Below are 53825 nucleotides of genomic sequence, written 5' to 3' on the forward strand. Positions count from 1 at the left end.
GGTCTCTATCGAGGTCAAGCCGAAATCACGAGCAACGATCGCTGTATCGTTCTCTCGGGGGACCACCGACGAAGCATGTACCAAGGCCAGGACCCCGGCCGATCCGACCGCCCGATCGAGACGCCGGCTCCTAGGCGATCTCGCACGCCCCGCCGGAGGCGGGGCAAACAATAGAGTGATACGTCAACAAATTGGGTAGACTCACTTCATGACGGACGCACGCTGGCTCGACGAGCGCGAGTTGCACGTCTGGAAGCTGTTCCACCTGCTCCAGCGGTCCTTGAACGGCGCCATCGACCGGCAGCTCGTGCGCGACGCGGGGCTTTCGGGCCCGGACTACACGCTGATGGTGCCGCTGTCCGAGGCGCCCGGCGACGTGCTGCGCATGCGCGACCTCGGGATGCAGATCAGGTGGGACCGCAGCCGGCTGTCGCACCACGTGAGCCGGATGGAGAAACGCGGCCTCGTCACGCGCGAAGACTGCTCGGACGACGCGCGCGGCGCCATGGTGCGCCTCACGCCGGCCGGGCGCGAAGCGATCGAGGCGGCCGCGCCCGAGCACGTGGAGACCGTGCGGCGGTACTTCTTCGAGCAGGTCAAACCCGACGAGCTCGAGGTACTGGAACGCGTCTTCGACCGCATGGTCTCGCGCCTCAACGCGGACGACGAAGACGGCCCCTGTACGAGGTAAAGTCGGGTTCGTGGCCAAAACGCGCGAGAAGCTCAGCCGCGAAACGATCGTCGACGGCGCCCTCGCGCTCGCCGATCGCGAAGGCCTCGACGCGCTGACGATCCGCCGCCTCGCGCAGGACCACGGCGTCACGCCGATGGCCCTGTACTGGCACTTCAAGGACAAGCACGAGCTCGTGGCCGGCCTGGCCGAACGCCTGCTGGCGGACGTCTCGCTGCCGGATTCCGACGGGCCTTGGGACACGCGGCTGCGGGCCGCGCTCGTGGCGGTGCTGGCCGCCGTGCGCCCCCACCCCGCGGTCGCCGGCCTCGTCCCGCCGCGCATCCTCGAGTCCGACGCCGGCCTCACCGTGGCCGACCACGTGCTCGGCCTGCTGCGCGAAGCCGGCTTCACCGCCGAAGAAGCCGCGGAGCTCGGTGGCTACCTGCTGTGCGCCGGCGTCACCCTCGTGACGGCCGAGCCCGGCGCCACCGACGTCCACCCCGCGTCTTCGCGCGACGAAGCAGTGGAGCGCAAGCGGGTCGCGCTGGCCGCTTTGCCGCCCGAGCGCTTCCCGAACGTCGCGGCCGCCGCTGACGCGCTGGCCGTGTGCGGCGACGAGGACTCGTACTTCGAGCGAGGCGTCGACCTGCTGGTTTCGGGTGTTCGCGGCTTGCGCTGACGGTCGCCTCGACCCCTGCTGACGAGCGCGCACCACCCCCGTCAGCGCACCGTGCGGGCGTGGTCAGCGCCGGGCCGCAGTCTTGCGTCATCGAAACGCCGAACCCCGAGAAGGGACTCCAGCGATGACCAAGACCGTGCTCGTTTCCGGTGCCAGCGTGGCAGGGCCGTCGGCCGCTTTCTGGCTGCACCACCACGGCTACTCCGTGACCGTCGTCGAGGCGGCGCCGGCGCTGAGGCCCGGCGGCCAGGCCGTGGACTTCCGCGGCGAGCAGATGAAACTGATCGACGCGATGGGGCTCACCGAGGAGCTGCGCAAGTACGAGACCGCGATGGGCGACCAGCTGCTGCTGAACTCGGCGGGCAAGCCGATCGTGACCGTGCCCAGCTCGTTCGCCAGCGGCGAGCTCGAGATCCTGCGCGGCGACCTCGCCCGCATCCTCTACGACCGCACCGTGGACTACACCGAGTACGTCTTCGGCGACCGCGTCACGTCGCTGACCGAGACGGCCGACGGCGTCGAGGTGACCTTCCGCCACGGCGCGCCCCGCCGGTTCGACCTGGTGGTCGGCGCCGACGGCGTGCACTCGGGCGTGCGGACGGCCGCCTTCGGTGCGGAGTCGCGCTTTCGCAAGGACCTCGGCTACCACGTCGCCGGCTTCACCGCGCGGAACCACCTCGGACTGGACCACAGCGGCCTGATCTACAGCGAGCCGGGCCGCGGCGCGATGGTCTACAGCGGACGCGACTCCGAGACCGTGAACGTCGGCCTGTTCTTCCGCGGCGACCCGCGCGGCTACGGCCGCCCGGACCTCGAGCGGCAGAAGGAGATCGTGGCCGACGTCTTCGCCGGCGCGGGCTGGGAGCTGCCTCGGCTGCTGGGCGCGGTCGACGACGCTCCGGACCTGTACTTCGACACCATCGGCCAGATCAGCATGGACAAGTGGTCGAAGGGCCGTGTGGTGCTGCTCGGCGACGCCGCGTGGTGCGCCGGCCCCGGCGGCTCCGGCACGGGCCTGGCGATGATGGGCGCGCAGATCCTCGCCGGTGAGCTGGCGGCCGCGAACGGCGACCACGTGACCGCGTTCGAGAAGTACGAGCAGCGCCTGCGCAAGCCGGCGCACATCGGCCACAAGAACGGTGCCGGCTCGGGCGGGTTCCTCGTGCCGGAGAACGAGAAGAAGCTGCGCAGCCGCAACCGGATGTACCGCATGCTGACCGGCCCGGTGTTCGGGAAGGTGTTCGACTACATGAGCACCCGGGCGGCGAACGCGGTGCAGTACCAGGAGTACACCGGCAAGCTCGCGGGTTGAGAGGTTGCCTTGACGCGCACGTCAAGGTCTACCGTCGGACGCATGCGGATCGGCGAGCTCGCCCGGCGGGCGGGGACGACACCACGGGCGTTGCGCTTCTACGAGGCGCAGGGGCTGCTGCCGGCGGGGCGGTCGGCGAACGGGTACCGGGAGTACGACGAGAACGATCTACGGCTGGTCAGCGAGATCCAGACGCTGCGCACGGTCGGGTTCACCCTCGAAGACACCCGCCCGTTCGTCGACTGCCTGCGCACCGGCCACAAGTCCGGCGACGCCTGCCCGGCTTCGGTCGAGGTGTACCGGCGCAAGCTCGAGGAAGTCGAGAAGTGCCTGGCCGACCTCGGCGCCGTGCGGACCGCGTTGATGGACAAGCTCGCCGAGGCTTCGGCCCGGCACGACCCCTGTGTTGCCGAGGAGATCCGATGACCACCGATGCGACCTTCGCCGCCGACGTCCTCGACCACGACAAGCCGGTGCTCGTCGACTTCTGGGCCGAGTGGTGCCCGCCCTGCCGGATGATCGCGCCGATGCCGGCCGAGATCGCGGCGATGCGCGCGGATTCCCTGACGGTGCGCCAGATCGACACCGACCTGAACCCCGAGACGGCGCGGAAGTACCAGGTCATGTCGCTGCCCACACTGATTCTGTTCCGCGGCGGCGAACCGGTGCACACCATCGTCGGCGCCCGCTCGAAGGCCCGGCTGCTCGCCGAGCTCGACAACGTTTTGGGAACGACTCCAGTCACCCTGTGAAAACCAGGCCGACCCGGTAAAAATAAGTGTGGACCACACCGGGGAGGCAACCGTGAACACCCTCGTGCGCTCGTTCCTCTTCCTCCGCCGAGCAATCGGGGTGCTCGGCCTCGCGCTGCCGTTCGTCGTGATCATCGGCAAGGAGCTGCTGCAAGGCGGCGGCCTGCAGGGTTCGCTGAGCGGCTACTACTACAGCGACCTGCGCGACGTCTTCGTCGGCACGATGTGCGCCATCGGCGTTTTCCTCGTCTCCTACCGGGGCTACGGGCGGATCGACGACATCGCCGGCAACGTCGCGGCGGTCGCCGCCATCGGCGTCGCGCTCTTCCCGACCAGCCCGGCCTCGCCGACGGGCACCGAGCGGGCTGTGGGAGTGGCGCACCTCGTGTTCGCCGCGATCTTCTTCCTCACGCTGGCGTTCTTCTGCTTCTTCCTGTTCACCAAGTCCGACGAGACGTCGCCGACCTCGCGCAAAGCCGTGCGCAACGTCGTCTACCGCGTGTGTGGCGGCGTGATGCTGGTGGCACTGGTGCTGATCGTGATCAACGGGCTCTTCTTCGACGCGGCCACGGCTTCACTGCACCCGACGGTGTGGCTGGAATCCCTCGCGGTGATCGCGTTCGGCGTCTCGTGGCTGGTGAAGGGCGACGCGCTGCTGGCCGACCTGCCGCACGACCGCAGCGAACTGGTCCAGGCCTGAGCCGCGGTCCACTTCGGACGAAAGTGGTTCAGTCCAGTCGGCCGTAGGCGGCCGAAACCTGCGTGAGCCACTCGACTTCCGCGGCGAAGGTCTTGGCGTCGTGGTCGCCGAAGCTGCCGTTGTCCTGGCTGTGTGCGGGGGTGACGCCGGAGTTCTTCGCCCGCAGCGCGTGCTTGATCTTCGTGGCCTCGATCAGGGCCTGGTCCGGCGCTTCGGCCGGGGAGGACTCGGCGCGGTCCATGTACGGCCGCAGCGCCCGCCAGCCGTCGCGGATCTCGATCACGCGGCGGTGCAGGCGGTAGTGCAGGTCGGACCACTGGCGGTCGGCACCGGACGGCGGCTCCAGCGCGATGCCCGGCGACGACTCGTACAGCGAGTGCCACAGCGGGTAGAGCGCGCGGTAGGAGCTGTAGTTCCGGCCCCACGCAAGGAGGTTCGACACGTGCCCGCCCCACGACGGCATGGTCAGCCCCAGCGACACGATCACGATGCCGAGCGCGCTGAACAGCGACGCCGCGATGGCCCACGGTCCGACCGACAGGCCGAACATGGGGCTCACGATGTTCACCGTGCGCGCGGCGCAGTAGAGGAACAGCACCACCGCGCCGACCGCGAGCATCCGCAAAGCGCGGCGCAGCCACGGTTTCGTGGTGCTTCGCGCGTATGGGATGCACTGGCGGTAGATCGTCACGCACGGCACCGCCTGCGAGACGATGAACAGCAGCAGGTAGACGAGGATGACCGGATTGCTGCTGCCGGTGCCGAACGCCGACGCCGGCGTGCCGGGGCGATTGCCGATGAAGAACAACGCTGTGAGCACCACGCACAGCACGACGCCGGCGATGATCCACGCCCGGATCGCGCGCCGCACCTCCGAGAGCGGGTTCGCCCACTGCATCAGCAGGATCTGCGCGCTGATGCAGTAGGCGACCGCCGAGAGGTGCAGCACGAGGATGGCCAGGTTCTGCACGCCGAAGAACGTGACGATGCTGAGCGACACCGCCCCCATCGTGAACGTGAGGCACTGCAGTACCAGCGTCACCATCATCGTCACGTACCCGATGTCACCCCAGCCGCGCCGGATCGACGCGAGCTTGTAGAGGAACGCGGCGTACGACGACACCGCGGACGACGCGAAGAGCACGATCTTCAGCGCGTTCACACCAGACCACCCCAGTTGTGTTCTGTATCGATTGTTACTAATCCGACCACAGTCACGGCCGAATGGCTTCGTAGCAACGGTTACGCGCCGCGTGGGGGGTCGGCCTGCTTTTGGCCGGATTAGTAACTCGAGATTCAGGCGTTCACGGCCTCGCGCCGGCTTCCTTCGAGCGGCACGGCCAGGCCGACGGCTTCCGCCGCCACGGCCACCGCGTAGTCGAAGAAGGCCGACTGGTCGGCGACGCTGTCGTGCGTACGGCTGAACACCTGGAACACCAGCAGGCCGATCAGGTTGCTCCACAGCACGATCCCGCGTTCGAGCAGATCGCCGTACGGAGCCTCGGGCTGTCCGCCGAAGAGCGCGACGGCCTCGGCGGTCACAAGCGTCGGACCGGGCAGCGGCCGGCTCGGCGGCGTGAGGGATCCCGCCGCCAGCGCGGAACGCAGCACCGCGGCGAGCGCCGCGGGCGTGCGCGAAGCCGGGCCCACGGTGGTCTCCGGTGCCGCGTAGCCGGGCACGGGCGAGCCGTAGAGCAAGGCGAACTCGGCCGGGTTCGCGAGCGACCATTCGCGCAATGCGCGGGTGACGGCCAGCAGGCGCGCGCCGGGATCCGTTTCCCGCTCGCCGGGATCGGCCTGTTCCATGGCCCCGCCGGAGGCGTTGTAAGCGTCGATGATCAATGCGGTCAGGAGATCGTCACGATCTCCGAAAAACGGTTGCACCTCGGCCACGGTCACGCCGCTTTCGACGGCCACCGTCTGCAGCGTCAGACCGGTCGCACCGGTCTCGGCGAGCTGACGGCGAGCCGTGTCCTTGACGAGCCGGGGGAGATCTTCAGAAGACATAGGCATCCTTGTCGGAACTGTCCATGATCGGCGACCCTACACCAACGCCAGTCGGCCGCCTAGGGTCCGAAAAGCGGCTCCGGCCACAGTGAAGACTTGAGTGAAGACCACTGAGAAGTCCCTGTGAATCCGATTAATCGCGAGTCATTTCACGAGGGTGTCGTGAGGCATCCGAGAGGTTTACGGACAACTGTCCGAAGAAGTTCGCGGTGAACCCGAAGTTACGGATACCTGAAAAGCCAATCCCGCTCACCGGGCTGACTATGGTGTGGCGCATGAGTCTTCACGTGGTGATCGGGTTCGGCCCGGCGGGGGCGGCGACGGCGAGGCTGCTCGCCGAACGGGGCGAGCGGGTGAAGGTGATCGGCAGGTCGCCGCGACCGGAGGAAGCGGGGATCGAGCACGTGGTGCTCGACGCCACCGACAGCGCCGCACTGACCGCCGCAGCTGAGGGTGCTGACGCGATTTACCAGTGCGCGAGCCCGCCTTATCACCGGTGGACGCGCGACTGGCCGCCGCTGGCCGCCGCCACCGCCGCGGCGGCCGAGGCGACCGGCGCCGTCCTCGTGGCGCTCGGGAACCTGTACGCCTACGGGCCCGTCGAAGGTCCGATCACCGAGGACCTGCCGCTCGAAGCGACGGGCCCCAAGGGCCGCGTGCGCGTGCAGCTGTGGAAGCAGCTGCACGATCTGCACGAGCAGGGCCGGATTCGCGCCGCCGAGGTGCGGGCGTCGGACTTCTTCGGCCCCGGCGTGACCGACGGTGGGCACCTGGGCGCGCGAGTGGTGCCGGCGGTGCTGAAGGGACGCAAGGTTCAGGTGATGGGCGACCCGGACGCGCCGCACAGCTGGACCTACATCCCCGACGTGGCGCGCACGCTGGTGCGCGTTGCCGCGGAGGAAAAGGCGTGGGGTCGCGCGTGGCACGTGCCGACGCTGCCGGCGCGTTCGTCGCGCGTGATGGTCGGCGTGCTGTGCGAAGCAGCGAGTGTGCCGCCGGTCGGCGTACAACGGCTTCCGGCGCCGCTGCTGCGGATGGCGGCCGCGTTTTCGCCTTTGCTGCGAGAACTGCAGGAGGTTCGCTACCAGTTCGACCGCCCGTTCGTGGTGGATTCCCGTGCGTTCACGGAATTCTCAGGCGAGGAAGCCACCCCGCTCGGCGAGCAGGCGGCGGCGACGGTGAGCTGGTGGCGTGATCGGTCGGCTACCGTGGGTTGACCTGCGGTCGGGGATTTTCGCACGAATTCCGGGACGCTCTTGAAAATCCGATCGCCACGGGGCAATCTCTCACCTACTGGGTGGGCGATCGGCGCGAGGAAGTTCTGTCATGGCGTCTTGGGGATCTGCTGCGCAAGAAATCGGAAATCGACCGGACATCGCTATTGTCGGCATCGGGTGCCGTTTTCCCGGTGCGCGGAACGTGAACGAGTACTGGGATCTGCTCAGTGAGCCGAAGCCTCAGTTCAGGACCGTCCCGGATTCGAGGTGGTGCCGGGACTCGTTCTACAACGACGATTTCCGGGACACCTCGGCCGCGTACTCCGACAAGATGGCGCTGCTCGACGACGTCGGCGACTTCGACGCCGGGCACTACGGCATCCCGCCGCGCCGCGCGAAATCACTCGACCCGCAGCACCGGCTGCTGGTCGACCTCACGCGCGAAGCGCTGCAGGACGCCGGCTGGGAGGCCGGCGGCTTCGAGCGCGAAGACACGTCGGTGATCATGTCGCTGTCCGAGAGCGGCTACCGCGAGATGAGCACGCTTCACATTCGCCTGCGCCAGCTCGCGGGCGGCGAGTTCGGTCGCTCGGCGGGCGCCGAGCTGGCGGAGGCGGGCTCGGCCGTCGGTGGTCTGCACGCCACGGCCATGGCCGGGCTGCTGCTCAACATGGGCCCGAGCTCGATCAGCTCCGTGTTCGACCTGCACGGCGAAAGCTACGCGCTCGATGCCGCCTGCTCCGGCGGCCTCACGGCGGTGGCCAACGCGGTGTTCGCGCTGCGGGCGGGCCGCTGCCGCATCGCCGTGGCCGGTGGTGCGCAGCTGGTGCTCACGCCGGACCTGCTGGTGGGTTTGTGCCGCATCGGTGCGGTTTCCCGCACCGGCGAGTGCCGGCCGTTCGACAGCCGGGCCGACGGGTTCGTGCTGGGTGAAGGTGCCGGCGTGCTCGTGCTGCGCCCGCTGGCCGACGCGCAGGCCGCCGGCGACCGGATCTACGCGGTGATCCGCGGCGTCGGGCTGTCCAACGACGGCACGGTCAAGGGCGGCATGATGCCGCAGGAGTCGGGCCAGCTGCTGGCGTTGCGCCGCGCGTACCGCGACGCCGACGTGGAGCCTGGCTCCGTCGGGTACCTGGAAGCGCACGGCACGGCGACGTCGGTGGGCGACGACGTGGAGATCAACGCGCTGGGCGAGCTGCGTCGCGACGCGACCACTCCCGCGTACCTCGGCGCCGCGAAGTCCGTGGTGGGGCATTCGCTCGGGACCGCGGGGATCGCCGGGCTGATCAAGTCGGTGTTGTCGGTCCACAAGGGACAGATCCTGCCGCAGCCGGACTTCGAGCCGGCCGGGCACCTGGCGCTCGACGAGGCCGGTCTGCGGGTGGCCGGGGAGGTGACGCCGTGGACTGCCGACGGTCCGCGCCGCGCGGGGGTGAGCGCGTTCGGCTTCGGTGGGACGAACGTGCACGTGGTGCTCGAGGAATCCCCTGCGGTGCCAACGGTTTCTGTTGATGGTCCGCAGTTGCTGCTGCTGACCGCGCGCGACCGGGCGGGCTTGGCCCGGCACGCGCGTGAGGTCGCGGAGGTGCTCTCGCGCGATCCGCTGCCGCTGGCCGCGGTGGCGTCCACTTTGGCGCGTCGCGCGTTGTTCGCCGAACGGCTCGCCGTGGTGGCCGACGATGCCGGCGACGCGGTGTCGAAGCTGGTGGCGGCGTCCGTCGCACTGGAATCCGGGACGGCGGGGGAGCTGGCGCCGGCGACGTACGCGGGGGTCGTGGCGCCGGGCGCCGAGGTGCCCGCGCCGGAACTGCCGCTGCTGGAGCTGGCCGCGCTGGCCGTGACCGGCGCCGGGCTGCGGCCCGCGATCGGCCGGACGCCGCCGTGCACGCTGCCGCCGAGCCCGCTCAGCCCGCGTCACCACTGGGTCGTCGACGAGGCGAAGCGGCTGAAGGCGCAGTCGTTGCCGCCGCTGAGTGCTGTCTCGTCCGCGGAACCCGTTGAGCCACAGGGACTTCCGTCGTCGCGGGACGTGCTGGCCGTGGTGCTGGAGGAGGTCGCGCGCACGAGTGCGTTCCCGGTCGGTGACCTGTGCGCAGGGCACGCGTTGATCGACGATCTCGGGTTCGACTCCCTCATGCTGACGGAGCTGGAAGCCAACCTCCGCAAGCGCTTCCCCGGGCAGCGCTTCGAGATCGAGCAGGAGCGCGGTGTCACGGCCGGTGCGGTGGCGGGGCTCATCACGCCCGCCGTGCCGGTGCCCGTGCCACTGGCTTCGGAGACCGTCGCGTTCGACCCCGCCACGGCGTCGATCGACGACTTCCCCGAGGCCGCGGCGATCGACGCGCGGCTGCGGGAGTTCTCGGACCTCGGCGTGCCGAACCCGTACTTCCGCAAGCACCAAGGTCTCCTGACCAGCACGACGACCGTCGGCGGCCGGCAGTACCTGTCGTTCTCCAGCTACAACTACCTGGGTCTCTCCGGCCACCCGGCCGTGACGGCCGCGGTGCACGACGCCGTGGAACGCTATGGCACCTCGGTGTCCGGCAGCCGCCTCCTCGCGGGCGACCGCGACCTCACGCGTGGGCTGGAGACGGAGCTGGCGACGTTCCTCGGCACGGACGACTGCCTCGCGCTGGTGAGCGGCCACGCCACCAACGTCAGCGCCATCGGCCACCTCGTCGGCCCCGGCGACCTCATCGTGCACGACTCGCTCGCGCACGACAGCATCCTGCAGGGCTGCACCCTCTCCGGAGCGACGCGCCGCCCGTTCCCGCACAACGACGTCGCGCAGCTCGAAGACATCCTGCGCCGCACGCGCGCTCGGTTCCGCCGCGTGCTCATCGTGGTCGAGGGCGCCTACAGCATGGACGGCGACCTCGCCGACCTACCGGGCCTGATCGAGGTCAAGAAGCGCTACGGCGCCTTGCTGATGGTCGACGAGGCCCACAGCATCGGCACGGTCGGCGCCACGGGCGCCGGCGTCGGCGAACACTTCGGCGTCGAGCGATCCGAGGCCGACCTCTGGATGGGCACGCTGTCCAAGTCCCTGGCCGGCTGCGGCGGCTACCTGGCCGGCTCGTCGCGAACGGTCCAGTGGCTGCGGTATTCATTGCCGGGCTTCGTCTACAGCGTCGGCCTCACGCCCGCCAGCGCCGCCGCTTCCCTGGCCGCCCTGCGCGTCCTGCGCGCAGAACCCTCGCGGCTGGCTCGCCTCCGCGAAAACTCCGCGTCTTTCTTGAGGCTGGCCCAGGCCGCCGGCTTGCCCACCGGCTCCGCCTCCGCGACGCCCATCGTCCCCTGCGTCATCGGCGACTCCACCACAACCCTCCGCCTGGCCAGCGCCCTCTACGACCGTGGCATCATCGTCGACCCGATCCTCCACCCGGCCGTCGACGAATCCCAGACCCGCCTGCGCTTCTTCCTCACCAGCGACCACGAGGCGGCGCAGCTGGAATACACGACGACAACGGTGGCCACGGAACTCGCCCGGCTGCGGGAGAAGTGAGCTCTACAGCAGCATCCGCTCGATCCGGTCGATCGGCTTCTCCTCCGCCGCCGGGACCTTCGCGGCCGGGGCAGGAGCCGGCACGACGCCCATCCGCTCGGACAGCAGGTACGCGATGATCTCCGCCTCCTGCTCCTGCGCGTCGTCGTAGGTGGCGCGCATCAGCATGTCGCGGACGATGTCCGGGTCGAGGTTGGGGAAGAGGGACCGGGCGCTCTCGTCGTCGAGCAGGCCCGAGCCGCGGTGGCAGCAGATGATGTGACCGAGCTCGTGCAAGATGATGTGCTCCTGGTGTGCGCCGGTGGTGTTGGCGTCGAAGAAGATGAGGTCTTCTTGTTGCGCCGCAACCCACATGCCGCACGGGTGGGAGGCCGGCATGGGCATCGGCACGAGCGTGATCGGCCGTTCGCGGATGGTGCCCAGCCGTTCGCACAGAGTCGGGAGGTCGCAGCCCTTCGGCAGATCCAGCTCGGCGATCCGCCGGGCGCCCTCTTCGCGCATCCGCTTGAGCTGGTCGCGACGCTCCTCCGCCATGCTCAGCCCGCCGCTTCGTCGCTGACCGGCGGCAGGCCCTGCATCTGGCGGTACTGGTCCATGATCGTGGTGATCGCCTGCAGGTTCTCCTCGCGCATCCCCGCCGCGCGCATCGCGACCGCGCGCACGCCCGCCTGCCGCATCGCCTCGATGGCGGCCAGCTCGCTCAGCACGTCGCCCGCCACCTTCTCGTCGAAGAAGTACGCGACGGACACCCCGAAGAACTTCGCCAGCGCCGCCAACAGCTCCTGCGACGGGTTGGTGCGCTTGCCCGACCGCAGCTGCGACAGGTACACCGAGCCGACCTTCAGCTCCGGCGACACGCGCTTGAGCTCGGTCACGACCTCGGCGTTCGTCCAGTGCTTGCCCTGCGGGCGCACCGTGCGGAACAGATCGTCGAGCCTGGAGGCCAACGTCGGCCGAGTGTCATCACTCGAGTCACTGGACATGTCCGCCCCCTCCGGTCAGCGACTGATTGCTCTCAGCTAGGTCGACTATCCCAGATTAGCTGACAGTTGACAATCAGGGCTCCCCTACACAAGACTGTGAGCAGTGCGAGTTAGCTGTTAGTTAACTCGCCAACACAGGCTTAGCGGTAGGCGTTGCACTGCCGCGGGGCGGCGCTGGGGGTGTCGCTCCGCCGGTCCGCCGGCCGGGGCCCGGAGGCAGCCGGCTTCAGCGAACTGCCTCCGGGCCGGCGAGCTGTGCCCATTCGTCGGCCCAGCGGATCGCGCGCCGGTGGTCGAGCACGCGCCGGGCGATCCAGAACGCGCCGGCCAGCAGGCCGATCGCGCAGAGCCACGTGAAGGTGCCCACGAGCACGCCGTTGGTCACCGCGTCGGCGTGGGTGAGCGGGGCGGTGGTCTGCTTGCCGTTGTCGTCCAGCCAGATCGGCGCCTGCGAACCGGGGTTGCCGGCGCCCGCGGGCACCGTCACGACGCCGGTCTGCGGCGAGCCGTTCGGCAGCTGCCAGTTGGCGGTTACTCGAGAGCTGTGGGCGATCGGGGCGCTGTCGCCCATCGACGCCGTCTTCGGCGCGGGCGCGAGCACGGTCGCGGTGACTTGGTGGCGCGCGTGCAGCTGCGCGTCCGACGCCGCGGTCTCGTGGGGGACGTCGGCATTGCCGAGCAGTACCACGAGCGGGAGCGCCAAGATCGCGATCAGCGCGGCCAGGCCGGCGAGGAGACCCTCGATCCGGTCGGAGCGCCGCACGAGCGGATTCCGCGCGAATCCCAGTCGTCGTAGGAAACGAGTGAAGAGAAGAGGTGGTCTGCCAGCCCGAGCCTTGTTCCGCATGGGCTCCATGGTCCTCGTACACGCCCGCGCGCGCTGTGTCCAGCACAACGTTTTCTTTGATTTTCCTGGGAAAACGGTGTGTTCCTCAGCACGCTCAAGGTCTTCACCCCACTTGTGGGTGAACGCCGTCACTTCACGTCGTGATCGACTTGCCCGATGCTCGCCACGCGTTGAATGCGGAGCCCGGAAACCTGCGTCAGTCCACGAGCCGGACGGTCGCCGTACCGCTGTATGACTTGCGTCGCGTGATGCCGTGCTCAGCCACGATGCTCAGCTGGATCGACCGGTCGGACGGGGCCCAGTAACCGGTGCGCACGAAGTACCCGTCCATCGTGCAGAGGCGGTTGGCGGTCTTGCGCGAGCTGATCGTCTCCCAGCCCCAGTGCCGGCCGCTGGCTTCCACGCCGTTGCGCCGGACGTAGAGGCGCGGGTTGCCGACCTCGCGGCAGTACTCGGCGCCTTCCGCGATGTAGAGCACGCCGTCGACCTTGTAGAAGCGGCTGCCGTCGAGCAGGCTCACGTGACCCGACAGCGTGACGTTCACACGGCCGCCGTCGTTTCCCTCCATCTCCCAGTCGACGCAGAATTCCTTCGCCGGAGCTTCGATCGACTGGGTCATGACCGCGTCCCCTTCGTGCACTGTTTCGAGAAGATTAGATTAGAAGATAGAGAAGAATCACGAGGTCGGAAGGTTTCGGGAACGGTTTTCACCCGATAAGGCTCACGGCGCGACAGATTGTGTTCCACGCATGAATTGCCGGCATTTTTCAGCGCACTGGGTGATGGCGCACACGGGAAGTGAAATCGGATTACCCGGAACCGGTCATGTCCCACCGTTCGACTGGGCGGTGTGGGTCTCGGTCGGGGCCGGCCGTGTCGGTAGCGTGAGCACGACTATGACGTCCGTCATAGTGAGTCGATCAGGAAAACCGTGCTACCCATGGGCCATGACAGCTGTCATAGTGACCGTCGAGCCGGCGACCGCCGGTGCCGTGGAGGGACTCGTGCGAGCGTGCTCGCCGGAGAGCCTCGCGTGGCGCTTCACGTTGCCCGTGCGCCCGGCGCCCGACTGGGTCCTGGTGCGCTACCGCGCGTTCCTGCTCGCCGGCGCGGCCCTCGTCGCCAAGGTCGACGACGCTGCGGTCGGCTTGGTCAACCTCGTGCCGGAAGGCGAGCGCCGGGCCGAGCTCGCGGTGCTCGTGGCCGACGCCTGGCACCGCCGCGGCATCGCGAGCGCGCTCGTGCGCAGCCTGACCGAGGACGTCCGATGGGCGGGCTGGACGCTGCACGCCACCGTCCAGGTCGGCAACGCGCCGGCCGAGGGCCTGCTGCGCGCACACGGCTTCCGCCCGGTCGCGACATTCGAGCGGGGCGAGAAGGAGTTCGAACGGGTCGTGCCGACTAGCATGACCAGCGTCATGAAGGAGGTTGTCGGTGGCGGAGTCGGAGAGGCCGGCGCGGGACCGGATGGTGTTCAGCGCCGCGCAGCTGCTGCGGACGCAGGGCGTCGGCGGTACAGGCCTGCGGGACGTGGTGACCCACGCGAACGCACCGCGGGGGTCGCTGCAGCACTACTTCCCCGGGGGTAAGGAGCAGCTCGTCGCCGAAGCGGTCGCCTGGGCCGGCAGGTACGCCGCGCGCCGCGTGCGCCGCAACGCCGAATCGCTGGAAGACGCGACGCCGGGCAACCTCTTCGCCGCGATGGTCGCGCCGTGGCGCGCCGAATTCGCCGATCAGGGATTCGGGAACGGCTGCCCGATCGTCGCCACGGTCGCCGATTCCGCCGCGATGAGCGAAAAGCTGCGGGAGAGTACGGCCGGCGCATTCGCCGAATGGCGTAAACCGCTCGTGGAAGCACTGGAGCAGATGGGCGTATCTCCCACGCGCGCGGCTTCGCTGGCCGTGCTGATGATCAGCTCGCTCGAAGGCGCGATCGTGCTCGCGCGCGCCGAGCAAGACGTCGCCCCGCTCGACTCGATCGTCGAGGAGCTGCGGCCGCTGCTCGACGGCGCCGTGGACAAGCGCCGCCGCAAGCTCGCCTGATGCGTTGTCGGTTACCAATCCGACCACAGTCACGGCGGGAACGGTTGCTGGACGCAGTCACGTCCTGCTGGATTCCCGCCTACTTCTGGTCGGATTGGTAACGGCGTCGGAGCTTCGCGCGCAGGTTGGCGACCGTCGCCGGGTCGTGCAGCAGCTTCGCGAAGTGCTGCGACTCCACGTCCATCCGCGCGGGCACGCTGGTGTTCTCGGTATCGCGCAGCAGCTCGCGGGTGAGCGCCAGCGACGAAGCCGGCTGCGCGGCCAGCGCGGCCGTCCGGTCGGCGACGCGGGCCTCCAGCGCCGCCGCGTCGGCCAGCACCTCGTTGACGAGCCCCAGCCGGTGCGCCTCGGCGGCCGGCACGCGGTCGCCGAACAGCAGCAGCTCGGCGGCGCGCTGCGGGCCGAGCAGGCGCGGCAGCACGAAGCTGCTGCCGTACTCCGGCACCAGGCCCAGCGACGTGAACGGGAACTGCAGGTAGCTGCGCTCGGTCGCGTACACGAGGTCGCAGTGCAGCAGCAGCGTCGCGCCGATGCCGACGGCCGGGCCGTCGACGGCCGCCACCACCACCGCGCGCGTGGCGAGCAGCGCCTCCTGGAAACGCCGCACGGGTGTGTCGTCCCCGCTGCCCTCGTCGTGCGCGAGGAAATCGCCCAGGTCGTTGCCCGCGGTGAACGTGCCGCCGGCGCCGGTGAGGACGACGATCGGTGTGGCCGCGGTCTCCAGCGCTTCGGCCAGGGCCGAGTACAGGGCCGTGGTCAGCGCGTTGCGCTTGTCCGGACGGTTGATCGTCACGGTGGTGACGGCTTCGCCGGCCACGACGTCGATGCTCATGCCCCCGAGAGTTCCACAACGGAACTCAGCCGGTCAACGCCATCTCGGCGAGGCTGCGCAACGCGGCTTCCGACGCCGAACCGGGCTCGGCCGAGTACACCACCACGAACTGACCGGGGTCGGTCTCCACCCCGAGACGCTGCGAGTCCACCGTCACCGGCCCGACGCGCGGATGCAGGAACGTCTTGCGCCGGAACCCCGCCATCCGCACGCGGTGATCGACCCACCACGTGCGGAAGTCCGGGTCGGCCGCCGACACCTCCTCGACGAGCGCGGCCAGCCGCGGGTCGTCCGGATAGTGTCCGGCGTCGCGGCGCAGATAGGCGACGCACTCGCGCGCCACCTGCGGCCAGTCGGCGACCATCGCGCGGTAGTCCGGGTCGAGGAACACCATCCGCACCATGTTGCGCCGCTCCGGCTCCAGCGCGCCGAACTCGGCGAACAACGCGGCCGCGACCGGGTTCCAGGCCAGCACGTCGAGCGCGCGCCCGACCACGAGCGCCGGCAGGTCGAGTGACGCGAGCAGCCGCCGCGTCTGGTCCCGGACCTCCCCGACGGGCGGGGCGGGGTCGGCCGGGCCGGCGATGGTCAGGAGGTACTCGCGCGCGTCGGGCGCCGGCTGCAACGCGTCGGCGAGCGATTCGAGCACCCCGCGCGAGACGTTGGTGGTGCGGCCTTGCTCCAGGCGCACGAGGTAGTCGACGCTCACGTTCGCCAGCTGCGCCACCTCCTCTCGCCGCAGCCCCGGCACCCGCCGCGGCTTGGCGTCGGCGGCGAACCCGACGTCGCCCGGGTGCACGCGCGAGCGGCTGGCGCGCAGGAAGTCGGCGAGCTCGGTCATGTCCGGCAGTATCACGCCGGCCGGCGCCCGCGCGAGAACCGGCCAGCGTGGTACTGGTGGTCCTACGGACGAACGCGCCGTGGCGCCGGCGTTCGCGGCCGCCGCACCGTGGACGCATGCGCTACACACTGCTGGGCAAAACGGGCGTGCGGGTCTCCGAGCTCGCCCTGGGCACGATGACCTTCGGCGAGGACTGGGGCTGGGGCGCGCCGCGCGAGACCAGCGCGCGGCTGCTCGACCTCTACGCCGAGGCCGGCGGCACCTTCCTCGACACCGCGAGCACCTACACACAGGGCTCGTCCGAACGCATCCTCGGCGAGCTGCTCGACGGCCGCCGCGACCGGTTCGTGCTCACCACGAAGTACACGGCCCAGACCCGCGCGGGCGACCTGAACTCGGCGGGCAACCACCGCAAGAACCTCGTCGACTCCCTGGAAACGAGCCTGCGCCGCCTGCGGACGGACCGCGTCGACCTGCTGTGGGTCCACGTGCGAGACACGCTCACACCGGTGCCCGAGGTGATGCGCGCGCTCGACGACCAGGTGCGCGCGGGCAAGGTCCTCTACGTCGGTGTCTCCGACTGGCCCGCGTGGGAGGTCGCGCAGGCCAACACACTCGCCGAGCTGCGCGACTGGTCCCCGTTCGTCGCCCTGCAGATCCGCTACAACCTGCTGGAACGCACGCCGGAGCGCGAGCTGCTGCCGATGGCGCACGTGTTCGACCTGCCGGTGCTGGCGTGGGGACCGCTCGCCGAAGGGCGGCTCACGGGCAAGTACCTGCGTGGCGAACCGGGCCGGCTCGACCTCGGCGGCACGTTCCGACCTGGCGAGGACAACGACGCCGTGGTGCGGGAGGTCGTCGCCATCGCTCGGGAAGGCGGCTGGTCGCCGGCGCAGGTGGCGCTGGCGTGGCTGCGGCAGCGCGGGATCATCCCGCTCATCGGCGCGCGTTCGGAGGCGCAGCTGCGGGACAACCTGGCGAGCGCGGACGTCGTGCTGGACGCGTCTCGGGTTGCTCGGCTCGACGAGCTCAGCCGGCCGTCTCTCGGCTTCCCGCACGACGTGCTGCGCAGCGACCGGATCAAGGCCAGCACGTACGGCGACCAGTGGGGCTCGGTCGACGACCGGCGCACGACCGTGCGCCGGACCGTCGCCGACGCGTGACCCGAAACCGGAGAAAACTGACACACTCCTCACGGCGGTGACGATCGACGGGGTGGACGGTTACCTCGGGAGGCAACACAGACGAAGCCGGCTTCGTGGGGCGGCAGCGGGAGCCGGCCGTGCTCGACGCGCACGCCCGGGCCACAGCGGACGGCATCGGGGCGCGTCGTGTTGCTCGCCGGCGAGCCGGGCGTGGGCAAGAGCCGGCTGGCCGCCGAGGTCGTGCGCCGGGCCGGGCTGCCGCGGCCTGGGGTGGCGCGACTGCCGGTATCCGCCGTACTGGCCGTTCCGGCAACTCGTGCGTGCACATGCTGGAACTGTCCGGGATGTCCACAGTGGACACCTTCCGTGCCGCGACGTCTGTGGCCGCCGGGGTGTGCGGGCTGGGCCACCGCAAGGGCCGCCTGGCGCTTCGACGCCGACGTGCTCGCGGTGGGCGGCAACCCGTTCACCGACCCGGCGGCCATCCACGACATCCGCGCGGTCTACGTGCGCCGGACGGCGGTCACAGCTCCGCTACCGCGCTGACCAGCCGGTCGACCTCGGCCGCCGTCGTGTACGGAGCGATGCCCGCGCGGACCGCGCCCGTGTCACCGAGGCCGAGGTGGCGGGAGCACTCGATGGCGTAGAAGCTCGCGGCCGGCGCGTTGACGTTGTGGCTCGCGAGGTGTTCGTACACGGCCTTGGGCTCGTGGTTCTTCACGGAGAACAGGACGGTCGGCGTGCGCTCGCGGCTCGGGGAGCCGTAGCGGACCACCCGGGGCAGCGCGGCGAGCCCGTCGTCGAGGCGCTGCAGCATTTCCTGCTCGTGGACCTCGAGCGCGGCCAGCGACGTGGCCAGGCGCTCGCGTCGCGTGCCCTCGGCCGGCACCAGATTGGCGAGGAAGTCGATGGCCGCGGTCGTGCCGGCGAGCAGCTCGTAGGGGAGCGTGCCCAGCTCGAAGCGCTCCGGCACGGCGTCGCTGGACGGCACGAGCTTGTCCGGCCGCAGCGTCTCCAGCAGCTCGGGCGCGGCCGCGAGCACGCCGAGGTGCGGGCCGAGGAACTTGTACGCGGAGCACGCGTAGAAGTCGGCGCCGAGTGCTTTGAGGTCGACCGTGGCGTGCGGTGTGAGGTGCACCCCGTCGACGTAGCTGAGTGCCCCGGCTTCGCGCACCTTCGCCGTGATCGCCGCGACGTCCGGCCGCGTGCCGAGCAGGTTGGACGCCGCCGTCACGGCCACCAGCCGCGTCTTGTCGGTCAGCAGCGCCGTGACCGCCTCGACCGGCAGCTCACCCGTCGTCGGGTCGAAGTCGGCCCACCGCACGGTGACTCCACGCGTGGCCGCCGCCTGCACCCACGGCCGGATGTTGGCGTCGTGATCGAGCCGCGTGACCACGACCTCGTCCCCGGTCTCCCACGTCTTGGCCAGCGTGCGCGAGAAGTCGTACGTCACCTGCGTCATGCTGCGCCCGAAGACGACGCCCTGGGGCTTCGCGCCGAGCAGATCGGCCACCGCCTGGCGCGCCTCGCGCACGACCCCGTCGGCGCGCCGCTCGGCCGGCGTCACGGTTCCCCGGTTGGCGATCGCGGAGCAGAGGACGGCCGCCACGGCTTCCCCCACCACGTCCGGCACCTGTGAGCCCCCGGGCCCGTCGAAGTGCGCAGCCCCTTCGGTAAGGGCGGGGAAATGCTTGCGGATCGCGTTCACGTCATAGGCCACGGAGCCCAGCATGCCGGAAGCGGTCAGGCGGGTGCGAGATCGGCCGTGGATCCCGCCTCCGACCCTGGTCAGGGCAGCTTGGTCGACAGCCGAGACGACCGGTCATATAATCGACAGATGCCACGTCCCAGCGTTCGTGAGGTGATCGTCGACACCGCGGTCACCGAGTTCCACCGCTACGGCTTCGCCGCGTGTTCGGTCGACACCATCACCCGGGCGGCCGGCGTGCCCAAGGGGTCGTTCTACAACCACTTCAAGAGCAAGGAAGACCTCGGCGCGGAGGTCGTCGCGCGCTACGCCGAAAGCTCCGGCTGGCGCGACGGCCACGGCGACCTCGGTCCGCTCGAAACGTTGCGCGCGCGGTTCACCGTGATGCGCGACGTGCTGGTGGACAACGAGTTCACCCGCGGCTGCCTCATCGGCAACATGGGTTCCGAGCGCGCCGACCACAGTCCCGTGATCCGCAAGCAGGTCGGGGAGAGCCTCACGCACTGGTCGGACAGCATCACCGACTCCATCCGCCAGGCGCAGGCCGCCGGCGAGGTCAAGGGCGACAAGGACCCGGAGCTGCTCGGGCGGTTCGTACTCGACGCGTGGGAGGGTGCGATCATCCGTACCAAGGTGGCCAAGAGCGTCGCCCCGCTGGACGACTTCTTCGACGTGGTGTTCGGCTCCCTGCTGTAGGAAGGTGCCCCCAGCGTGCTCGCCGACCTGGTGGACGAACTGCTCGCCCAGCCGCTCCCGTGGCCCATCGTCCAGGCCGGTGACCCGGTGCTGCGCACGGCCGCGGCGCCCTACGAAGGCCAGTTGGGTGACGCCGCGCTCGCCGGGCTGATCGAGGGCATGAAGGAGACGATGCACGCGGCGCCCGGCGTCGGGCTGGCCGCGCCGCAGATCGGGCTCCCGGTGCAGCTCGCCGTGGTCGAGGACTACGAGCGGCCGAACACGCCGCCCGAGGTGCTGGCAGTGCGGGGGATCGGGCCGTTGCCGTTTCGCGTGCTGGTGAACCCGCGGTACACGGCGCTGGGCTCGGAGCGGGTCGCGTTCTTCGAGGGCTGCCTGAGCGTGAACGGCTGGCAGGCCGTGGTCGCGCGGCCGTTGCGCGTCCGGCTTGAGGCGCAGGACGAGACGGGCGCGGCCGTCGACGAGGAGTTCGCGGGCTGGCCGGCGCGCATCGTCCAGCACGAGACCGACCATCTCGGTGGCGTGCTCTATCTCGACCGTGCGGAGCTGCGTTCGCTGTCGACGCACCAGTCCGTCGCGCAGCGGTGGGCGCAGCCGACGCCGGTCGACGCCGCCAAGGAACTGGGCTTCGACCTGCCCTGAAAAACGCGGGTGCTCGATTCGGGTGTGGCCCTTGACAGTGAGTAAGACGACCGGTCATATTCAATTCATGACAACTTACCAAACTCTGGAAGTCACCGGCACCCGCCAGTTCGCGCTCAGCGAGCGGGAGCTCGTCGCGCCGTCGCACGGGCAGGTGCGGGTCAAAGTGGAGTACTGCGGCGTCTGCCACTCCGACGTGCTGGCGGTCGAGGGGATGCGCGCCGACCCGGACGTGCCGCGGGTGCCCGGCCACGAGATCGTCGGGGTGATCGACGCCGTCGGCGAGGGTGTGCGGGCGTGGCACGTGGGTGAGCGCGTGGGCATCGGTTACCTGGGCGGGCACTGCGGCGAGTGCGAGTCCTGCCGGCGCGGCGACTTCGTCAACTGCACCGACCAGCCGTGGACCGGCACGCACGTCGACGGCGGTTACGCCGAATACGCCTACGCCCGTACGACCGGCCTAGTCCGCGTCCCGAGTGGACTGTCCTCTTCGGACGCCGCACCGTTGCTGTGCGCGGGGATCACCACGTACAGCGCGTTGAGCAAGCTCGACGCGCGTCCGGGCTCGCTGGTCGCGGTGCAGGGCATCGGCGGGCTGGGCCACCTCGGTGTGCAGTACGCGAAGGCGCTGGGCTACCGCGTCGCGGCGATCGCGCGTGGCACGGACAAGGCCGAGCTCGCCACCCGCCTCGGTGCGGACGAGTACGTCGACAGCACCGCCGCCGACCCCGGCGCGCAGCTGCAGAAGCTGGGCGGCGCGGCGGCGATCGTCGCGACGGCCTCGAGTGGCACGTCCATGTCGCCGCTGGTCGCGGGGCTCGCGCCGCGCGGGCGGCTGGTGGTCGTCGGCGCGGCGCCCGACCCGCTGTCGATCGGCACTACGGACCTGATCTTCGGCACGCGCACGGTGTCCGGCAGCCTCACCGGTTCGGCCGTCGAGAACGAGGACAGCCTCGCGTTCGCCGAGGCCCGCGGCGTGCGGCCGATGAACGAGATCGTCCCGTGGACCGACGCCCCGAAGGCGTATGAGCGCATGCTGTCCGGCCAGGCGCGCTTCCGTGTCGTCCTCGACCTGGCGGCCTGACGTGGCACTGCTCGACGACGTCCTCGATGCCCACGGCGGCCTCGACCGCTGGCGCCAGTTCACCTCGCTGACCGCGACGATCGTGACCGGTGGCGAGTTCTGGGCGATGAAGGGCCTCGTGCAGGACCCGAACCCGCGGCGGATGACGGTGTCGCTGGTGCGCGAGGAGGGTTCGTTGCACCCGTTCGGCGCGCCCGACCAGCGCACGCGCTTCGAGCCGGGGCGCATCGCGATCGAGAAGCTGGACGGCACTGTCGTTGCTTCGCGCGACAACCCGCGCGAGTCGTTCGCGGGGCACGGGCTGACGACGCCATGGGACCCGCTGCACCGCGCGTACTTCAACGGGTACGCGTTGTGGACGTACCTGACGACACCGTTCCTCCTGGCGGGTGAGGGGTTTTCGGTCGTGGAGACCGCGCCGGTGGTCGTGAACGGTGAGCGGTGGCACGTGCTGGAGGCGACGTTCCCGGACTCGGTGGCGAGCCACTCGCGGGTGCAGCGATTCTTCTTCGGGCCGGACGGGCTGCTGCGCCGGCACGACTACAACGTCGACGTGGCGGGCGGGTTTCCCGGGGTGCAGTACGTGTACGACCACGCCGTGTTCTCGGGCTTGAGCTTCCCGACGCGGCGGCGCGCGTACCGGGAGGAGATGGTGATGGTGTCGATCGATCTGAGCGAGATCTCGTTGAGCTGAGTTTTTGTCGGTGCCCGCTGCTAGCGTCCTCCCTTGTTCGGGTTCGACTGGGAGGAATCGCATGGAATCGTTGCAGGACAAGGCAAAGGCGTTCAGAGAGCTGCACGCTCAGCCGATGGTGGTACTGCCGAACGCGTGGGACGCCGGCAGCGCGGCCGTCATCCAGCACGCCGGCGCGAAGGCCATCGCCACCACGAGCGGCGGGGTCTCGTGGGCGCTCGGTCGCAGTGACGGCCAGGGTTTGACGCGCTCTGAGATGACGGCTGCCGTGCGGCAGATCGTCGGGGCCGTCTCGGTGCCGGTGACCGCCGACATCGAAGGCGGCTACGGCCCCGATCCCGCGGACGTCGCCGCGACCGTCGAGGAGGTCATCGCCGCCGGCGCGGTCGGCGTCAACCTGGAGGACTCCAGGGCGGGCACACTCTCGCTGTTCTCTCCGGAGGTCCAGGCCGCACGCCTGGCGGCAGGCCGTGCGGCCGCTGCATCAGCCGGCTTGCCGGAGCTGTGGATCAACGCCCGGACGGACGTGTACCTCTTCGGCGTCGGCAAGCCGGAGGCCCGCTTCGGCGACGTGGTGGCGCGCGCCCACGCGTACGCCGAGGCCGGCGTGGACAGCATCTTCGTGCCGGGCTTGGTGGACTTGGCGGTGCTTCGCGAGCTGACGGCCGCTTCTCCTCTGCCGGTCGCCGCCATGGCCGGGCCGGGCGCGCCCTCGGCGTCGGACTTCGCGGCTGCCGGCGTCCGCCGCGTCACCGTCGGCACAGCGCTGGCCCAGGGCGCCTACGCCGTGGCCCTCCGCGCGGCCCAGGAAATGCTCGGCGCGGGCACCTACGACGAACTGGACTCTGCGATGGATTTCGGCGCTTTGAACGGCTTGTTCAAGTGAGGGCCTTCGGCTGTGTGGAGCTGACTGCCGTGTAACCCACGCTCTGTCCCCACCCGTTTCGGCGCGGCTGGGGACAAAACTGAACCGCATGGATCTTGCGGACCGGACCGCGCGGATCTTGCGGACCGGACCGCGCGGATCGTGCGGGTTCGGATCGCGCCGGTCACGCGAGGCTGGATGGTGCGGGTTCGGATCGCATGGACGATGCGGAGCTGAGCGGCGTGGTTCGCCCGGTGCCGAAGCACGTGGATGATGCGAGGCTGACCGGCGTGGAGTATCCGGACGCGAACCAGGTGGATCCCGCGAGACTGAATCCTACGGATCACCCTGGGGACCTGATCTCGGCGGATGACGGCTCTCGCCTCTGGACGACGGCCGTCGGCGGGGGCGAGCCGCTCATCCTGTGCCACGGTGGCCCGGGCCTGTGGGACATGTTCGGCGGCCTCGCCGCCGCGCTGGCCACTCGTCTGCGCGTGATCCGCTGGGACCAGCGCGGGTGCGGCCGCTCGGAACGCCGCGGGCCGTACTCGCTCGCGAAGACGATCGCCGACCTGGACGCCGTCCGTCGCTACTACGGGCTGACCCGTGCCGCCGTTCTGGGCCATTCCTGGGGAGCGACGTTGGCACTGCACTACGCCCTGGACCACCCGGCCTACGTCACCAAGCTGGTTTACGTGTCCGGAACCGGCCTCGGTCGCGCCTGGCATCCGTCGTATGAACGCAACCTCGCCGGCCGCCTCGGCCAGGACCTTTCACGGCTCAGGGAGCTGAACTCCCGCGCCCGAACCCCGGCCGAGGACCGAGAATTGGCTGTCCTGCAATGGTCCGCCGACTTCCCCGATCCCTCGACCGCCCTCACCCACGCCGAGCAGATGGCCACGCCCTGGTTCCCGATCAACTACGGCTGCAACGCCGCCATCAACGCCGAGGAAAAACACCACGCCCCGACCGAATCCGAGCTCATCGCAGCCTGCCGCGCCCTGCCCACTCCCACCCTCATCGTCGACGGTGACCAGGACATCCGCCCCCGCTGGGCGGTGGACTCCCTGCACGCCGCGCTCCCGACGGCGACCCGCGTGACGCTGCCGGGCGTCGGCCACGTCCCCTGGCTCGAAGCTCCCGACGCCGTCGCCACAGCCCTCCTGGATTTCCTCGCCCCGCAGGAATAGGCACCCCTAGGCCGGCAGGTAGTTGATCGGATGATCACCCGTCGCCCACAGGTACTGCACCGCGTAGGCCCGCCATGGTTGCCAAACGGAAGCATGCCGCGTCAGCGCCGAAGGCGACGTCGGCAGATCCAGCGCCGCAGCCGCCAGCTTCACCCCCAAGTCCGTCGGCACAAACGCATCCGGATCGCCCAGCGCCCGCATCGCGATGGTCTCCACCGTCCACGGCCCGAACCCCGGCAGCGCCGACAGCTCGGCCCGGGCGCGAGCCCAGTCCCCGCCCGGCGAAAGGTCGAGGTCGCCCGCGGCGAGGGCGGCGATGAGGCCCAGCAGCGTCCGCCGGCGAGACTGTGGCATCGCGAGCGACGAAGGATCCAGATCCGCAAGATCGGCCGGAGTGGGAAAGAGAAAACCCAGGCCGCCCTCACGGTCGTCGACGGGCGTGCCGTGAGCCGTGACCAGGCGGGCGGCGTGGGTGCGAGCCGCGGCGGTGGACACCTGTTGCCCCAGCACCGCCCGGATCGCGAACTCCGCCGGATCCGTCGTGCGTGGCACCCGGCGTCCGGGGTTCTTCGCGACCAACGGGGCCAGCGCCGGATCCGAGGAGAGCTGGGCGTCGACCGCGATGGGGTCCGCGTCGAGGTCCAGGAGGCGCCGGCAGCGGCTGATCGCGGCCGACAGGTCGCGCAGGTCGGTGAGGCTGAGGCGGCACGCGATGTGGTCGGGTGTCGGCGCCAGCGAGACGATGCCGTGGCCGTGCGGCAGGTGCAGGGTGCGCCGGTACGCGCCGTCGCGCCATTCCTCGACGCCCGGCACGGCGGTGGCCGCCAGGTGGCCGAAGAGGTTGTCCGGGCACAGCGGCGCGCGGAACGGCAGGCGCAACGACAGCGCCCCCGGCGACGACGGCGCGCCGGACGCCCGCGACCGCAGCTCGCTCGGTGTCAGGGCGAACACCTGGCGCACGGTGTCGTTGAACGTCCGGATGCTCGAGAACCCCGCGGCGTGCGCGATGTCGCCCATCGGCATCTCGGTGGTCTCGACCAGCAGTCGCGCGGTTTCGGCGCGCTGGGCTCGCGCGAGCGCCAGCGGGCCGGCGCCCAGCTCGGCGTACACCTGCCGCTCGACCTGCCGCACGCTGTACCCGAGCCGCGCCGCGAGCCCGCCCACGCCCTCGCGGTCGACCACCCCGTCGGCGATCAGCCGCATGGCGCGCGCGACTACGTCGGCGCGCTCGTTCCACAACGGCGATCCCGGCGTGACGTCGGGACGGCAGCGCTTGCACGCGCGGAACCCGGCCGTCTGCGCCGCCGCCGCGCTGCCGTAGAAGCGCATGTTCTCGACCTTCGGCGGCACGACCGGGCAGCTCGGCCGGCAGTAGATACCGGTGGTGACGACGGCGGTGAAGAACCACCCGTCGAACCGGGCGTCCTTCGACTGCACCGCGCGCACGCAGCGTTCGATGTCCTCGTACACGCCCGCCAGTCTGCCCGGCGGCACCGACAAAACCTGGCGGGAATGCGACACCACTCCACCGAGCGTCACACTCGGCGAAGGCGGCGGAGCACTTTTCCCGATCACCGAAACACCATACCGACTGGTCGGTGACGATCACCACTTCGGCGGTGTGCGCCGAACAGCGATCGCTATAGTTTTCGCACTGGCGGGAGTTCTGGGGAAGTTCGCCATACGCGTCTGGGGACGTTCCCGCCTGTTCGGATCCGGCCCGTCGGCCGGGTTTATCCATCGAAAGGCGATTGAATGAAGAAGCACATTTCGCTGGTCCTCGGCGTGCTCGTGGGCGCCGGCTCGATGCTCGCGCCGGCGCCGTCCGCCAGTGCGGCTGGAACCTGCGCCTCCGGGCACTTCTGCCTGTTCGAGGACGACGACTACAAGGGCCAGCACATCGAGTTCGCCTACCGTGCGGGCGCGATCGACCTGTCCAAGACCGCGTGGGCGGGCGGCAACGGATTCGTCACCAACGGTGCCAGCTCGATGAAGAACAACACGAGCCACGTCGTGAAACTCTACGACTCGAGCAACTGCGGCGGCAACCAGGGCTACGAGGCCAAGAAGAACTCGGTGGACACCGACTTCTCGAACAACAACTTCGACAACAAGGCCAGCTGCGTGTTGTTCGTCTGATCTGACAGAACCACAAATAGTGTCACCGGATAACAATTCTGGTGGCACTATTTGTCGTCTCCGATGGTCACTCAGCGCTACCCCTGACAACCTTCCCCAGACTTCAGCTCGAATTCACCGCCGTGATCGTTCACGGCGCGCCGGCAGCCGGATAACGTGCCCAGCGCGGGACGAACCACGCACGAACCGTCCCGTCTTGATACGTTTCAAAACCCGCTCCACCGGCGAGGAAGCGAACTGGGGAAGCCGCCGACGGTGAGCACAACTCACGTGCCGCACCGTGCGGCCGTCCGCCCTCCCGCGGGCACGAGCGCCGCCGGGACCGCACTGGATCGGAGCGACGTGGAAAACCCGACGCGACGCAAGTTCCTCACCGTCACCGGAGCCACCGCCGCTCTGGCGCTCGCCGGCACGCTGCCCGGCATCACCGCCTCCGGCGCCACCACCGTGGACACCGACCGCGTGCCCGGCTACCCGTTCACGCTCGGCATCGCCTCCGGCGACCCGCTGCCCGACGCGGTCGTGATCTGGACGCGCCTGGCGCCGAAGCCGCTCGAACCGTTCGGCGGCATGAACGACCGCCCGGTGTCGGTGCGCTGGGAGGTCGCCGAGGACGAACGGTTCCGCCGCGTCGTGCGCTCCGGCAACGCACTCGCCCGACGCGAGGAGTCGCACAGCGTGCACGTGGACGTCCGCGGGCTGCGGCCGTGGCGACACTACTTCTACCGCTTCCACGTCGGCGGGCACACCAGCCCGGTCGGCCGCACCCGCACGTCGCCGACCGCGCACCAGTCGATGCCCGCCGTCTCGCTGGCGTACGCGAGCTGCCAGGCCTGGTACGAGGGCTTCTACACCGCCTACCGCGACATGGCGGCGAATGACCACGACGTCGTGTTCCACCTCGGCGACTACATCTACGAGTACGGCGTGGGTGCCGACGGAGGGCTGCGCAAGCAGGACATGGCCGTGGACTTCCAGCGCGAGACCACGACGCTCGACGACTACCGCGGCCGCTACGCCCTCTACAAGACCGACCCCGACCTGCAGGCCGCGCACGCCGCCGCGCCGTGGATCGTCTCGATCGACGACCACGAGGTCGAGAACAACTGGGCCGGCGACATCTCCGAGAACAACGACCCCGTCGCGCAGTTCCTCGTGCGGCGCGCCAACGCGTTCCGCGCGTGGTGGGAGCACCAGCCCGTGCGCACGACGCAGCTGCCCAACGGCCCGGACATCCAGATGTACCGCCGGTTCCAGTACGGCGACCTGATCCGCTTCAACGTGCTCGACACGCGCCAGTATCGCGACGACCAGGCCGCGGGCGACGGCACCAAAGCCCCGAACCCGGACTCGCTCGACCCGAACCGCACGATCACCGGTGCCGCGCAGGAGAAGTGGCTGCTCGACGGCATGGCGCAGCACTCCGCGCGCTGGGAGGTGCTCGCGCACCAGACCGCGATCGCGCAGCTCGACACCGCCGCCGGCCCACCCGTGCTCGTGCCGATGGACACGTGGGACGGCTACGTCGCCTCCCGCAAGCGCATCCTCGGCGGCGCGCAGGATCGCGAGGTGCGCAACCTGGTGAGCATCGCGGGCGACCTGCACCGCAGCGTCGCTTCGGAGCTGCGACCGGACTACGCGGACCCGAGCTCGCCGGTGGTGGCGACGGAGTTCGTCGGCACGTCGATCACGTCGGGTCAGGACGGCATGGACCTCGACGCCGGGGGGAGGGTGATCCTCGACGAGAACCCGCACGTGAAGTTCGGCAACTTCCAGCGCGGCTACGTGCGCTGCGAGGTCACCCCGCGCGAGTGGACCGCCGACTACCGCGTGGTCGACAAGGTCTCCATCCGCGACGGCAAGGTCACCACGCGCGCCAAGCTCACCGTCGAAGACCGCGTCCCCGCCATCCACGTCCACTGACAGGAGTTCCCCCATGCAGCGACGTCACCTCGCCGTGGCCGCCGGCGCTGTCGTGCTCGGCGTGGCACTGGCGACCGCCGCCCAGAGCAGCCCGGCCACGCCCGCTTTGGCGCTGTCCGCCACCCCTGGGCAGATCCAGGTCGTCGGCCTGCCTTGCCTGCCGAGCGCCCTCACCGTCGGCATGACGAACAACGGAAGCGGCCCGGTGTACGCGGACATGGAGCTTTCCGCGCCGCGGCCTCTGGTTCTCGACCGACGGGTGTTCTCGTCCTGGCTGCCGGTCGGCCAGCCGGTTTCGGTTCGGGTCGGCGTCACCGTGCCGCGGTCGGCTCGCCCCGGCCACTACACGGTGGGCTTGTCTTCCGACCGCGCCCGGTTGTCCGTCCCGGTAGACGTCCTTCCCTTACCTCCCAAGGGCCCCGGCGACAACCTCCTCCTCGGCGAACAAGCCACCCCGTCGTCGACCAACGGCAGCTTCTCCCCGTGCGGCGCCGTCGACGGCGACGCGGACGGCGACCACTGGTCCACCACCACGGGCTGGAACGACGGCACGAAATCGGCCTTCCCGGACAACTACGCCGTGACCCTGCCCGCTGTCGGCGCGGTCGGCCGCGTCGTCACCGACACCCTGGACTCCACGAAGTACCCGGCCGCGAAGTACGGCCTCCGCGACTTCGACGTCCAGGCCCACGTGGCCGGTGCCTGGGTGACGGTGGCTTCGGTGCGGGGCAACACTTCGGGTTCGGTGACGTCCACGTTCCCGGCGGTGCAGGCTGATGGGGTGCAGATCGTGGCGTTGGATTCGAATGATCATGCGTATTCGCGGATTGTGGAACTGGAGGCTTACTCCAGCTGACTGCTCACAGATCCCGGATCCGGCTTGTCTGGGCGGCGGACGCCGCCTTGAGGAGTCCCATGTAGACGGACGACGTGTGGAGCGTCAGCGCGGCCGCGAGCGGCAGCGCGACGGTGGTGACACTGGAGCCGAGCAGTGACACCGAATTTCCCGGGAAGAGCCGGCGGAAGTCGGCATGTCGCTCGAGGATGTGCCGCGCGACGTGGGCGAGGTTTCGTCGAGTCGCGGTGGAGCCGGGCGTGGTGGTGTTTGCCACCCGCTCGGTTCGGTCGAGGGGCTGGGGGCTGCAGGCCAGGCTGAGCGAGTCAGGCCGAAACCCGCTCCCGTTCCCTCTCACGCCGGGCATCCACAACCCGCAGCCTCGCCAACAACCCCGTCAGCCCGCGATGCCCGCGCGTGAAGATCGCGAACAGGCCGCTCAGCACGATCCACACGCCAGTCGACGTCGACGGCTGCGCGCTGGCCGTGGCAACACCCAGCGCGACGAAATACCCGCCCGACCCGAAGACGAACCGCACCACCATCTGCAGCACAGAAGGCTTCTCGTCAGCAGCGTTCACCACGGTCAGGAGCACCGCGCGCTGCCCAGGAGTCGCGCCATTCCCTGCCAGGGGGACCGCCAACAGCAAGACCAACGCAGGCAACCACTCACCGAGCACCGCGTTCACAACGGGATTGCCAGGACCACGAAGGCTGTCCGGGTCGCGCAGGAGCTGGATAGCGACCACAACCACGTTCAGCGCCACGCCGAGCAGCGTCACCGCGATGAGGTCCAGCAGCATGCCGAACAGGCGACGCCCGCTGCGGACGGGGCGGGGGGCCTTCGCGTCGAGGCGTTCGTGGGGGCGGCCGAGCACCGGGGCGGCCAGGGCACCGACCGTGGCGCCGATGGTGTTGGAGAGGAGGTCGCCCGTGTCGAAGAGGCGGTAGGGGCAGTCGACGAGGGACCAGACGCCCGTGAGCTGCGTGGTCTCGATGAAGAGCGACACGAGGAACCCGGTGGCGATCGCGAAGGCCGGGCCCTTCCGGTACAGGCGGCGCATGAACACGCCCCACGGCACGAAAAGCGCGATGTTGAACAGGACCTGCCGCAGCGCCGGATTGCTGAGCAGTCCGGTGTGGAACTGCTTCATGTCCGAAAGGAACTGCAGCGGGTTCACGACGGGGTGGCGCAGAGACTCGTGGCTCGCGCAGAAGGCGGCGTCGACGACGGGCGTCGGCATGAGTGTGTACGTGATCAGCGCGCAGCAGTAGACGAGGAATCCCAGCGCCGCGATCGCGCGACCCGGGCCGAACTCGCCCCGGCGGCGGTAGCTGACCACGGCGTAGGGCACCACCAGCACGAATGCCAGCCCGAACCCGGCGAACAGGGCCAGCAACGTCGGCCCGCTCCACTCTGTCACTGACCCCTCCACCTCCGTAGGCGCGCCCGAGAGTAGCGATCTTCGCCGGGACCCACCGGTCGAGGGACACTGGCAGCGGTGCGTAATCTGCACGCGCAGGGTACGGAGAGAGGAGCCGTTCGTGGACGACGACATCGAGGACAACGCCGACACCGGCGTGCTCGACCCCGAAGACACCCTCGAGGACGGCGACCCGTACGACGAGGGCTACTCGCCGCCCGAGAAGCCGCTGGCCGTGCGCGAGTGGGGCATGACCGCCGCGGAGGAGCTCGCCGGCGAAAGCTGGGAGGGCCGCCTCGCGCGCGAGCTGCCGGACCTGGCGTCCGACGACGGCGACGACCTCGGTGACACCACCGACACCGACGGCGAACTCCTCGACGACGAAGTCGGCGACGCCCGCGCGGGCCGCCTTGTCGCCCAAGACGCGGGCTTCGGCCCGGACACCGACGAAGAGCTCTACGCCTCCGACGCCGGCATCGACGGCGGCGCCGCGTCGGCCGAAGAGGCCGCGGTCCACATCGTCACGCCGCGCGACTGATCCGGGTAGTGGCTGGACCGGTCACGACGGGCTCGGGTTGCTGACTGGTCTTGGCAGGTGGTCGGGTTGGTTTCGCGGCCGGACTTGGCTGTCGCGAACGGTCCCTTCGTGGCGCGCGCGGATTGGTGGGCAGAGTCCCAGTGGGCGTTGCGCAGAGGCGTGACTTTGTGTAGTCGATGGTGTCGTTAAGGGACGCTCGACCGAGCCGCCGAGACAGCAGCGGCGGGTGATGTTCGCTCACGGGCCGGCCGACTGATCTTCGCGAAGTGTCCGAAAGTCTCCACGACGTTGCCCTTCACCGCGGGCCGGCCCAGATTGAGGTCGGGAGCAGGTAGGGGTGAAGCAGGGCCGTGAGCTCGGGGTCCCCGCGGTGGTGGAGGGCGTCTTCGGCCAGGCGGCGGGTGACGCCGGCCAGGAAGTCGGCGAGTTGGACGCGCGGGTCGGCGCGGGAGTCGACGAAGTGGATGTCGCGGGTGGGGCCGAGGAGGGTGGCGAGGCGTGCGGGGGTGAGTGAGGGCTGTTCGTCGTGGATGACGGTGGTGGGGTGCCAGTGGGTGACCGTGTCGACGAGGGCCGGCATCAGCGGGTCGAGTGGTGGTACCAGCGAGGGGTCCGCGCGCAGCTGTTCTCGTAGCGCGGTCAGGTGCTCGCGGGCCGGCGGTCGGTCGATCCGCGGGTGGGCTGACTCGCGCCGCTGCGGAGGCCGGATCTGAGGGTGCCCGAGGTGGTTTGAGTCGCGCTGCTGCTGAGGCTGGATGTGCGGGTGCTCGAGATGGGGCGACCAGCACTGCTGCGCCGACGAAGGGGCAGCTGGCAGATGAGCGCTGCACTGCGGCACCTGGGCAAGCGAACTCAGCACGTCATACTGAGCGAAGAACTCCGAAGGCGCCAGCCCAGGGCCGCGCCGCTGTGAGGTTCGCAGCAGAGCGGTGAACGACTGCAGGAACTCACTCCACCGCGGCCCAAAAAGCCGCGGGCCGTCGTGGTGCAGCGCCAGCGCTCGGGAGTCCGGCCGGCGCGCGAGGCAGTCGGGGTAAGGCACCCGGTCGACGAGGAGGTCCACCACTTTCCCGGTGACGAACAACGCCTTGTCCACCAGCACGACCCCGGCCCGCCCCGCCAGCGGCCCCGACGGTCCCAGCAGCCACACCAGCGCCGCCCGGTTCTTGGCCCGCAGCAGGTGGTTCGCCTTGTACTCCAGCGCCGGTGACCCGATTCGTTCGCGAAGCTCCCCGACGCAGTCCGCGGCCGACCCGACGCCCACCCGCACGCCGGCGTGCGCGAAGACGTCCGTGTTCGCCCCGATGAGGTTCACGCCCTCGGAGCCGGACTCGTCGCACGCAATCGTCCCGGACACCACGAAGATCCTGCCAGGCCCGAGTCCCCGGCGCACCGGGTTTTCGAAGCGCAATCCACAATGGACTCAGCCCAATGTGAACGGGTCCCGCGTCCCTCCGGTGAGCTCCACCCAGACCGCCTTCTCCTCCAGGTACTCGTCCACCGCGTGCACCCCGTTCTCCCGCCCCAGCCCGGAGTTCTTGAAGCCCCCGAACGGGACCGACGGAGCCACCACCCGATAGGCGTTCACCCACACCGTGCCGGCCCGGATCCGTCCCGCGACCCGATGCGCCCGGTGCACATCCTTGGTCCACACCGCCCCCGCCAACCCGTAGGGCGTGTCGTTGGCCAGCTTCACCGCCTCGTCCTCATCGGTGAAGGTCAACGCCGCCAAAACGGGCCCGAAAACCTCTTCCCGGTAAACCGTCGACTCCGGTGTGACCCCGGTCAGCACCGTCGGCTGCACGAACAACCCACCCAAGCCGGGATCCGCGACACCGCCGTACGCGACCGTCGCCCCCTCGGCTCGCGCGGTTTCCAAGTACGACAACACCTTCTCGTACTGCGGCTCATTGGCCACCGGACCCATCTCGGTCTCCGCCGCCGTCGGATCGCCCAGCCGGATCGCAGCGGCGCGCCGAGCCACCAACCGCACCAGCTCGTCGTGGACATCCGCGTGCACGATCAACCGCGAACCCGCCATGCACGTCTGCCCGGTGGCCGCGAAAACGCCGGCCACGATCCCGTTCGCGGCCGCCTCCAGATCCGCGTCGGGGAACACGACCTGAGGCGATTTCCCGCCCAGCTCCAAGGTCACCTTCACCAGGTTCTCGGCCGCCGCCCGGGCAACCGCCCGGCCCGTCGCCGTCGATCCCGTGAACGCGACCTTGTTCACGCCGGGGTGGCCGGCCAGAGAGGCACCCGTCTCGCGCGAAAGGCCCGTGACAACATTCACCACCCCGGGTGGAAAACCGGCCTCCGTGACCAAAGCGGCGAACCCCAGCGTCGACACCGGTGCATGCTCCGAAGGCTTCACCACCACAGTGCAGCCAGCGGCCAGTGCCGGCGCCAGCTTCCACGTCAGCAACAGCAACGGTGAGTTCCACGGAGTGATCGCCGCGACCACCCCCACCGGCTCACGCTTCGTGTACACGAGGTAGTTCGGGTTGGGCGACGGGATCTGCCGCCCCTCGATCTTGTCCGCCAGGCCCGCGAAGTAGTGGTACCAGCCGCCCAGGGCGGTGAGCTGGCCGAGCATCTCGCGCAGGAGCTTGCCGGAGTCGTTGACCTCGAGGCGGGCCAGCCGTTCGGCGTTCTCGCCGATCAGGTCACCCAGCCGGCGCAGCAGTGCGGCCCGGGTGAAGCCCGTCGCGGAGCCCCACTCGCCGTCGAGGGCGGCGCGGGCCGCGCGCACGGCGGCGTCGACGTCCTCGGGCCCGCCGTCGGGGAGCACGGCCCAGGGTTCGCCGGTGTAGGGGTTGCGGGATACGAACGTCTTGCCGCTGATCGCGTCGACGGCGTGACCGCCGATGAGCATCTTGAAGTGTTCGGGCATGGCCCACCTCTCCTCGGTCTCGCTTCGGACGGTACGTCCGCACCCGAGGAGGCACCAGACCCGCGGATTCAGCGGATCGGCGAAAGTGTCCACAAAGGACGTTGGCGACCCGGGGCCGCCGGGAGAGCGGTGAGCGCACCGCACTCCCGACGGCCGGGCGGTCGGGCGCCGGAGGCGGTGATCCCAGTGCACAGCCGCCGGCGTGTGCCGACCTGGTGAGAGGAGCAGGCTGGGAAGATCACTTCGAACGTAACCCACGCCCCGGCGGGCCTGCCAGTACTGTTCCCCGATCGAGGCGGTGTGAACAATGCACGTGTGCTGTCCGATGCGAGCGGCAGGGAACCGAAGATGAGCCAGAACACCGACGCCCCCCTCGGTGCGCCGTGGGCGCACCAGCAGCAAGAGGCACTCCCGCAGGTCGCGGCGCCGCCGCCGAACCCGCAGGAGCCGCCGAAGCGCAAGCGGCCCCTGCGCGCCGTGCTGATCTCACTCGGACTGGTGGTGCTGCTGGCGCTCGTCGGCGTCGCCGTCGGGCACTACGCCTGGGGGCCGAAGACGCCGCCCGCGCCGCCGGCGGCCCCGGTGCGGGCGCAGCCGGCGTTCGACGTCGCGTCGGTGGTCGCGAAGGTCAGCCCCGCCGTGGTGGACATCGATGTGGAGCTGGGGCTCGAGGGCGGCGGCGCGGCGGGCACGGGCATCGTGCTGAGCGACGACGGCCTGGTGCTCACCAACAACCACGTGGTCGAGGGCGCCACCTCGATGCACGTGACCGACGTCGGCAACGGCCGCGGCTACGACGCCACCGTGCTGGGTTACGACCGCAGCCACGACATCGCCCTGCTCAAGTTGAAAGACGCGTCCGGACTGGTCACGGCGACGCTGGGCGAGTCCGGCGCGGTGAAGATCGGCGACGGAGTGGTGGCGATCGGCAACGCGGGCGGCCTGGGTGGGCCGCCGAGCGCGTCGCCGGGCAAGGTCACGGCGCTCGGGCGGCAGGTCACGGCGGCGGACGAGATCACCGGCGCCACTGAGACGCTCACCGGCCTGCTGCAGGTCGACGCCGACATCCAGTCGGGCGACTCCGGCGGACCGCTGGCCGACACCCAGGGCCACGTGATCGGCGTCGACACGGCCGCGAACGCCGGCTACGTGTTCGACGAGGGCCTGCGCCCGCACGAGGGCTTTGCGATCCCCATCACGACAGCCGCCGACATCGCGAAGCGCATCCTCGAGGGCAAGGCGTCCGACACCATCCACATCGGACCCAGCGCGTTCGTCGGCCTCACCGTGGTCGACGGCGGCAATGGCACCGGCGCACTCATCAAGTCCGTGGTCGCGGGCGGGCCGGCGGCCAAACTGGGCCTGAAGGCCAACCTGCTCGTGGTGGGCATCGACGACAAACCGGTCACCTCGGCGACGGCGCTGATCGCCCTCATGGACACCCACCACCCGGGCGACAAACTGCGCGTCACGGTCGCCGGTCAAGGCGGCAAAACGGCCACGGTGACGCTCGTCCCGGTGAGTGGTCCGATCGGCTGAGTGCGACGGCCGGGGCCTGGCCGGACGAGCGGGTCGCCTTCGTCACTGAACGTGGTGGCGAGGTCGGTGAGCGCACCGAAACCGGGTCCGACGGGGGACGAACGGGCACCGTCCGTGGCCGAAGGTGTCGGTTGCCCCCCGTGATGGCAATCGTCCGTTCAGGGGAAGGGTTGACTGTCGCGGGGTGCGAAGCGGCCACTGTGGGTGGTGGTCGCCGATCGCGCACCTCGTGCGGACGGCCTCGGGTGCTGTCCTACAGTTCTGCGCAGCAGGGCAAGGGTGATCTTGCCGGTTCGGGGAGGGTGGTCCGGAATGGCCGGGTTGAGGACTCGTCACCGCCAACAGGTGGCCGACGAGGCGCTCGTCCGCTCGTTGTTCGAGGAGCATGGAAAGGCGATGCTCGCCTACGCCACGAGACTCCTCAACGACCGCGCGGCCGCCGAGGACGTGGTGCAGGAGGCCCTGGTGCGCGCCTGGCGCAACCCGGACAGCCTCGTCAACGGCAAGGGTTCCGTGCGCGGCTGGCTGCTGACCGTCGTCCGCAACCTGGTGATCGACAAAGTCCGCGCGCGTGACGCGCGTCCGGCGGAGGTCGCGGAGTCGCCCACGACCGTGCCGGTGGAGCACGACCACGCCGACCACGTCGTGGACTCGATGGTGGTCCTGTCGGCGCTCGAGGGCCTCTCGCCCGAGCACCGCGAAGTCCTGGAACAGATGTACCTGCACGGCCGTACGGTGACCGAGGCCGCCGAGCAGCTGGGAATCCCGGCGGGCACGGTGAAATCCCGCTCGTACTACGGTTTACGGGCATTGCGGGAGAAGTTCGCGGATCAGCGGGTGGGGGCGGCGTAGATGAGTGGGTTCAGCGACTTCCCCGACCACGCGGACCTCGCCGGCTACGTCGCCGGTGACGTCTCCGCGGAGGAGAAGCAGACGATTGAGACGCACCTCGCCGGCTGCGCGGACTGCCGCGCGGAGGTCGAGTCGCTGCGCGAGATGCAGGAGTTCCTGGGCGAAGTGCCGCCCGAGGCACTGCTCGACGGCCCGCCCGAGGGCGGCGACCTGCTGCTGCAGCGCACGCTGCGCCAGGTGCGTTCGGAAGCGCGCAGCTCGGCCGGCCGTGGCCGGTTCCTGGCCGCGACGGCCGCCGTCGTGGTCGCCGCCGCCGCGATGGGCGTCGGTGTCGTGGTGGGCAAGGCGGGTTCGCCCGCGGGCCCGGCCGTCGCCGTTCCGCCGCCGCCCGCGCCCGTGCCGACGACCGCGTCCAGCACCGTGCCCGGCACCAAGTTCCTCAGCGGCACCTCGGGCGAAACGCGGCTCACCGCGAGCATCGTCCCGGCCGCAGGCTGGGTTCGCGTCGAGGCCGCCGTGACGGGCATTCCGGCGGGCGAGAAGTGCCGCCTGATCGTGGTCAGCAAGAACGGCGACCGCGAAATCGCCGGTGGCTGGCTCGTGTCCCAGAAGGCTGTCCACGACGGTGCGGACCTCAACGGTTCCGCCCTCGTCGACCCCTCTCAGGTCGCTTCGATCGTGGTCGAGAATACCGAGGGCCGCCAGTTCGTGGAAGCGAACGTCTGACCTTCGGGCGCTTCCTGCCCCGGTCGGTGGTGTGTTCGGGCAAACCGGGGCAGGGAGTCCACTTCGGACGGTCCCGCGGCGGCCGGCGCACCGAGGTGCACCAGCTCGCCGACAGGAACGTCCCGGCCCTAGTTCCGGTACCGGAACAGGATCCGACCCCGGCTCAGGTCGTACGGGCTCAGCTCCACCAGGACCCGGTCGTACGGCACGATCTTGATGAAGTTCTTCCTGATCTTGCCGCTGATGTGGGCGAGCACGTGGTGCCCGTTCGACAGCTCGACCTTGAACCGGGCGTCGCGCAGGCACTCCACCACGGTTCCCTCGACTTCGATCCCGCCCTTACCGGCCATGGCGCACCAGCTCCAAGGTGCTGTTCGCCCGCCGGGCGCCGATGCTCTCGAACAACGCCGTCGCCGCTTCGTTGGCCTCGTTCACCTCGGCCGACGCCGCCTCGATCCCCGCCCGGTGCAGGACGCCGAGCGAGTGGGCCAGCAGCGCGCGGGCGATGCCACGGCGCCGCCGGGCAGTGCGGACGGCGACCAGCCCGATCCGGGGCAGGCGCGTCATCTGGACGACCCGGACCAGGCCCACGTACTCGCCGTCTTCGGCTGCCACGGCATACCTCGCCGGGTCCACAATGGTGTCGCCGGGCCGGACCAGTACCTCGGCCGGCATCTCCTGCCAGCCGACGCTCGCTTCGACCTCGGCGCGGACGACGCGGTCCACCTCCCGAAGCGGGCCGTCTTCGACGGTCCCGGCGGGTACGAGGGTGACGCCCGGTGGTGGGAGCGCCGGCCCGGTGACACGCGGATCGGTGGGCACGACGTACTCCCACTCGCGCCGCCGGATCGTCAAGCCGGCCTGGCGCCAGGCGGCCAGCAGTTCGTGGTCGGTTTCGTCGACCACCGTGTGGAGCGGTTCCGGCAGGGTCGTGAGCATCGTGTGGACGAGCTGGTCGAAAACCGAGCGGTGCCAGGCGTCGACGCTGAGGAAGACCCGCCCGTCGGGGCGCGTGGTGGCCTCGGCGCGGCCGGTGACCCGGTCGTCGTCCAGCGCGTGCCACAGCCTCGGTGCGACGTGGGTGATCTTCACCGCGGGTTCGCCCGCGGTGAAACGCAGAGTGTTCATGGTGGTCACCTTTCGGGAATGCCTGATCAAGGCGCTCCCGGCAACCCCTACGTCAGTCGCCCGACCGTGACGACGAGGGGAGCACCCACATCGAAACAGCGTTCATGGGTCTCACCTCCCGGTGTCGAGTCACGGTCCCCGGAACGATAGCGGTGCGGCGTCGTCGTGCCCACCGATTTTGTCGCCGCTCAGTCGAAGCGGGTGGTGAGCCAGGTGCGGGCGTGCTGCCAGGGGTCGTCGGCGGGGTCGATCACGCGGAAGTGGTCCACGCCGGGGAGTTCGATGAAGGTGACGTCGTCGCCGGCTTTTCGGGCGGCTTCGACGTAAACGCGGCTGTGGTCGACGGGCACGCGGACGTCGGCGTCGCCGTGGAGGATCAGCTGGGGCACGCCGATCGGCAGGCACGTGAGGGGCGAGGCGGCCGGGTCGGGGGACGGCAGGAACAGGCGGGCGGCGCCCTCGCCGAGGCCTTCGGCGGCGCTGCGGGGGACGTCGGTGATGGGGGCGAGGCCGATGACGGCGGACGGTTTCACGGACGTCGCGGCAAGGAGGGCAAGGTGACCGCCCGCGGAGTGGCCGACCGCGATCGTCGGCAGGTCCTCGGCAACGGGCACCGCGGCCATGGCGGCGAGGACGTCGTCGAGGGTCTGGGGCCAGCCGCCGGTGTCGCCGTCGATGCGGCGGTACTCGAGGTTCGCGACGAGCCAGCCGGCGGCGACGAGGTCGTCGGCGAGCGCGTCCATCAGGTGCAGGTCGCGCTGGGCGCGCCACCAGCCGCCGTGGAGCAGGAAAGCCGTGCCGCGCACGGGGTTGTCGCCGTGCAGCTCGACGAACTGGCTGGGTTCGCCGCCGTAGCGGATCGTCCTCATTCCTCCATTACATCAGGGTCGCGGGGCGGGAAGCCGATGATCGCGGCGAGCACCTCGTAGTCCGGGGCCGGCTGTTCTTCGTCCATGCCGGAGGACACGGACCCGACGTGGTGCTGGTTCACCGCAGCAGCTCGTGCACCTTCGCGAGCCCCTCGTACGAAGCGCGGTACGCCTCGTACAGCCGCGTCAGGTCCGTCTGCGGCTCGAACACGCGCTCAACGGCGACGGTCGCGGCGGCCGCCGTCTCGACGTCCGGCTGCAGCCCCACGCCGACGGCCCCCAGCAGCGCGGCCCCGAGCGCGGCGCTGTCGTGCACCCGGAGGCGTTCGACGGGGCGGCCGAGCACGTCGGCGTGCAGCTGCGTCCACAGGTCGCTGCGCGCGCCGCCGCCGGAGAACGTGAGGGAGGGCAGCCGGAAGCCGCACGCCTGCTCCACGTGCTCCAGCACGTGCCGCGCGGAGAACGCGACGCCCGTCAGCACCGCGCGCGAGAGGTCCGCGCGCGTCGCCGACGAGGTCAGCCCGAGGAAGCTGCCCCGCACGTCGGCGTCCCACAGGGGCGCGCGTTCGCCCTGCAGGTACGGCGTGAAGACGATCCCGGCCGCACCGTCGGCCGCTGAATCGAACACTTCGGGCACGGTCTGTCCCGACGCCTGGGCCCACCACCTGACGGCCTCGCCCGCGGCCTGCGTCGGACCGGCGTGGACGTAGAGGTCGCCGCGCGGCGGGAACGTCACGATGCCCTGCTGAGTGGCGCGGTGACGCGACGCACCCGCGACGACCAGCGACGTGCCGCACGAGATCATGCCGCGGCCCGGCTCCGTCGTGCGCGTGCCGAAAACCGCGCCGAACGCGTCCATCGTCCCCACGACGACGGGCGCGCCGTTGAGTTGTTTTGCCGGCCCCAACGGAGTTTCGGGCTCGAGGAGCTCCGGCAGCCGTTCACCCAGCCCGTCGACGAGGGCGACGGCCTCGGGCAGATAACCCTGGGCGCCCGCGATCCGGACGCCGGACAGCTTGTCCGTGGCCACGCGGCCGGTGAGGCGTGCACCGATGAAGTCCTTGGGGCTCAGGATCCACCGCGCCCGCGCCCACTTGTCCGGTTCGTGCTCCGCGAACCACGCCGCCCGCGCCCCGACGAACGACGCGTCCAGCGCCACCGGGCCGCCCCAGATCCGCAGCTTGTCCTCGGGGGTGAACCGCGCGTCCAGCTCCCGCGCGACGTCGGCGCACCGCTGGTCCTGCCAGATCACGGCGGGCGTCAGCGGGGTGAGGTCTTGCTTTACGAGCAGGTGCGTGTTGACCTGGCTCACGATCCCCGCCCCGCGCACGACGACGTCGGGCACTTCGGCGAGGACGGCGCTGATCGCGGTGATGCAGCCGCGCCACCAGTCCTCGGGGTCCTGCTCCGCCCAGCCGGGCCGCGGCCGGGTGATCGGGTAGGCCTCGCTGTGCACCGCGCGCGCCCGGCCGTCTGTGCCGAACGCGGCGACTTTCACGGCGGTTGTGCCGATGTCGATGCCCAGGACCACCTGGTTGTCGTTCATGGGGAGAGATGTATCAAATCCCGCTGTGGTCGTCTGATGGGGACACTCGTTGGAGGATGCGGGGTTGTTCGTTGTGAGGGGTGGTGTCTGGTCTGGCCGGGTTGTGTGCGTGTGATCGGTCGCCTGCCAGGTCCTCGCCGTCGGCGGCGGCGATCTCCACGTGGGGCGTCGAGGGACCGGCGACGACTTTGTCGGCGACGGGACTCCTGGTCGCAGGGAACGCACCGGGGCGAATCTTCGGCCGGCCCGGTGTGCTCCTGATTCCGGCACCAGGTGAGCGCCCTTCGCCCGGCGCTGTCTTCCGGCCCAGACAGCCCGCGACGGCCAGACAGCCCCCGCCTCTCCCTGGGGTTCGAACCCGTTGCGTGGGAACAGATCGTGGTCGATTTCGCCGCGCCGCCGGAACAAGTGTGGGGCACGTGCTGCGAGACGCTCTACCCCGCCTCGACGCTGGACGACGCGCACCTCGCCGAACTGCGCGCCGAGTTCGCCGAGGCGACGCGCGGGCTGGTGACCGCAGACGGGATCCTGCCCGCGGCCGTGCCGCTCAACATCGCCCGAACGCGCCTGGCGGAGTGACGATTCGCGCTAACGTCTCGCCATGACGTCCGCCGAGGAGTTCCTGCGCAGCTACCATGACGCCCGCCCGGACGCCGCGTCCGAGCTGGCCGGGCGCGGGCGCGTGACGGGCGACGGGCGGACCGTGTACGAGGTGTTCGCAGACCGCGTCAGCACAGCCAAGGCCGTGCTCGACCTCGGCTGCGGTGACGGCGCGCTGCTCGCCGAACTCGGCAGCCGTGGGGTGCCGAAGCTGGCGGGCGTCGACCTTTCGCCCGGGCAGCTGGCGTCGGCCGGGCGCCGGCCCGAGCTGGCCGAAGCCGATCTGCGCGAAGGGCGGGCGCAGAAGCTGCCGTTCGAGGACGGCGAGTTCGACACGGTGGTGTCGTTCATGGCGTTGATGCTCATGGCCGACGTCGAGCAGGTCGTCGCCGAGGCCGCCCGGGTGCTGGCCCCGGGCGGCACGCTGGCGATCGGCGTCGGTGGTGGCGGGCGGGAGGCGATGGAGATCTTCCTCAAGGTCGCGCGGCCGCTGTTCGCCGTGGTGCCGGAGGAACGCCGGGTGCCGGCGGCCGGCGATCCTCGGACCCGTACGCGCGAAGGTCTGGACGAGCTGCTCGGCCCGGCCGGCTTCGAACCCGTCGCGTGGGACCGGATGGTCGTCGATTTCGGCGGCACGCCCGACGAGGTCTGGCAAACCTGCCACGACACCTACTACCAGATGGTCACCCTCGACGACACGCACCGGAAGGGCCTGCGCACCGCGTTCACCGTGGCCACGCGCAACCTGGTGACGCCCGAGGGCCGGCTGGCCGCGTCGGCGTGTGTCGACGTGGCCGTCACGCGGTTGCGGTGACGGCGCCGAACCAGCGAGCCAACGCCTGCTGCAGACCGGCCACGTCGGGTTCGGGATCGGACGATGCCCAAGCGACGTAGCCGTCCGGGCGAATCAGCAACGCGGTCGCTTCGATCGACGCGGCGGTGAGGGACACCGTGTCGACGCGGTCCTGAAAATCGGCTACGGCGGAGGCGAGCGAGGCGTCCGCGGTGAGGTCGACCAGGACCGGCCGCGCCGCGAGGTACGCCTTGGCGAGGGCGTCCGAAGACAGGTCCGGTGCCCAGCGGCCGACGAGCGGGTGCGGGTCGTCGCCGTAGCGGATGTCCGCGCCGGACAACAGATCCGCGAGGTGCTGGGTCACGTCCTGGTAGTCGAGGAGCTCGTCGAACAGCTCGCGCAGCGCCGTGATCTCCGGGCCGGGCGCGGTCAGTGCGCCCTGTGCCTGCGTGTGCATCACGACGCGGCGGCTGACCGGCCGGCGCTCGGCGTCGTAGGTGTCGAGGAGGCCTGCCGGTGCCCAGCCGTGGACCTCGGCGGCGAGTTTCCACGCCAGGTTCACGGCGTCCTGCAGCCCCAGGTTCAGGCCCGGCCCGCCGATCGCGGAGTGCACGTGGGCGGAGTCGCCGACCAGGAGCACGCGGCCGGCGCGGAACGTCGACGCCAGCCGCGTGTTGCCGCTGGACACCCGGCGCAGCTGGTGCGGCCCGGGGCCCGTCGGCGCGTCGAGCGGCAGATCGACGCCGAGGACTCGGCGGACGCTGGCGCGAAGCTCGTCGAGCGTCGGCGGTACTTCGTCGGGTGTTTTGGGACGGTCGCGTTCGGACGAAGCGATCAGCGGCGCCGCGTTCGGGAACGGGGCGAACACGAACAGGCCCGTCTCCGTGCGGAAGTGGCGAAACGGCGGGATGACGCCGATGCCGTCGAGGCGCAGGCCGCCGGTCGCGGGGTCGCGCAGCGAGTCCGGCACACTCGCGTGCCCGGAGTACGAAACGGCGTTGTCCCGTGTGACACCGGGGAAATCGATGCCGGCGAGCTTGCGGACGGTGCTTCGTCCGCCGTCGGCGCCGACCAGGAATCGGGTGTCCATAGTGTACTCGCCGGCGGGGCCGGTCACGGTGACGCGCACCGAGCCGTCCTGCTCGAAGCCGGTCACCGAGTGCCCGCGACGGATCTCCACGCCCAGCTCGATCGCCCGTTCCTCGAGTGCGCGTTCCAGCTCGCGCTGGGGAATCGGCAGGACGTAAACGGGATTGACCGGCAACCGCGCGAGGTCGAGGGGGAACGCGCCGAACATGTACTGCGGCGCGGGTGCCGGCTCGGCCTGGCCGGTGAGCCGATCGTAGAGGCCACGGCGGTGCAGCAGCCGCACGACCTGGCCGACGAGCCCGTTGGCACGCTGCTCCTCCCCGCGTTCCGTGAGCCGTTCCAGTACGAGCGGCCGGACTCCGGCCAGGCTGAGTTCGCACGCCAGCATGAGCCCGTTGGGCCCACCGCCGGCGATCACAACGTCGATCGCGGGCATGGTTTCTCCTTGGCGGATCGGAAAAGCTGGGAGATCAGGGAAGTGAGACGGTTACCGCGCCCAAAGCGGTGCGCAGCACCGAGCCGAAGGAAACGGGTGGTTCGGCTTGCAGCCAGTGGACCGTCGCCGCGCGGATCGCGCCGCCGGCGGCGGTGGCGACTAGCACGGGGTAGAGGTCGTGGTCGACGTCGGTGCCGGTTCGGTCGGCGATCGCCTGCGCGAGTGCGATCTCGGCTGCGGCATTGGCTTTCTGGAACTCGCCCTGCAACGCGGGTTCGGCCACCATCAGCTGCACACCCTGCGTCCACAGTGGATCCGGAGTGCGCTCGGCGTGGTCGGCGCCGTCGGCCTCGAACCGGGCGAGCGCGGCTTCGGTGATGGCTGTCCACAGCGGTTCGTCGGCCGGCCGCGCGCGCAGCAGGTCGGCGATGCCCTGGGCGCGGTCGTGGTGCCGGGCCGCGATGGCCTCGGCCTTGCTGGAGAAGTAGTTGTTCACGGTGCGCGGCGAAACGCCGGCCTCGGTGGCGATGTCCTCGATGGTCACGTGCGCCAGACCGCGTTCGACGGCGAGCCGGATCGCGGCCCAGGAGATCGCTGAGCGCGTTTCCTGGCGGCGCCGTTCACGCAGGCTCGGTCGTTCGATCATGCCCCCAAGCTAGCGCAAACTTGCGCATCACGCAAAGTCTGCGTAATGCGCAAGTTCGGTGGGTACAGAAAAGCCCAGGGTCACGTGACCCTGGGCTTTCCCGAACTCAGTCCTTGACGCCCTTCACGGCGTCCTTGACCTTGTCGGCGGCCTGCTTCAAGTTGCTCTTGCCCTGCTCCGCCTTGCCTTCGGCCTGCCACTGCTCGTTGCCGGTGGCGTCGCCGACGGCCTCCTTGGCTCGGCCCTTGAGCTCTTCCGCCTTGTTCTCGGCCTTGTCGGTCATGGTGTCGCCTCCCTTGTCGGCTGCCCACCGGCTACCCGGCTTCGGGGAAGCCAAACACGGGACTCAGGCGTTGCGAAGGCCGGCGAGCGCGTTGCTCCACGCCTCGACCTGGTCGAGCGTGGTGTTGAGGTAGCCGGTGTGCATCTCGGCCGGCTTGAACGTCGACATGTTCTCGAAGTCGGTGAACAGCGACAGCGCGACCTGGCTCGTCACGTGGGCGACCTGCAGGTTGCTCAGCACGAGGCGCAGCTGCTCCACGGCGCGAACACCCTGGTTGGCCCCGTAGCTGATGAAGCCGGCGGCCTTGTTGTTCCACTCGGCGCCCAGGAAGTCGATGGCGTTCTTCAGCGGGCCCGGGATGGCGTGGTTGTACTCCGCGGTCACGAAGACGTAGCCGTCGAACTCGGCGATCTTCTCGGCCCAGCGCTTGGTGTGCGCCTGCGCGTACTGGCCCATGGCCGGCGGCAGCGGCTCGTCGAGGTGCGGGAGCTCGTAGTCGAGGAGGTCGAGGAGCTCGTACTCGGCGGTGCCGCGCTGCTTCGCGATGTCGAGGGCCCACTTCGCCACGGCTTCGCCGTTGCGGCCCGGACGGGTGCTGCCGAGGATGATCGCAATCTTGGTCATGTCCGACTTTCCTGGTTCGAGGGGACGGTCATCGGATCAGTCGCACTGGTCAGGGCTTGATCCAGAGGTGTTTGATGACGCGTCCGCAATTTAGTCTCAGCTCTGCGGACGTGTCAACAAACCGGGGGTGAGGGCCATTCCCACGGCCGGGTGAATCAGCAGTACCTTGTGCGTGCCGTCGCCCACTCCCAGGAGCGAATCGTGACCACTTCACAGGACAGCTATCCGCTCGTGATCAGCGGCGGCCGCGTGCTCGACCCAGAGAGCGGCTTCGACGCGGTGGCCGACGTCGGGATCACCGGCGGCACCGTAAGTGTGGTATCCGCAACACCGCTTCGCGGCGAGCAGACGATCGACGCGACCGGCCTCGTAGTCGCGCCCGGGTTCGTCGATCTGCACAGCCACGGCCAGGCGATTCCCGAGCAACGGCTGCAGGCGCTCGACGGCGTCACCACGGCGCTGGAGCTGGAGGCCGGCATCACGCCGGTCGGCGCGGCGTACGCGCGGGCCGCCGCGGAGGGTCGGCCGATCAACTATGGCTACTCGACGTCGTGGGCGCTGGCGCGCATGGCCGTGCTCGCGGGCGCGCCGCTCGACGGCCCGCCCGACACGGTGCTCACGCACCTGGGCGTGCCCGCGTGGCGCGCCGAGGCGTCGGCGGCCGAGCGTGCGCGGATCTTTGAGCACCTGTCCCGGGACTTGGCCGACGGCGCGCTGGGCATCGGCGTGCTCGCCGGCTACGCGCCGCACCTCGACCCGGCCGAGTTCGTCGCCGTGGCGGAGCTGGCCGCCGAGGCCGGGCTGCCCGCGTTCACGCACGCGCGCCCGCTCGTGGAAGCCGACCCGGACGTGCCCGTCGACGGCGCCGAGGAGATCGCGCGCGTCGCGGGGCAAACCGGCGTGCACCTGCACTATTGCCACGTGAACAGCACGTCGGGGCGCCAGGTCGACCGCGTGCTCGGGCTCGTGGAGCGCTGCCGGATGGAAGGCGCCGAGGTGACCACCGAGGCCTATCCCTACGGCGCCGGCTCGACGGCCATCGGCGCGGCGTTCCTGGCCCCGGAAGTCCTGGCGCGCCAAGGCATCCGGCCCGACTCGCTCGTGCTCGTCGGCACGGGGGAGCGCATCGCGGACGCCGCGCGCCTCGCCGAGGTCCGTGCGAGCACGCCGGGCGCGCTCGCGCTGCTGCACTTCCTTGACGAGGACGACCCGGCGCTGGAGCGCGCCCTGCTCTTCGAAGGCACCGCCATCGCGAGCGACGCCATGCCGCTGACGTGGACGGGTGGGCGGCCGGACCCCCTGACGTGGCCGCTGCCGCCGGGTGCGCTCGGCCACCCGCGTGGCGCGGGCACCTTCTCTCGCGCCATCCGCCGGCTCTACCGCGAAAGCGGGAAGCTGACGTTGTCCGAAGCGGTCGCGCGCTGCTCGCTGCTGCCCGCGCAGGTCCTGGACGAAGCCGTGCCTGCCCTGCGGCGCAAGGGCCGCCTGCGCGCCGGCAGCGATGCCGACGTGGTGGCGTTCGACCCCGCGCGGATCGCCGACCAGGCGTCCTATGTGGACGGAACGCGACCCTCGGTGGGGATCGAGCACGTGCTCGTGAACGGCACCCCGGTGGTCCGCGCCGGCTCCATCGTGCCCGACGCATTGCCCGGCAAGCCTGTTCGCGCCTGACTCAGGCGGCTTTGTTCCTGCGCAACGCCACCGTGGTGGCGATCGTGGCCGCCGCGAGCACGAGGAACACGATCGCGGCCCCCGTCCGGTCCAGCGTCAGGTTCCCGAAGAAGCCGATCAGCAGCGCAACGGTGAGGGGCGCCCACATGGCGGGTGGTCCTTTCTCGCGGTAATGCTTGTCAAAGCTAAGCTTTACCGTACGACGGACCGGGTGTTTTGCGCATGATCAAGTCGCGCAAGGAAAACGTCAATTCCTGATCAGTGCCGCCCGCCACGGTTCGGGTACTGGACCGGAATACTCGACACGTTCGGCGCCGGTGAACGTCGCCAGCTCCGCGATCGCGCGCCGGACAGCGGTACCCGCGCGGGCCGGCGCGCCGGGTTCGGCGTAGACGCCTTCGAGTTCGAGCACCCCGCGCCCGCGATCCATCCGCGGGGCGACGCGGCCGATCAGACGATCGCCGTGGAGGCGGGGGCTTGTCCGGTGGTGGAAGGCTCGCGGCGCGGGTTGGGGGCCGCGAGAGCGCGACACGCGGGCGGTGAAATTCACAGGGGAATGCGGGTGCTGCTCGGCGGGGGCGCTGGGCGTGCAAGTGCGGTGTCAAGGGGATGAGTGGTGCCGCAGGTCAGTTCGGCGGGTGATCGGAGCGGCGACGGAGACGGTGGAAAAGGGTTACTGTGGCGGCGTTGTCGCACTTCCACACACCGCACAAAGGACTGTCCACATGCGTCTGTCAACCCGCAACCAGCTCGTCGGCACCGTGTCGGCCGTGAAGCCCGGCGCGGTCATGACCGTGGTCACGGTCCAGCTCGACGGCGGCCAGTCCGTCACCGCCTCGATCACCAAGGACGCCGCCGAGGAGTTGGAGCTCGAGGTCGGCAAGCCGGTGACCGCGCTGGTGAAGTCGACGGAGGTCATGCTCGGCGTCGAGTGACCCTTCGGTAGCTGCCGGCCCGGGCCCGCTGACCAGCGGGTTCGGGCTTTTTGGTGCCCGGGGCCGATGGTGCGTGCTAGGGTCGTTTCATGCCGCAACGAAATGAAAGAGCTGATCTGGCCCGCGCGGTCATGGAGCTCATCGACGCCGGCCACCGCCGGATCTCGCGGCACCTCGACCTGACCCGGGTGCGCGTGCTGGGCACCGTCGCGGCACGGCAGCCCGTGCGGCCGAACGCGATCGCGGCCGAGCTGGGGCTGACGGCGTCGGCGACCAGCCGGCACCTGGCTGCACTGGAGGAAGCCGGGCAGATTGCGGTGGAGCCGGACCCGGTGGACTCGCGGACGTTCCTGGTGCGGCAGACCGAAAGCGGCCGCGCCGACGCCGAGGCCACGGTCGCCGTCGGGGCGGCGGTGTTCGCCGACGTGATCTCCGACTGGTCGGACGAAGACGTCGCAAAAGCGCGGGAGTTGATCACCCGGCTGAACCAGGCCTGGGCGACGCGCGGTGACGCGGCGTCGGCGGCTCAGCGAGGGGCTGGGCCGCGGTGGCGGAGGAAGCGGCAACCGATCGAGGGGGAGGATCAAGAATGACTGCGATAGCTCCGGCCCGAGTGCCCACCGTCGTTCAAGTTTCGCGGGTGCTGCTGGTCATCGTGGCAGTGGGCCACGTCGTGGTGCCGCTGGTGATGTGGGCGCGGGAAGCGGTGCTGCGCAACGAGATCGTGGCCGCGCATCCGGAGTTCGGTGCGGCCGAGGTGGCGCGCTCGGCCGACATCGCGGTCGGGTCGGCGGTGGTGTTCCACGTGGTGCTGCTGGTGTTGTGCCTGGTGCCGGCGTGGAAGCTGGGCATCGGGCGGCCGTGGGTGCGCCGGCTGGTCACCGTCTCGCAGCCGCTGGGGTTGGTGTTCAGCGTGTTCTCGTGGTCGTCCTCGGCGATGTTCCACGCGGTCATCCCGGTGGTCGGGGTGCTGCAGATTGCCTCCGTGGTCCTGTTGTGGGTGCCGGCGGGCCGGGAGTTCTTCGCCGGTCGCCGGTAGCGAAGAGTGACCCCTTCCAGTTCGGAGGGGGTTGACAAGAACTAAGACGACCGGTCATATTCATCGAGTGGCGCGGGAGCCGCGCCACCCAGGGACCGGATCGGAGTGAACGGACAATGAGCGACTTGCTGGACATCGCCGTCGAGGCGCACGGTGGGCTGAAGCGCTGGAACGAGCTCAACAGCGTGACCGCGCACCTGAGCAACGGCGGGGTCGTGTTCCCGCTGAAGGGCCAAGCCGGGCTGCTCGACGACATCACCGTCCGCGTCGACCTGCACCGACAGTTCACGAGCCACGCGCCGTTCGGCGGGCCCGGGCTGCGCACGGCGTTCCGCGGTGAGCACGTGGCGATCGAGAACGAGGCCGGCGAAGTCGTGGAGGAGCGGGACAACACCCGCGCGTCCTTCGCCGGCCACACGTTGGAGTCGCAGTGGGACCGGCTGCAGACGGCGTACTTCGCGGGCTACGCGATGTGGACCTACCTGACCACGCCGTTCACGCTCACGCGCCCCGGCTTCCGCACCGAGGAGCTCGAGCCGTGGCAGGAGGACGGCGAGACGTGGCGCCGCCTGCGTGTGGAGTTCCCCGACGACCTCACCACGCACAACAAGGTGCAGACCTTCTACCTCGACGCCGATGGCCTCATCCGCCGCCACGACTACGACGCCGAGGTGGTCGCCGGCGGCCTCGCGGCGCACTACTCCTCGGAGCACCGCGAGGTCGACGGCATCGTGGTTCCGACCAAGCGCCGCGTCTACCCCGTCGGGGAGGACGGCAGGCCGGTCCCGGAACCGCTGCTGGTGTCGATCGACCTCAGTGAGATCACGTTCGCCTGAGGAACGCTACAAGCCGCGCAGGAGCCGCAGCGGTGATTCCACGCAGTCCGCGATGAAGCGCAGGAACCCGCCCGCCGTGCCGCCGTCGCAGACGCGGTGGTCGAACGCCAGCGTCAGCTCGGTGATCTTGCGCGGCACGACCTGGCCGTCGACGATCCACGGGCGGTCGATGATCCGGCCGATCCCGAGGATCGCGACCTCGGGGTGGTTGATGATGGCGGCGGAACCGTCGACGCCGAACACGCCGTAGTTGTTGATGGTGAACGTGCCGCCCGTGAGCTCGGCGGGGGCGAGCGAGCTGGAGCGGGCCCGCTCGGTGCGCTCGGCGAGAGCGCCGGAGAGCTGTTCCACGGACAGATCGTGCGCGCCGGGCACGACGGGGACCACGAGGCCGCGGTCGGTCTGCGCGGCGAACCCGAGGTACACGGCCGAGGGGATCACGATCTCGTCGCCGTCGAGGTGCGCGTTGAGCTCGGGGAAGCGACGCAGGCCTTCGACGGTGAACTTGGCCAGCAGCGCGAGCAGGCTGATCTTCGGGGCTGCGGCGTCGGCGTTGAGGGCGGCGCGGGTTTCGAGCAGGGCCGTCGCGTCGACGTCGACCCACACCGTGGCCTCGGGAATCTCGCGGCGCGAGCGGGTGAGCTTGTCGGCGACGGTCTTGCGGACGCCGCGCAACGGGATCCGGCGTTCGTCAGAGGTGGCAGGAACAACAGGCTCGACGGTCGCCGCGATTGCTCGCTCGACGTCGGCCCGGCTGATGATCCCGTCGGTACCCGAACCGGCGAGCGCGTGAATGTCCACACCGGACTGCTTGGCGAGCTTCCGCACCAGCGGTGACACCACGCGCAAGCGCTCGTTCACCGGCCGCGGCGCAGACGCGACCGCAGCCTCGGGACGCCGAGTGCCCCGAGCACGACGGGTCCGCCGCGCCTGAGCCGTGCCGGTGCCGTACCCGATCAGGACATTGCCACTGCCCTCCGAAGAAACAGGCGTAGGCGTCACCACTCCAGGCTCGAGAAACGCCGGCGCCTCCTCCACCGTGATCAGCGGACTTCCGACGGTCAGCACGTCGCCGGCCGCGCCGTGCAGCGTCGCGACGCGGCCCGCGAACGGCACCGGTACCTCGACGCTCGCCTTGGCCGTCTCGACCTCCACCACCGTCTGGTCGACGGTCACGGTGTCGCCCACCGTCACGTGCCACGCGACGATCTCGGCCTCCGTCAGGCCCTCGCCCAGGTCGGGCAGTTTGAAGACGGCCATCACGCACCTCCGCCCGCGAGCGGGGTCGCGTCGTCCCACTGCAGCCGCTCGATCGCGTCGAGCACTCGGTCGACGTTCGGCAGGTGGTGCTTCTCCAGGTTCGGGGCGGGGTAAGGGATGTCGAACCCGCCGACGCGCAGCACGGGCGCCTCCAGGTGGTGGAAGCACGTCTCCGACAGCTGGGCCGCGACCTCGGCGCCATAGCCGCAGAACCGGCTCGCCTCGTGCACCACGACCGCACGCCCGGTGCGCCGGACCGAAGCGGCGACCGTCTCGAGGTCGAACGGCGCGAGGCTGCGCAGGTCGATCACCTCCGCGCTGTAGCCCTCTTCCTCGGCCGCCGCGGCGGCTTCCAGGGTGGTGCCGAGGGCGCCGCCGTAGGAGATCAGCGTGACGTCGGTGCCGGGGCGCCGGACGACCGCGCGGTCCAGAGTGGACGATCGGTGGTCGAGCCGCGCGGTCTCCTTCTCCCAGTACCGCCGCTTGGGCTCCAGGAAGATCACCGGGTCCGGGCTGTCGATCGCCTGGCGCAGCAGCGCGTATGCGTCGGCAGGTGAAGCCGGCGTGACGACGCGCAGGCCCGCCGTGTGCGTGTAGTAGACCTCGGAGGAGTCGCAATGGTGCTCGACGCCGCCGATGCCGCCGCCGTAGGGGATCCGGATCACGATGGGCAGCTCGACGGCGCCGCGCGTGCGGTTGCGCAGCTTGGCGAGGTGGCTGGTGATCTGCTCGAACGCCGGGTAGGCGAACGCGTCGAACTGCATCTCCACCACGGGCCGCAGGCCGTTCATCGCCATGCCGATGGCCGTGCCGACGATGCCCGACTCGGCGAGCGGGGTGTCGAACACGCGCGTCTCGCCGAAGCGGGCGGCGAGCCCGTCGGTGACGCGGAAGACGCCGCCGAGCGTGCCGACGTCCTCCCCGAACACGAGCACGCGCTCGTCCTCGGCCAGCGCGTCGGCCAGGGCGCGGTTGAGCGCGCCCGCCATGGTGACGGTGTCCGGTTCGGCAGAAGCGTCCGAAGTGGACTCCAGGGTCGCGGTCATTCTTCGGCTCCGAAGGAGAGTTCGGCGGTGAGGTCTTCGGCCTGGCGGCGCAACGCGGCCGTCGGCTCGGCGTACACGTGGCGGAACAGGTCCGCCGGGTCGAGCACCGTGTCCACGTTCATTCGCTCGCGCAACGACGCGGCTTCGGCCTCGGCGCGTACGGCGATTTCCTCGCGCGCCACGTCGTCGAGCAGGCCGCGGTCGGTGAGGTAACGCTCGAGCCGCGCGATCGGGTCGCGGGTGAGCCAGGCCTCGACCTCGACGCGGTCGCGGTAGCGCGTGGCGTCGTCGGCGTTGGTGTGCGACTCGATGCGGTAGGTGAGGGCCTCGATCAACGTCGGCCCGCCGCCCGCAGCGGCGCGCGCGACGGCCTGCTCCACCACGGCGTGCACGGCGGCCGCGTCGTTGCCGTCCACCAGCACCGACGGCATGCCGTAGCCCACGCCCTTGTGCGCGAGCGAAGGCGCCGCGGTCTGCTTCGAGAGCGGGACGCTGATGGCGTAACCGTTGTTCTGCACCAGGAACACCACCGGCGACTGCCACACGGCCGCGAAGTTCAGCGCCTCGTGGGTGTCGCCCTCGCTGGTGGCGCCGTCGCCGAGCAGCACGAGCGCGACGGTGTCCTCGCCCTTGGTCTTGGCGGCGTGCGCGAACCCGACAGCGTGCAGCGTGTTCGTGGCCAGCGGCGTGCACTGGGGCGCGACGTTGGCGCGGTACGGGTCATAGCCGCAGTGCCAGTCGCCGCGCAGCAGCGTGAGCACCTCGACCGGGTCGACGCCGCGCGCGACCACGGCCATCGAGTCGCGGTAGGTCGGGAAGAGCCAGTCCTGCGGACGCAGCGCGAGGATCGAGCCGATCTCGCCGGCCTCCTGGCCGCGCGCGGACGGGTACACGGCGAGGCGGCCCTGCTTGGTCAGGGCGGTGGCCTGCGCGTCGAAGCGGCGGCCCGACACCATCGCGCGGTGCAGGCGCAGCAGCACGTCGTCGGCAGGCATCTCCAGGGCGGCGTCGGCGACGGGTGCGCCGTCGGCGGTGATGAGGCCCAGGGGCTCGTCGCTCGGGAGGAAGAACGACGCGGCGGTGCGTTCCGTGGTGGTCACCGGCAGCTCCGATCGACGGGGGACAGAGGAAGACGTCTAACGCCGATCTTCGCTCCACGCCGATCAGGGATCCAGGTATCGACGGCAAGTGTGGAACAATGGCTCATCCGGCCGAGAAGAGCCGGATGATTGGCTTCGAGAGGTGCGGGGATGTCCGAGCCGGGTGGACGAATGGCGGCGGCCCTGGACGAGGTCGACCTGAAACTCATCGCCGAGCTGAAGGCCGACGGGCGCGCGTCGATGCGCGCGCTGGCCGAGCGCGTGCACATTTCGCGAGCGGGCTGTTACACGCGGGTGGAGCGGCTGCACCGCGAAGGCGTGATCACCGGGTACGCCGCCGTCACTGATCCGCGCCGGATGGGGCAGGGGCTCGCGGCGTACGTCTACCTCAAGGTCACGCAGAACTCGTGGCGCACCGTGAGCGCGGCGCTCAAGAGCATCCCCGAGATCGAGCACGGCGGGCTCGTCTCGGGGGACAACGACCTCATCCTGTTCGTGCGCACGAGCGACGCCGACAGCCTGCGCGACCTGGTCTTCGAACGGCTTCAGGCGATGAAGGACGTGCTCTCGACGCACACCGTGCTGGTCTTCGACGAGCTGTGAGGCCTCAGGTTGTAAGGCCTCAAGAGACCAGCGAGTC

At 70.3% G+C, this 53825-nt stretch carries 63 protein-coding genes (1 of these 63 running past the window's edge); 34 read left to right on the forward strand and 29 right to left on the reverse strand.

Features of this window, described 5'->3' with window-relative positions:
• Positions 1–208: 208 nt before the first annotated feature.
• From AB0H62_RS29325 to AB0H62_RS29350, 6 genes are all read left to right on the forward strand, one after another.
• On the forward strand, positions 209–691 hold the full coding sequence (locus AB0H62_RS29325) for a MarR family winged helix-turn-helix transcriptional regulator (RefSeq protein WP_220243580.1): 483 nt from the start codon (positions 209–211) through the stop codon (positions 689–691).
• A 10-nt stretch (positions 692–701) separates the two neighbouring features.
• Positions 702–1352, forward strand: a complete 651-nt coding sequence (locus AB0H62_RS29330; protein ID WP_360589519.1) for a TetR/AcrR family transcriptional regulator C-terminal domain-containing protein — start codon at positions 702–704, stop codon at positions 1350–1352.
• 124 nt (positions 1353–1476) lie between these two features.
• Positions 1477–2664, forward strand: a complete 1188-nt coding sequence (locus AB0H62_RS29335; protein WP_220243578.1) for an FAD-dependent monooxygenase — start codon at positions 1477–1479, stop codon at positions 2662–2664.
• A gap of 42 nt (positions 2665–2706) precedes the next feature.
• Positions 2707–3090 carry a MerR family transcriptional regulator gene (locus AB0H62_RS29340; RefSeq protein ID WP_220243577.1) on the forward strand — a complete coding sequence of 128 codons (384 nt, stop codon included), beginning with the start codon at positions 2707–2709 and terminating at the stop codon, positions 3088–3090.
• A complete protein-coding gene (gene trxA / locus AB0H62_RS29345; RefSeq protein ID WP_360589522.1) occupies positions 3087–3416 on the forward strand; it encodes a thioredoxin in 330 nt (109 codons plus the stop codon). Before AB0H62_RS29340 ends, trxA begins: the two co-directional genes overlap by 4 nt.
• A 52-nt stretch (positions 3417–3468) precedes the next feature.
• Positions 3469–4116: a DUF998 domain-containing protein gene (locus AB0H62_RS29350; RefSeq protein ID WP_220243575.1), complete on the forward strand. Its 648-nt coding sequence runs from the start codon at positions 3469–3471 to the stop codon at positions 4114–4116.
• Between the two features lie 28 nt (positions 4117–4144).
• Here the strand turns inward: AB0H62_RS29350 and AB0H62_RS29355 are convergent, their stop codons facing one another.
• Together AB0H62_RS29355 and AB0H62_RS29360 are read right to left on the reverse strand one after the other, a co-directional pair.
• The gene (locus AB0H62_RS29355; protein ID WP_220243574.1) at positions 4145–5278 is read right to left on the reverse strand and encodes an MAB_1171c family putative transporter; all 1134 of its coding nucleotides are present in this window, start codon (positions 5276–5278) and stop codon (positions 4145–4147) included.
• Between the two features lie 134 nt (positions 5279–5412).
• A complete protein-coding gene (locus AB0H62_RS29360) occupies positions 5413–6123 on the reverse strand; it encodes a TetR-like C-terminal domain-containing protein (protein ID WP_220243573.1) in 711 nt (236 codons plus the stop codon).
• Between the two features lie 275 nt (positions 6124–6398).
• Between AB0H62_RS29360 and AB0H62_RS29365 the strand changes: the two genes are divergently transcribed.
• Both AB0H62_RS29365 and AB0H62_RS29370 read left to right on the forward strand, forming a co-directional pair.
• Entirely contained in the window at positions 6399–7340 is a 942-nt protein-coding gene (locus tag AB0H62_RS29365) for an NAD-dependent epimerase/dehydratase family protein (RefSeq protein WP_220243572.1), read from the forward strand.
• A gap of 109 nt (positions 7341–7449) precedes the next feature.
• Positions 7450–10845 carry an aminotransferase class I/II-fold pyridoxal phosphate-dependent enzyme gene (locus tag AB0H62_RS29370; RefSeq protein WP_360589525.1) on the forward strand — a complete coding sequence of 1132 codons (3396 nt, stop codon included), beginning with the start codon at positions 7450–7452 and terminating at the stop codon, positions 10843–10845.
• A 3-nt stretch (positions 10846–10848) separates the two neighbouring features.
• Here AB0H62_RS29370 and AB0H62_RS29375 read toward each other — a convergent pair whose 3' ends face one another.
• The 4 genes from AB0H62_RS29375 to AB0H62_RS29390 form a co-directional block, all read right to left on the reverse strand.
• The gene (locus AB0H62_RS29375) at positions 10849–11379 is read right to left on the reverse strand and encodes a toxin (RefSeq protein ID WP_220243570.1); all 531 of its coding nucleotides are present in this window, start codon (positions 11377–11379) and stop codon (positions 10849–10851) included.
• Positions 11380–11381: 2 nt separating this feature from the next.
• Entirely contained in the window at positions 11382–11828 is a 447-nt protein-coding gene (locus tag AB0H62_RS29380; protein ID WP_220243569.1) for a helix-turn-helix domain-containing protein, read from the reverse strand.
• Between the two features lie 226 nt (positions 11829–12054).
• Positions 12055–12591 carry a hypothetical protein gene (locus AB0H62_RS29385; RefSeq protein WP_360589527.1) on the reverse strand — a complete coding sequence of 179 codons (537 nt, stop codon included), beginning with the start codon at positions 12589–12591 and terminating at the stop codon, positions 12055–12057.
• 280 nt (positions 12592–12871) lie between these two features.
• Entirely contained in the window at positions 12872–13294 is a 423-nt protein-coding gene (locus AB0H62_RS29390; RefSeq protein ID WP_220243567.1) for a hypothetical protein, read from the reverse strand.
• Positions 13295–13622: 328 nt separating this feature from the next.
• On the opposite strand from AB0H62_RS29390, the gene AB0H62_RS29395 reads away from it, so the two are divergent.
• Entirely contained in the window at positions 13623–14264 is a 642-nt protein-coding gene (locus tag AB0H62_RS29395) for a GNAT family N-acetyltransferase (protein WP_360589530.1), read from the forward strand.
• On the forward strand, positions 14209–14718 hold the full coding sequence (locus tag AB0H62_RS29400) for a TetR family transcriptional regulator C-terminal domain-containing protein (RefSeq protein ID WP_360589896.1): 510 nt from the start codon (positions 14209–14211) through the stop codon (positions 14716–14718). Before AB0H62_RS29395 ends, AB0H62_RS29400 begins: the two co-directional genes overlap by 56 nt.
• 79 nt (positions 14719–14797) lie before the next feature.
• On the opposite strand, the gene AB0H62_RS29405 is transcribed toward AB0H62_RS29400, so the two are convergent.
• Both AB0H62_RS29405 and AB0H62_RS29410 read right to left on the reverse strand, forming a co-directional pair.
• On the reverse strand, positions 14798–15550 hold the full coding sequence (locus AB0H62_RS29405) for an enoyl-CoA hydratase-related protein (protein WP_360589532.1): 753 nt from the start codon (positions 15548–15550) through the stop codon (positions 14798–14800).
• A gap of 25 nt (positions 15551–15575) precedes the next feature.
• On the reverse strand, positions 15576–16391 hold the full coding sequence (locus tag AB0H62_RS29410; RefSeq protein ID WP_360589534.1) for a helix-turn-helix transcriptional regulator: 816 nt from the start codon (positions 16389–16391) through the stop codon (positions 15576–15578).
• A 116-nt stretch (positions 16392–16507) separates the two neighbouring features.
• Between AB0H62_RS29410 and AB0H62_RS29415 the strand changes: the two genes are divergently transcribed.
• Together AB0H62_RS29415 and AB0H62_RS29420 are read left to right on the forward strand one after the other, a co-directional pair.
• Entirely contained in the window at positions 16508–17554 is a 1047-nt protein-coding gene (locus tag AB0H62_RS29415) for an aldo/keto reductase (protein ID WP_220243562.1), read from the forward strand.
• Between the two features lie 348 nt (positions 17555–17902).
• A complete protein-coding gene (locus tag AB0H62_RS29420; protein ID WP_360589536.1) occupies positions 17903–18082 on the forward strand; it encodes a hypothetical protein in 180 nt (59 codons plus the stop codon).
• Here AB0H62_RS29420 and AB0H62_RS29425 read toward each other — a convergent pair.
• Complete coding sequence (locus AB0H62_RS29425) at positions 18060–19256, reverse strand: cysteine desulfurase-like protein (RefSeq protein WP_360589538.1); 1197 nt, start codon at positions 19254–19256, stop codon at positions 18060–18062. The two genes, AB0H62_RS29420 and AB0H62_RS29425, sit on opposite strands and share 23 nt — an antisense overlap.
• A 117-nt stretch (positions 19257–19373) precedes the next feature.
• On the opposite strand from AB0H62_RS29425, the gene AB0H62_RS29430 reads away from it, so the two are divergent.
• From AB0H62_RS29430 to AB0H62_RS29455, 6 genes are all read left to right on the forward strand, one after another.
• Positions 19374–19940, forward strand: a complete 567-nt coding sequence (locus tag AB0H62_RS29430; RefSeq protein WP_220243559.1) for a TetR/AcrR family transcriptional regulator — start codon at positions 19374–19376, stop codon at positions 19938–19940.
• A 15-nt stretch (positions 19941–19955) separates the two neighbouring features.
• Complete coding sequence (locus tag AB0H62_RS29435) at positions 19956–20582, forward strand: peptide deformylase (protein ID WP_220243558.1); 627 nt, start codon at positions 19956–19958, stop codon at positions 20580–20582.
• A 67-nt stretch (positions 20583–20649) separates the two neighbouring features.
• The gene (locus tag AB0H62_RS29440; protein ID WP_360589540.1) at positions 20650–21666 is read left to right on the forward strand and encodes an alcohol dehydrogenase catalytic domain-containing protein; all 1017 of its coding nucleotides are present in this window, start codon (positions 20650–20652) and stop codon (positions 21664–21666) included.
• Positions 21641–22360: a hypothetical protein gene (locus tag AB0H62_RS29445; protein ID WP_360589542.1), complete on the forward strand. Its 720-nt coding sequence runs from the start codon at positions 21641–21643 to the stop codon at positions 22358–22360. The genes AB0H62_RS29440 and AB0H62_RS29445 overlap by 26 nt, the downstream gene beginning before the upstream one ends.
• A gap of 61 nt (positions 22361–22421) precedes the next feature.
• Positions 22422–23246 carry an isocitrate lyase/phosphoenolpyruvate mutase family protein gene (locus AB0H62_RS29450; protein ID WP_360589544.1) on the forward strand — a complete coding sequence of 275 codons (825 nt, stop codon included), beginning with the start codon at positions 22422–22424 and terminating at the stop codon, positions 23244–23246.
• A gap of 197 nt (positions 23247–23443) precedes the next feature.
• Positions 23444–24415 carry an alpha/beta hydrolase gene (locus AB0H62_RS29455; RefSeq protein ID WP_360589546.1) on the forward strand — a complete coding sequence of 324 codons (972 nt, stop codon included), beginning with the start codon at positions 23444–23446 and terminating at the stop codon, positions 24413–24415.
• A 6-nt stretch (positions 24416–24421) separates the two neighbouring features.
• Here the strand turns inward: AB0H62_RS29455 and AB0H62_RS29460 are convergent, their stop codons facing one another.
• Complete coding sequence (locus AB0H62_RS29460) at positions 24422–25885, reverse strand: AlkA N-terminal domain-containing protein (RefSeq protein WP_360589548.1); 1464 nt, start codon at positions 25883–25885, stop codon at positions 24422–24424.
• On the opposite strand from AB0H62_RS29460, the gene AB0H62_RS29465 reads away from it, so the two are divergent.
• The 4 genes from AB0H62_RS29465 to AB0H62_RS29480 all read left to right on the forward strand — a co-directional run bounded on the left by AB0H62_RS29465 (position 25872) and on the right by AB0H62_RS29480 (position 29333).
• Entirely contained in the window at positions 25872–26174 is a 303-nt protein-coding gene (locus AB0H62_RS29465) for a hypothetical protein (RefSeq protein WP_360589550.1), read from the forward strand. The two genes, AB0H62_RS29460 and AB0H62_RS29465, sit on opposite strands and share 14 nt — an antisense overlap.
• Positions 26171–26554, forward strand: a complete 384-nt coding sequence (locus AB0H62_RS29470) for a peptidase inhibitor family I36 protein (protein ID WP_360589552.1) — start codon at positions 26171–26173, stop codon at positions 26552–26554. Before AB0H62_RS29465 ends, AB0H62_RS29470 begins: the two co-directional genes overlap by 4 nt.
• Before the next feature lie 255 nt (positions 26555–26809).
• Positions 26810–28477 (forward strand): alkaline phosphatase D family protein, encoded by a 1668-nt coding sequence (locus AB0H62_RS29475; RefSeq protein WP_360589554.1) that lies wholly within the window; start codon positions 26810–26812, stop codon positions 28475–28477.
• A gap of 13 nt (positions 28478–28490) precedes the next feature.
• Positions 28491–29333, forward strand: a complete 843-nt coding sequence (locus AB0H62_RS29480) for a hypothetical protein (protein WP_220243550.1) — start codon at positions 28491–28493, stop codon at positions 29331–29333.
• A 4-nt stretch (positions 29334–29337) separates the two neighbouring features.
• Here AB0H62_RS29480 and AB0H62_RS29485 read toward each other — a convergent pair whose 3' ends face one another.
• Positions 29338–29589, reverse strand: a complete 252-nt coding sequence (locus tag AB0H62_RS29485) for a hypothetical protein (protein ID WP_360589556.1) — start codon at positions 29587–29589, stop codon at positions 29338–29340.
• A 49-nt stretch (positions 29590–29638) separates the two neighbouring features.
• Entirely contained in the window at positions 29639–30736 is a 1098-nt protein-coding gene (locus AB0H62_RS29490) for a VanZ family protein (protein WP_360589558.1), read from the reverse strand.
• Between the two features lie 121 nt (positions 30737–30857).
• On the opposite strand from AB0H62_RS29490, the gene AB0H62_RS29495 reads away from it, so the two are divergent.
• Positions 30858–31274, forward strand: coding sequence for a DUF5709 domain-containing protein (locus AB0H62_RS29495; protein WP_220243547.1), 417 nt, complete (start codon positions 30858–30860; stop codon positions 31272–31274).
• A 295-nt stretch (positions 31275–31569) separates the two neighbouring features.
• Here AB0H62_RS29495 and AB0H62_RS29500 read toward each other — a convergent pair whose 3' ends face one another.
• On the reverse strand, positions 31570–32631 hold the full coding sequence (locus AB0H62_RS29500; protein ID WP_360589560.1) for a DUF3800 domain-containing protein: 1062 nt from the start codon (positions 32629–32631) through the stop codon (positions 31570–31572).
• 66 nt (positions 32632–32697) lie between these two features.
• Entirely contained in the window at positions 32698–34167 is a 1470-nt protein-coding gene (locus AB0H62_RS29505; RefSeq protein WP_360589561.1) for an aldehyde dehydrogenase, read from the reverse strand.
• Positions 34168–34515: 348 nt separating this feature from the next.
• On the opposite strand from AB0H62_RS29505, the gene AB0H62_RS29510 reads away from it, so the two are divergent.
• From AB0H62_RS29510 to AB0H62_RS29520, 3 genes are all read left to right on the forward strand, one after another.
• Positions 34516–35706, forward strand: a complete 1191-nt coding sequence (locus AB0H62_RS29510) for a trypsin-like peptidase domain-containing protein (protein ID WP_220243544.1) — start codon at positions 34516–34518, stop codon at positions 35704–35706.
• Positions 35707–36018: 312 nt separating this feature from the next.
• Entirely contained in the window at positions 36019–36558 is a 540-nt protein-coding gene (locus AB0H62_RS29515) for a sigma-70 family RNA polymerase sigma factor (RefSeq protein WP_220243543.1), read from the forward strand.
• The gene (locus AB0H62_RS29520) at positions 36559–37284 is read left to right on the forward strand and encodes a zf-HC2 domain-containing protein (RefSeq protein ID WP_360589564.1); all 726 of its coding nucleotides are present in this window, start codon (positions 36559–36561) and stop codon (positions 37282–37284) included.
• A gap of 128 nt (positions 37285–37412) precedes the next feature.
• Here AB0H62_RS29520 and infA read toward each other — a convergent pair whose 3' ends face one another.
• The 5 genes from infA to AB0H62_RS29545 all read right to left on the reverse strand — a co-directional run bounded on the left by infA (position 37413) and on the right by AB0H62_RS29545 (position 40827).
• Positions 37413–37634: a translation initiation factor IF-1 gene (infA, locus tag AB0H62_RS29525; protein WP_220243541.1), complete on the reverse strand. Its 222-nt coding sequence runs from the start codon at positions 37632–37634 to the stop codon at positions 37413–37415.
• Positions 37624–38412 (reverse strand): GNAT family N-acetyltransferase, encoded by a 789-nt coding sequence (locus tag AB0H62_RS29530; RefSeq protein WP_220243540.1) that lies wholly within the window; start codon positions 38410–38412, stop codon positions 37624–37626. Before AB0H62_RS29530 ends, infA begins: the two co-directional genes overlap by 11 nt.
• Positions 38413–38600: 188 nt before the next feature.
• Complete coding sequence (locus AB0H62_RS29535; protein ID WP_360589566.1) at positions 38601–39281, reverse strand: prolyl oligopeptidase family serine peptidase; 681 nt, start codon at positions 39279–39281, stop codon at positions 38601–38603.
• The gene (locus AB0H62_RS29540) at positions 39278–39403 is read right to left on the reverse strand and encodes a hypothetical protein (protein ID WP_360589568.1); all 126 of its coding nucleotides are present in this window, start codon (positions 39401–39403) and stop codon (positions 39278–39280) included. The genes AB0H62_RS29535 and AB0H62_RS29540 overlap by 4 nt, the downstream gene beginning before the upstream one ends.
• A complete protein-coding gene (locus tag AB0H62_RS29545; protein ID WP_360589570.1) occupies positions 39400–40827 on the reverse strand; it encodes an FGGY-family carbohydrate kinase in 1428 nt (475 codons plus the stop codon). Before AB0H62_RS29545 ends, AB0H62_RS29540 begins: the two co-directional genes overlap by 4 nt.
• Before the next feature lie 378 nt (positions 40828–41205).
• On the opposite strand from AB0H62_RS29545, the gene AB0H62_RS29550 reads away from it, so the two are divergent.
• Positions 41206–41406 carry a hypothetical protein gene (locus AB0H62_RS29550; protein ID WP_220243537.1) on the forward strand — a complete coding sequence of 67 codons (201 nt, stop codon included), beginning with the start codon at positions 41206–41208 and terminating at the stop codon, positions 41404–41406.
• Positions 41407–41428: 22 nt separating this feature from the next.
• Complete coding sequence (locus tag AB0H62_RS29555) at positions 41429–42241, forward strand: class I SAM-dependent methyltransferase (protein ID WP_220243536.1); 813 nt, start codon at positions 41429–41431, stop codon at positions 42239–42241.
• Here AB0H62_RS29555 and AB0H62_RS29560 read toward each other — a convergent pair.
• The 4 genes from AB0H62_RS29560 to AB0H62_RS29575 form a co-directional block, all read right to left on the reverse strand.
• Positions 42225–43745: an FAD-dependent monooxygenase gene (locus AB0H62_RS29560; protein ID WP_220243535.1), complete on the reverse strand. Its 1521-nt coding sequence runs from the start codon at positions 43743–43745 to the stop codon at positions 42225–42227. The two genes, AB0H62_RS29555 and AB0H62_RS29560, sit on opposite strands and share 17 nt — an antisense overlap.
• A gap of 34 nt (positions 43746–43779) precedes the next feature.
• Entirely contained in the window at positions 43780–44391 is a 612-nt protein-coding gene (locus AB0H62_RS29565) for a TetR family transcriptional regulator (protein WP_220243534.1), read from the reverse strand.
• Positions 44392–44497: 106 nt separating this feature from the next.
• A complete protein-coding gene (locus tag AB0H62_RS29570) occupies positions 44498–44674 on the reverse strand; it encodes a CsbD family protein (protein WP_220243533.1) in 177 nt (58 codons plus the stop codon).
• Positions 44675–44737: 63 nt separating this feature from the next.
• Positions 44738–45298, reverse strand: coding sequence for an NAD(P)H-dependent oxidoreductase (locus tag AB0H62_RS29575; protein WP_220243532.1), 561 nt, complete (start codon positions 45296–45298; stop codon positions 44738–44740).
• 168 nt (positions 45299–45466) lie between these two features.
• On the opposite strand from AB0H62_RS29575, the gene AB0H62_RS29580 reads away from it, so the two are divergent.
• A complete protein-coding gene (locus AB0H62_RS29580; RefSeq protein WP_220243531.1) occupies positions 45467–46969 on the forward strand; it encodes an amidohydrolase family protein in 1503 nt (500 codons plus the stop codon).
• Position 46970: 1 nt separating this feature from the next.
• On the opposite strand, the gene AB0H62_RS29585 is transcribed toward AB0H62_RS29580, so the two are convergent.
• Together AB0H62_RS29585 and AB0H62_RS29590 are read right to left on the reverse strand one after the other, a co-directional pair.
• Positions 46971–47117 (reverse strand): hypothetical protein, encoded by a 147-nt coding sequence (locus tag AB0H62_RS29585; protein ID WP_220243530.1) that lies wholly within the window; start codon positions 47115–47117, stop codon positions 46971–46973.
• Positions 47118–47216: 99 nt separating this feature from the next.
• Positions 47217–47381, reverse strand: coding sequence for a hypothetical protein (locus AB0H62_RS29590; RefSeq protein WP_360589575.1), 165 nt, complete (start codon positions 47379–47381; stop codon positions 47217–47219).
• A gap of 313 nt (positions 47382–47694) precedes the next feature.
• Between AB0H62_RS29590 and AB0H62_RS29595 the strand changes: the two genes are divergently transcribed.
• The 4 genes from AB0H62_RS29595 to AB0H62_RS29610 all read left to right on the forward strand — a co-directional run bounded on the left by AB0H62_RS29595 (position 47695) and on the right by AB0H62_RS29610 (position 49779).
• A complete protein-coding gene (locus AB0H62_RS29595; protein WP_220243528.1) occupies positions 47695–47904 on the forward strand; it encodes a TOBE domain-containing protein in 210 nt (69 codons plus the stop codon).
• An 89-nt stretch (positions 47905–47993) separates the two neighbouring features.
• A complete protein-coding gene (locus tag AB0H62_RS29600) occupies positions 47994–48497 on the forward strand; it encodes a MarR family winged helix-turn-helix transcriptional regulator (RefSeq protein WP_220243527.1) in 504 nt (167 codons plus the stop codon).
• A complete protein-coding gene (locus AB0H62_RS29605) occupies positions 48494–48943 on the forward strand; it encodes a hypothetical protein (RefSeq protein WP_360589578.1) in 450 nt (149 codons plus the stop codon). The genes AB0H62_RS29600 and AB0H62_RS29605 overlap by 4 nt, the downstream gene beginning before the upstream one ends.
• 116 nt (positions 48944–49059) lie before the next feature.
• A complete protein-coding gene (locus AB0H62_RS29610) occupies positions 49060–49779 on the forward strand; it encodes a hypothetical protein (RefSeq protein WP_360589580.1) in 720 nt (239 codons plus the stop codon).
• Between the two features lie 6 nt (positions 49780–49785).
• Here AB0H62_RS29610 and AB0H62_RS29615 read toward each other — a convergent pair whose 3' ends face one another.
• From AB0H62_RS29615 to pdhA, 3 genes are read right to left on the reverse strand one after another with little or no spacing between them, the layout of a single operon-like run.
• Positions 49786–51039: a dihydrolipoamide acetyltransferase family protein gene (locus tag AB0H62_RS29615; RefSeq protein WP_360589582.1), complete on the reverse strand. Its 1254-nt coding sequence runs from the start codon at positions 51037–51039 to the stop codon at positions 49786–49788.
• Positions 51039–52085 (reverse strand): alpha-ketoacid dehydrogenase subunit beta, encoded by a 1047-nt coding sequence (locus AB0H62_RS29620; protein ID WP_360589584.1) that lies wholly within the window; start codon positions 52083–52085, stop codon positions 51039–51041. The genes AB0H62_RS29615 and AB0H62_RS29620 overlap by 1 nt, the downstream gene beginning before the upstream one ends.
• A complete protein-coding gene (gene pdhA, locus AB0H62_RS29625; protein ID WP_360589586.1) occupies positions 52082–53185 on the reverse strand; it encodes a pyruvate dehydrogenase (acetyl-transferring) E1 component subunit alpha in 1104 nt (367 codons plus the stop codon). The genes AB0H62_RS29620 and pdhA overlap by 4 nt, the downstream gene beginning before the upstream one ends.
• A 150-nt stretch (positions 53186–53335) precedes the next feature.
• On the opposite strand from pdhA, the gene AB0H62_RS29630 reads away from it, so the two are divergent.
• Complete coding sequence (locus AB0H62_RS29630) at positions 53336–53788, forward strand: Lrp/AsnC family transcriptional regulator (RefSeq protein WP_255638377.1); 453 nt, start codon at positions 53336–53338, stop codon at positions 53786–53788.
• A 19-nt stretch (positions 53789–53807) separates the two neighbouring features.
• Here the strand turns inward: AB0H62_RS29630 and AB0H62_RS29635 are convergent, their stop codons facing one another.
• Positions 53808–53825, reverse strand: the 3' portion of a protein-coding gene (locus tag AB0H62_RS29635) for a helix-turn-helix transcriptional regulator (RefSeq protein ID WP_220243522.1). Its footprint extends 810 nt past the window's final position; 18 of the gene's 828 nt are visible here — the last part of the coding sequence; its start codon lies off the right edge, out of view; its stop codon occupies positions 53808–53810.

This window comes from Amycolatopsis sp. NPDC050768, assembly GCF_040654155.1.
In the GTDB taxonomy this organism is placed as follows: domain Bacteria; phylum Actinomycetota; class Actinomycetes; order Mycobacteriales; family Pseudonocardiaceae; genus Amycolatopsis.

Coding starts and splice junctions, on each gene's coding strand:
- infA (WP_220243541.1), bottom strand. CDS start 37,634: ATGGCCGGTAAGGGCGGGATCGAAGTCGAGGGAACCGTGGTGGAGTGC.
- AB0H62_RS29585 (WP_220243530.1), bottom strand. CDS start 47,117: ATGTGGGCGCCCCTCACCGTTGCGCTGCTGATCGGCTTCTTCGGGAAC.
- AB0H62_RS29480 (WP_220243550.1), top strand. CDS start 28,491: ATGCAGCGACGTCACCTCGCCGTGGCCGCCGGCGCTGTCGTGCTCGGC.
- AB0H62_RS29605 (WP_360589578.1), top strand. CDS start 48,494: ATGACTGCGATAGCTCCGGCCCGAGTGCCCACCGTCGTTCAAGTTTCG.
- AB0H62_RS29535 (WP_360589566.1), bottom strand. CDS start 39,281: ATGAGGACGATCCGCTACGGCGGCGAACCCAGCCAGTTCGTCGAGCTG.
- AB0H62_RS29365 (WP_220243572.1), top strand. CDS start 6,399: ATGAGTCTTCACGTGGTGATCGGGTTCGGCCCGGCGGGGGCGGCGACG.
- AB0H62_RS29370 (WP_360589525.1), top strand. CDS start 7,450: ATGGCGTCTTGGGGATCTGCTGCGCAAGAAATCGGAAATCGACCGGAC.
- AB0H62_RS29560 (WP_220243535.1), bottom strand. CDS start 43,745: ATGCCCGCGATCGACGTTGTGATCGCCGGCGGTGGGCCCAACGGGCTC.
- AB0H62_RS29335 (WP_220243578.1), top strand. CDS start 1,477: ATGACCAAGACCGTGCTCGTTTCCGGTGCCAGCGTGGCAGGGCCGTCG.
- AB0H62_RS29465 (WP_360589550.1), top strand. CDS start 25,872: ATGTCCTCGTACACGCCCGCCAGTCTGCCCGGCGGCACCGACAAAACC.
- AB0H62_RS29520 (WP_360589564.1), top strand. CDS start 36,559: ATGAGTGGGTTCAGCGACTTCCCCGACCACGCGGACCTCGCCGGCTAC.
- AB0H62_RS29530 (WP_220243540.1), bottom strand. CDS start 38,412: ATGAACACTCTGCGTTTCACCGCGGGCGAACCCGCGGTGAAGATCACC.
- AB0H62_RS29545 (WP_360589570.1), bottom strand. CDS start 40,827: ATGAACGACAACCAGGTGGTCCTGGGCATCGACATCGGCACAACCGCC.
- AB0H62_RS29325 (WP_220243580.1), top strand. CDS start 209: ATGACGGACGCACGCTGGCTCGACGAGCGCGAGTTGCACGTCTGGAAG.
- AB0H62_RS29620 (WP_360589584.1), bottom strand. CDS start 52,085: ATGACCGCGACCCTGGAGTCCACTTCGGACGCTTCTGCCGAACCGGAC.
- AB0H62_RS29390 (WP_220243567.1), bottom strand. CDS start 13,294: ATGACCCAGTCGATCGAAGCTCCGGCGAAGGAATTCTGCGTCGACTGG.
- AB0H62_RS29505 (WP_360589561.1), bottom strand. CDS start 34,167: ATGCCCGAACACTTCAAGATGCTCATCGGCGGTCACGCCGTCGACGCG.
- AB0H62_RS29570 (WP_220243533.1), bottom strand. CDS start 44,674: ATGACCGACAAGGCCGAGAACAAGGCGGAAGAGCTCAAGGGCCGAGCC.
- AB0H62_RS29630 (WP_255638377.1), top strand. CDS start 53,336: ATGTCCGAGCCGGGTGGACGAATGGCGGCGGCCCTGGACGAGGTCGAC.
- AB0H62_RS29515 (WP_220243543.1), top strand. CDS start 36,019: ATGGCCGGGTTGAGGACTCGTCACCGCCAACAGGTGGCCGACGAGGCG.
- AB0H62_RS29440 (WP_360589540.1), top strand. CDS start 20,650: ATGACAACTTACCAAACTCTGGAAGTCACCGGCACCCGCCAGTTCGCG.
- AB0H62_RS29610 (WP_360589580.1), top strand. CDS start 49,060: ATGAGCGACTTGCTGGACATCGCCGTCGAGGCGCACGGTGGGCTGAAG.
- AB0H62_RS29450 (WP_360589544.1), top strand. CDS start 22,422: ATGGAATCGTTGCAGGACAAGGCAAAGGCGTTCAGAGAGCTGCACGCT.
- AB0H62_RS29395 (WP_360589530.1), top strand. CDS start 13,623: ATGACAGCTGTCATAGTGACCGTCGAGCCGGCGACCGCCGGTGCCGTG.
- AB0H62_RS29415 (WP_220243562.1), top strand. CDS start 16,508: ATGCGCTACACACTGCTGGGCAAAACGGGCGTGCGGGTCTCCGAGCTC.
- AB0H62_RS29380 (WP_220243569.1), bottom strand. CDS start 11,828: ATGTCCAGTGACTCGAGTGATGACACTCGGCCGACGTTGGCCTCCAGG.
- AB0H62_RS29510 (WP_220243544.1), top strand. CDS start 34,516: ATGAGCCAGAACACCGACGCCCCCCTCGGTGCGCCGTGGGCGCACCAG.
- AB0H62_RS29600 (WP_220243527.1), top strand. CDS start 47,994: ATGCCGCAACGAAATGAAAGAGCTGATCTGGCCCGCGCGGTCATGGAG.
- AB0H62_RS29615 (WP_360589582.1), bottom strand. CDS start 51,039: ATGGCCGTCTTCAAACTGCCCGACCTGGGCGAGGGCCTGACGGAGGCC.
- AB0H62_RS29405 (WP_360589532.1), bottom strand. CDS start 15,550: ATGAGCATCGACGTCGTGGCCGGCGAAGCCGTCACCACCGTGACGATC.
- AB0H62_RS29575 (WP_220243532.1), bottom strand. CDS start 45,298: ATGACCAAGATTGCGATCATCCTCGGCAGCACCCGTCCGGGCCGCAAC.
- AB0H62_RS29565 (WP_220243534.1), bottom strand. CDS start 44,391: ATGATCGAACGACCGAGCCTGCGTGAACGGCGCCGCCAGGAAACGCGC.
- trxA (WP_360589522.1), top strand. CDS start 3,087: ATGACCACCGATGCGACCTTCGCCGCCGACGTCCTCGACCACGACAAG.
- AB0H62_RS29430 (WP_220243559.1), top strand. CDS start 19,374: ATGCCACGTCCCAGCGTTCGTGAGGTGATCGTCGACACCGCGGTCACC.
- AB0H62_RS29595 (WP_220243528.1), top strand. CDS start 47,695: ATGCGTCTGTCAACCCGCAACCAGCTCGTCGGCACCGTGTCGGCCGTG.
- AB0H62_RS29360 (WP_220243573.1), bottom strand. CDS start 6,123: ATGTCTTCTGAAGATCTCCCCCGGCTCGTCAAGGACACGGCTCGCCGT.
- AB0H62_RS29410 (WP_360589534.1), bottom strand. CDS start 16,391: ATGACCGAGCTCGCCGACTTCCTGCGCGCCAGCCGCTCGCGCGTGCAC.
- AB0H62_RS29555 (WP_220243536.1), top strand. CDS start 41,429: ATGACGTCCGCCGAGGAGTTCCTGCGCAGCTACCATGACGCCCGCCCG.
- AB0H62_RS29340 (WP_220243577.1), top strand. CDS start 2,707: ATGCGGATCGGCGAGCTCGCCCGGCGGGCGGGGACGACACCACGGGCG.
- AB0H62_RS29470 (WP_360589552.1), top strand. CDS start 26,171: ATGAAGAAGCACATTTCGCTGGTCCTCGGCGTGCTCGTGGGCGCCGGC.
- AB0H62_RS29455 (WP_360589546.1), top strand. CDS start 23,444: ATGGACGATGCGGAGCTGAGCGGCGTGGTTCGCCCGGTGCCGAAGCAC.
- AB0H62_RS29375 (WP_220243570.1), bottom strand. CDS start 11,379: ATGGCGGAGGAGCGTCGCGACCAGCTCAAGCGGATGCGCGAAGAGGGC.